A 56845-nucleotide genomic window follows, 5' to 3' on the forward strand; every position below is an offset into this window, starting at 1 on the left:
CATCTGCTCCTGTCGGTGAGCGACACCGGGAGCGGGATGTCGAAAACACTCAAAGAGCAAGTCTTCGACAGCGAGCGCCAAGTCACGGGCTCGGGCCATCAGACTACAGCGGAGGATGACGCCGGCTTTGGGCTAGGGCTCTGTACGGTGAAGCAGCTGGCGGAATCCTATGGCGGAGAAGTATCCGTGGTGAGCTATGAAGGGGTCGGCAGCGAATTTATGTTCAGTCTGCCGCTCTATCGTCAGACGTCGGATAGCCAGGATCCGGATCGCCAGGAGATGCGACCCGCGCAGACAGCTTTCCCGATGGCAGGGGTGAAGGAAAGTGCCCTTCAGATCTTAATTGTGTCATCAGAGCCTGAGATTGTTGCCTGTTTAACAGCGTTGTTGGAGGCTTATCATTGCCTGGTGGCCCATGATGGTTATGAAGCGCTGATTCTGGCGAAGGACCACCATCCTCAACTGGTGATTTGCGATCAGGATCTGCCAGGATTATACGGCAGCGTTGTCTGGCATCGATTGTCACAGGAAATACCTGAGCTTGACTCTCAGTTTATGTTGCTGGTGGATCGGGCTGAACTGTCGTCATATGAGTATTTAACCCATCAACGTCCAGCGAATTCCCGTTATTGTGAAGTGGAAAAGCCCTTGGATCCCGTCGCGATTCTGCGAAAGGTTGAGCAATTACTGCCCTCTGAACTGCTTTATTAACAACGCGCGACCTTTGCGGTCGTCAGTTCATTTTCTTCTTTATGATTCCTCCCGATGCGTGACGTGCCTGCTTGATCGCGGGCTAGCTTGGTTTGTCTAATGGCCTATAAAAAAAGTGGTTATCGAGGGTGCCTTGATGATTTCTTGACATAAAACAAAGCTCAAAGTGTTTCAGGCTGTAAAATCGCAACCAGTAATGAAAACAATTATCAATAAGGTGTGGCGTAAAGATGAAACTGTCAGAGTTGTCATGCGGGACAAGCGGAAAAGTGACGGGCATGTCTGCCTTACCGGCGGCAACCCGAAAGAAATTGATGGTGATGGGGATGCTGCCGGAGACGCCGGTGACAGTGGTACGTTTAGCGCCGTTGGGCGATCCACTTCAGGTTAGGGTGCGCGGGGTGGATATGGCCTTGCGTAAGCAGGTCGCCGCAGCGATTGAAGTGGAGGTACAGTCATGACTTACCACATCTTGACGGTGGGGAATCCCAATAGCGGCAAAACCACGTTATTTAATGGCCTGACCGGCGCGAAACAGCAAGTCGGCAACTGGGCCGGCGTGACGGTCGAGAAAAAAAACGGCACTTATACGTATGAGGATCAGCATTATACGCTGACTGATATGCCGGGAATTTATAACCTCGATAGCGGGAATGATGCCAACAGCCCGGACGAAGTGATTGCGTGTCAGGCGCTGATGCAGCTCCCGGCCGATTTGATTCTCAATGTTGTGGATGCCACTTGCCTGGAACGCAGCCTTTATGCCACCTTGCAATTGCGAGAACTCGGTCGGCCGATGGTGGTGGTGCTGAACAAAATGGATGCGCTGGCACGCCAACGTCAGTGTCTTGATCTGAAAGTGCTGGAAAAGGCACTGGGCTGCCCGGTGCTTGCCATTTCGGCCAATAACCAGGCACAGGTGAAATCCCTGAAAGCCGAGCTGCATCAGCAGCTTACACAAGGTCTTTCACTACAAGCCCTGACCTTGCACTATGGCGATGCGATGGAGCAGGCGGTGGGTCAGCTCACGCCGCTGTTCACTGAAGGGGTTGTCAATACCCGTGCGCAGGCCATTCGCCTGCTTGAGCAGGACGTTTTAGTGCTCAACAGTTTGCCATCGAGCGTTCGGGAGCAGGCCTGCAATGTTCGTCATTCGCTGCTGGCGGATATGGATATTGATGTCCAGATGGCGGATGTCCGATATAGCTTTTTACATCAGTTGTGTCAGCGCGTGCGTCGTCAGGAAGGCAAGATCAGTCGCCATTTAAGTGATCGGATTGATCAGGTTTTACTGCATCGCGCATTCGGGTTGCCGTTCTTTTTCATCGTGATGTACCTGATGTTCATGTTCTCGATTAATATCGGCAGCGCCTTTATTGATTTCTTTGATATCAGCGTCGGGGCGTTACTGGTCGATGGCGGCCATTACCTGCTGGACGGACACCTGCCGGTCTGGCTGGTCACGATTATAGCTGACGGCATTGGTGGCGGGATCCAGACGGTTGCGACTTTTATTCCGGTGATTGCCTGCTTGTACCTGTTTATGGCGCTGCTGGAAAGCTCCGGTTACATGGCGCGGGCGGCGTTTGTGCTGGATAAGGTCATGCAGCAGGTGGGTCTGCCGGGCAAGGCATTTGTGCCTTTGGTGCTTGGCTTCGGTTGTAATGTGCCGGCGATCATGGCAACCCGGACCTTAGAGCAAGAGCGCGAGCGTAAACTGGCTGCGGCGATGACCCCCTTTATGTCCTGCGGTGCTCGCCTGCCGGTTTATGCCTTGTTTGCAGCCGCCTTCTTCCCGGAAAACGGCCAGAATGTGGTGTTTGGCCTGTACCTGCTGGGAATTGCGGCGGCTGTCCTGACCGGTTTGCTGTTGCGCTATACGTTGTATCCGGGCACCAGTAGCAGTTTCATTATGGAAATGCCGGACTACGAATTACCGACATTGCGAAATGTCGGGATCAAAACCTGGCAAAAGCTCAAGCGTTTTGTGCTGGGGGCGGGGAAAACCATCGTTGTGGTTGTTGCTTGTCTGAGTTTCTTTAACTCGCTCGGCGTGGATGGCACGTTCGGTAACGAGGATAGCGAAAACTCCGTATTGTCACGGGCGGCCCAGGTGGTGACCCCGGTGTTGGCACCGATCGGAATTCAGGAAGACAACTGGCCGGCGACCGTCGGGATCATCACGGGTATTTTTGCCAAAGAAGCCGTCGTGGGTACTCTGAACAGCCTGTACGCGCCTTCCGCCGCGGAAGATGAGGCTGAATACGATTTGTTGGGCAGCTTGCAAGAAGCGGTGGCTTCTATTCCGGCAAACCTGGCCGATCTCAGCTACAGCGACCCACTGGGGATTGAAGTGGGTGAGCTGACGGATCTGGATGTGGTTGCAGAGGCGCAGGAAGTCGATGCATCGGTGTTTGGTAACATCCAGGCACAATTTGTTAGTGGCTCTGCGGCCATGGCCTACCTGGTCTTCATTCTGCTTTACACGCCCTGTGTGGCCGCAATGGGGGCTTACGTGCGAGAGTTTGGTCAGAAGTTCTCGATCTTGATTGCCAGCTGGACCATGCTGTTGGCTTATACCTGTGCAACGCTCCTGTACCAGGTCGCCCACTTTACGGCGCATCCGGTGAGTAGTTTGCTGTGGATCGGCTTGTTTGCCGCAATCAATGCCGGGTTAGCCATTGCCTTTAAGCTTCAGGGACGGAAACAGCCACGGGAGATTGCCGTCGTATGATTTTGCAACAGTTTAGGCAATACCTTGAAGCCCGTGGAAAAACGAGCCGGGCAGCGCTGGCGCAGCACTTCGGGATCAGTGAAGATGGCGTCGATGCGATGCTAGAGATCTGGGTGCAAAAAGGAAAACTCAGTAAGGAGCTGGCCGGCTGTGACGGTCAGCCCTGTTGCCGGGAAGCTTCTGAGGTCTGGTATCGCTGGTTGTCGCCCCACGAGCTGGCAATCACTGTGGTTCACTAGCCGTCAGTGATGGCCTCTCAGATCCAGTGCAACAAGCAGCCAGCTCAGGCTGCTTGTTGTGTTTTAAACAACGTGGAATGTAATCAGACGGTAGGGGAAAACCCGGGAATATGGCTTAGCTCGTCACGCAGCTCTTCGGCCAGCGCTGCCTGAACGTCCTCACTGCGTTGGGTACCATCGGTGTTACCCCAAACCGGGCCGGGCCAGGCGACATCGTGCTCAAACCGGGCGATGTGGTGTACATGAAGTTGGGGCACCAGGTTCCCCAGTGCGCCGACGTTTATCTTATCAGCCTGATAATCGTGTTCTAATAGGGCGGCGACTGCGCTGGATTCACGCATCAACTGGATTTGATCGGCTTCGGATAGGTGGTGAATCTCCTTCAGCGCTTCACGGCGCGGGACTAGGATTAGCCAGGGCCCCAGGGCTTCTTTTGACAGTAACACCTGGCACAGCGGCAGATTACCCAACAGGGTGGTGTCTGCGGCCAGTCTCGGATGAAGTGCAAACTGCATCATCTTATTCCTTAATTGTATTGTGTTGCTCACATGCTGACACTTTGCTCATCGTGATCAGCAGGGGCTGCGTTATGCTGTGACACGACTATAGGGGAAACTGTTCGAACAAGCCAGAAAGACGCCAGATGCATCGTTCAGGTTTCTGAAATATCTGTAAATACAGTGTTGTGAGCGGGGGAAGAGATGACAGCTGAATATCAGGAAGTGCTGGACTTTTGGTTTGGTGAGCTGGATGAAGAAGTCACGGTGAACAATCAGAATTCACTCTGGTTTCAGGGCGGAGAAGAAACCGATCGCCTGATTTCGGAGAAGTTTCAACCGTTAGTGAGCCAGGCTGGCCTGGGTCAGCTCAGCCACTGGGCCGCAGAGCCGAGAGGTGCACTGGCATTGATCATTCTGCTCGATCAATTTACGCGCAATATCTACCGCGGCCTGAGCGCGGCATTTCGTTATGATTCGCTGGCCCTGGCCATTTGCAAACGGGGGTTGGCCAATAATCAGGATGAAGATCTACGACCGATTGAGCGGGTGTTTTTCTACTTGCCTCTGGAACATTCAGAAGCGGTTGAAGATCAGGAAGAAGCGGTCTTCCGTTTTGATCGCCTGCGCCAGTCGGTCTCTCCTGCGCATGCCGTGATCTTTGATGGTTTTTATCAATATGCCGTCAGTCATCATGAGATTGTGAAGCGCTTTGGTCGGTTTCCCCATCGCAACGCGGTCCACGGCCGTTTATCGACCCAGGATGAACTGGAGTGGCTGCAAAAAAGTGGCCAGCGTTTCGGGCAATAGTTGGGGGGCTGGGCCGCAACGGCGATAGTGTGTAGCCATCGCCCGCGGCTAGCCCTGTGAAACAGGGCGAGTATTTGAAGAAGTTGGGCTGAAGAAGCAGGACTGAAGAAGCAAGGTCAGTTCAGAGGCAGAACCCGGTTTCTGCCCAGTTGTTTGGCTTTATTCAGGAAGCTATCGGCTCGCTCGACCACCGCCAGGTAGGGCTCGTTCGCAGCCCGGGTTGCCAGGCCGAATGAAGCCGTCACCGATTTGATCCGCTGGTTGGTTTTCTTGTCCAGCACGGAAATGATCTCAATCATCCTGCGCAAGGTCTCTGCTAGCTGGCGTCCCTCGTCATGGTCAGCATTCGGGTAGATTATCGCAAATTCTTCACCGCCGAAGCGGTAGCACTGGGCGTGCCCTTCACAGCGCTCCCGGAGGCGGTGGGCAACCAACTTCAGTACCTGATCACCCAGCAAGTGGCCGTAGGCGTCATTGAAATCTTTGAACTTATCAATATCGAGCAGGATCAGGCTGTATTGCTGTTTGGCCTGGGTGTAGCTCAACAGATCGCGCTCGAAAGCACGGCGGTTAAACAGCCCGGTCAGCGCATCTTCATTGGCTTCTTTCTGACTTTTGGCCAGGGCTTGGCGCAGGGTTGAGATTTCTTCCTGGGCCTGGTTGAGTTGGCCCTGAAACGAGCCGGTAGAGGCCTGGATCTGGCGTGACTCTTCCAGCAGGTTGCGCACCAGTTTCATCGTATCTTCCAGAGACAAGCCGTCTTGCTCGGCGCGCTCGAGCTGATTGAAGGTGTTATCCAACACGCCCTGAAACGATTCTGTGGCCGAGAAGGTATCTGACATGGTATGAGACAGCTCCTGCATCATCGCCGCCAGGCTTTGCTTCAGTTGCACCATATCCCGATCGGTTTTACTGGCCAAATGCTCCTGGTACAGGCTGTCGCACAGGCTCGGCGGACAGTGGCCGAAGGCCTCAATCCCTAAATCAAGGGCCAGGTTAAGCTGGGGGTGCTGCTGTGTAGTATAGGTATACCACAGGGCGTAGTTGGTTGGGGTTGTCGGGACTTTGTGTTTGATCATCAGTGGAACAGTTTTTTTTAAGATTTCCGTTGATTCCACAAAGCTGTCTTTGCTCATACCTTGAATTCCGTTTGTCGCAATGCGTCGGCTTATGAAGACGATCAGCCGGGTGCCTTCTGGCTGCTGACCGTACACATGATGATCAGAAATCGGACTGGACCTGATCATCAATGAAATAGACATCGGCAGGTGCGCTGAGCGCTGGGGCGGTCGGATGTGCACTTGCTGGAATATTTGTTGCTATCATTTTGATAAGGATATAAAAAAGCCTTCTAAGGATACCTTAGAAGGCTTCGAATGATTAGAAAAAATTATGACTTTCTTGAACGAACGTAGCAGATTTACATGCGCTCGAGGGTTTCGATCCCCAGCAGGTCCAGACCTTGCTTGATGGTATTGGCTGTTAGCATCGCCAGCTTCAGGCGGCTTTGCTTCACGGTTTCTTCGGCATTGAGGATTGGGCATGCCTCGTAGAAGCTGGAGAACAGGCCAGCCAGCTCAAACAGGTAAGCACACATCACATGTGGGTGGCCTTCGCGGGCGACGGTTTGCACCGCTTCTTCGAATTGCAGCAGCTTCGACAGCAGCGTCTGCTCTTTCTCTTCGTTGATTGCAATCGGGTGGGTCAGATCTGCCAGCGCGATATCGGCACGCTTGAAGATGGATGCTACACGGGTGTAGGCATACTGCATGTACGGTGCCGTGTTGCCTTCAAAGGCCAGCATGTTGTCCCAGTCGAAAATGTAGTCTGTGGTACGGTGCTTCGACAGATCGGAATATTTCACCGCGGCCATTGCGACGGTTTGCGCGATCTTGGCTTTCTCGTCGGCATCCAGATCCGGGTTTTTCTCTTCGATTAGCTTGGTGGCGCGCTCTTGGGCTTCGTCCAGCAGATCGGCCAGACGAACGGTGCCGCCGGCACGGGTTTTGAACGGACGGCCATCTTTGCCCAGCATCATCCCGAATGCGTGGTGTTCCAGGCTCACGTTTTCCGGCACGTAGCCAGCTTTGCGGACAATCGTCCAGGCTTGCATCAGGTGTTGGTGCTGGCGTGAGTCAATGAAGTACAGGACACGGTCCGCACCCAGTTGCTCGTAGCGGTATTTGGCACAGGCAATGTCGGTGGTGGTGTACAGGAAGCCGCCGTCACGCTTTTGGATGATCACACCCATCGGCTCGCCGTCTTTGTTCTTGTACTCGTCCAGGAAGACGACCTGTGCGCCGTCATCTTCAACCGCCAGGCCTTTGTCTTTCAGATCCGCAACGATCCCCGGCAGCATGTCGTTGTACATCGACTCACCCATCACGTCATCACGGGTCAGGGAGACGTTCAGGCGGTCGTAGTTACGCTGGTTCTGGATCATGGTGATATCGACCAGCTTTTTCCACATGTCAGCGCAGTAGGCGTCACCGCTCTGTAGTTTCACCACGTAGTTCCGCGCACGTTCTGCAAACTCGGGATCTTCATCGTACAGTTTCTTTGAGTCACGGTAGAAGGCTTCCAGATCGGCCAGCTCCATGGAGATTTCGCCGGACTCGGCCTGCACACGCTCGAGGTTGGCAATCAGCATCCCGAACTGGGTCCCCCAGTCACCGATGTGGTTGGCGCGGATCACCTTGTGGCCCAGGTGCTCCAGGGTACGCACCACAGCATCCCCGATAATGGTGGAGCGCAGGTGGCCGACGTGCATTTCTTTGGCGACGTTTGGCGCGGAGTAGTCAACGACAATGGTTTTTTGCGCTTCTTTGGCTACACCCAGGCGCTCATCGACGAGGGCTTTTTCACCCTGCTCGGCCAGCCAGGCTTTGCTGAGGAAAATATTGATGAAACCCGGACCGGCGATTTCGACTTTGTCGGCAATGCCGTCCAGATCCAGCACATCGATCACTTTCTGTGCGAACTCGCGTGGGTTGGTGCCAAGTTTCTTGGCCACACCCATCACCCCGTTGGCCTGGTAATCCCCAAACTGGGCTTTGGCTGACTGACGAACGGCGGCCGGACTACCAGCAGGTGCACCGGCGGCTTCGAGTGCCTGAGAAACTTTATCGTTGATGAGAGCTTGAATGTTCACACGCCTATCCTTTAAATCATTGAGTACGCTAATGGTACGGGCTTATTAGCGAGGCAAAAACGTGACGGTATCCAATAGGGACTGCAGGCAAAAAAACCGTCAAAAATAGTCACGCAAGCTCGCGAGATGCCGGAAGGCAATTAGCGTACTGGCTGGAGTCACGTGAGTATTGTTGACGGGATAGCCCTCCGGAAGCAGAGGTAGTCTCTTGAATACGTCAGTTGCAATGCCTTAATAATACCCACAAACTTAGCCCTTTTGGCAACCCGAAAAAGGCATTGGTAGCGATTTTTTTTTCGTTTCGGGGACGCTGGAAAAATTATGCGCAAATCTAGCCGCGACAAGGCCTGTCGTCATCTTGGTTTAGGTTTCTAACCCCGGAAAATTGTGGATAATTATGCGTTTGTTATCTGATGCTGTCATTACTGGAGAAAAATCATGCAGAAGTTACGCGAGGCTGGTCTTCACCCTGAGCAAATGCTGGCCCAGTTGCCCGCCTTTGTGGCCCGCATTGAAGCGTTGGCCCGGGAGATGGATCTGTCTCTGACGGCCTATCAGGCCGACCATCTTGCGCTGCGGGTTAATGACCGGGAGATAGCTGAGGCACTACACCAGGCCTGGCTGGCCTACGGTGAGGAATGGTCCAGGACGATGATCAATGGCCGCCCGATCGTGGTGATTGGGTTTGATCAGCCCCTCCAGGTCGGCCCGTGGCAGATTGAAGCGCTGGAGCTGCCGTATCCGGGCGAGAAGCAATATCCGCAACAGGGATGGGAGCATATTGAATTTGTGATCCCGTCTGAGGCCGGTACCACGGATGCACTGAAGGCGGCGCTGGATGAGACTTTCCCGACATTGCCGTGGGATGAACTGGCAGCGAAAGGGATCAAGGTGAAAGCCAGCTCGCCGGCGGGCGAGCATGAGCGGCTGCCAAACCCGACGTATGCGTTCAAAAAAGAAGGCGTGTGCATCAAGCTCCACCCATGCTCGCTCAAAGCGGTGATTGAGAGTGAGGCGGGCGACTCGTAACCGGAGGTTGATTCAGGCCAGGCCGGCGCTGTGTTTGATGCGGCGGCCTGGTTTGAGTTTTTGTGGGGAGTGGATTACAGGATCACGGTGCGGTTGCCGTGCACAAAGACTTTATCATCAAGCACCAGGCCCAGTGCTTTACTCAGCACGGATTTTTCCACATCCCGACCGGAGCGGGCCATATCTTCGGCACTGAAGTTGTGATCGACCGGGATCACGTTTTGGGTGATGATCGGCCCTTCGTCGAGATCGTTGGTGACAAAGTGGGCGGTGGCTCCGATGATTTTCACCCCGCGTTCAAAGGCCTGTTGATACGGCTTGGCACCGATAAAGGCCGGTAAGAAGCTATGATGGATGTTGATGATCTTATTCGGGAAGCTGGCGACAAAATTCGACGTCAGGATCCGCATGTATTTTGCCAGCACCACGTAATCGGGCTGGTATTGCTGCACCGCCGCCAAGAGTTTTTCTTCATGTTCTTCCCGGGACAGCCCTTGGTGGCAGACATGGTGGAACGGGATATCAAATTTTTCTACCAGCGGTGCCAGGGTGTCGTAGTTGCCGACCACGGCAGCGATCTCGACATCCAGTGAGCCGTCAAAGGCTTTGACCAGAATATCCCCCAGACAGTGGGCTTCCTTGGTGACCATGATGACAATTTTTTTGCGTGCCGAGCTGACCAGGCGACGGTGGCTGCCCGTTGGCAGGGCGCGATCGAGATCGAACAGGAAGGTTTCGTCATTGAAGATCCCCTCCAGTTCGGTACGCATGAAGAACTGGCGATTGGAGTGATCGACGAACTCGTTGTTGTGAATAATATTAAGCTGATGCTTGTAGCAAATGTTGGTGATTTTTGAGATCAGGCCCATCGCATCAGGACAATCCGTCAGCAGTGTTTTCTTTTCCATGGTCTTCCTTGAGCTAAAATGTAGAACGAGATCAATTGGCCTTTCGGTGTGCGATCAGCATGAACAGCTGGCACATTGAACGGTTACTTGTCGATTGATTATCACTGATATTTACCTTGGATTGTTTTTGGGGTCAAAAGATAAATGTTGAGCAAAGGGATTTGAATCGCTGTCGTCTGTCTGATTTGCGAGGATGAGCTATGTCTGTTCAACGAAAATGTTCCCTGAAATGTCTGTGTTTTCTGAGTCTGATGGTGCTGGCCGTAACGGCCGTAGCGGAGGAAGGCAAAGATAAAAGCCTGTATGACCGGCTGGGTGGCTTGGCTGCCATTGCCGTGGTGGTCGATGACTTTATTGATGTTCTGGTGGTGGATGAGACCCTCAACGCCAATCCGGCAGTCGATGCGGCCCGTAAAGTCGTGCCGGCGCCGTATCTGAAATATCATGTCACCGCGATGGTTTGCCAGGCCACGGACGGCCCGTGTACCTATACCGGCCGCACGATGGAAAAGGCCCATCACCATCTCAATATTACCCTCGAAGAGTGGCAGCGGATGGTTCAGTTGCTGCGGGGGACCTTGAACAAGTTTGAAGTACCGGCGGCCGAGCAGGAAGCGCTGCTGGAAATTGTCTATTCGACCAAAGCGGATATCGTGCAGTCAGGCAATGGAGAGCAGTCGGGCAGCGCAGCGGCTGAATGATCCCGCCGGGAATTTAATGATGGTCGCCTGAGGGGAAAGTTGGCATAATGGGCGGTTCGATGACTGTATAAATAACCAATAGTCTCATAGCCCAGATTCTAATTGATATGATTGCCAAGTTTTTTGCCGACGGCGGCGCTTTGGATAAAGCGATTCCGGGTTTCCAAGCGCGCCAGCCTCAAATCGAGATGGCTGAAGCCGTGGCGGATGCCATCGAAACACAAGCCCAGCTGGTGGTTGAAGCCGGAACCGGGACCGGTAAGACGTTCGCGTATCTGGTCCCGGCCCTGGTCAGCGGTAAGAAAACGATCATCTCAACAGGATCGAAAAACCTCCAGGAACAGTTGTTTCACCGTGACTTACCTCTGATGGCCGGTGCGCTGGGCTTTACCGGTCGGGTTGCGTTGCTTAAAGGGCGGGCCAACTATTTGTGCCTGGATCGGCTCAGCCGACAAATCACTGAAAGTCATGGCACCCATGTCGATCCGACGCTACTGACGCAACTAGTAAAAGTGCGGACCTGGTCCTCAGCGACCCATACTGGGGATTTGGGCGAGTGCGATACGGTGGCAGAAGACAGTCCGGTGCTGCCGATGATCACCTCGACCAACGACAACTGCCTGGGGCGGGAATGCCCATCCTACGATGAGTGTTTTGTGGTCAAGGCCCGGCGCCGGGCAATGGAAGCCGATGTCGTGGTGGTCAATCATCACCTGTTTCTGGCTGACTTGGCGATTAAGGAGAGTGGCTTTGGCGAGCTGATCCCCGAAGCGGAAGTGTTCATTTTTGATGAAGCCCACCAGATCCCGGATATTGCCAGCCAGTACTTCGGCCAGAGCCTGACCAGCCGTCAGCTGCAGGAGCTGGCCAAGGATGTCGAGATTGGCTATCGAACTGAAGCCAAAGATATGCGCCAGCTGCAAAAAACCGCCGATCGCTTGTCGCAAGCTGCCTCGGAGATGCGACTGGTGCTGGGCGAGCCCGGCTTTCGCGGGAACTGGCGTGAAGCTGCCACCAGTCCGGCGATCCAGCGCGAGCTGACCCGGCTCAATGATGCACTGGATCTGACCCATGAAGTGCTGAAACTGGCCCTGGGGCGCAGCCAGCTGCTGGATGCGGCGTTCGAGCGCGCCACCTTACTCAAGGCCAAGCTGGCCCGTCTGAGTGACACCACGATCACCGGTTACTCCTACTGGTATGAATGCACTCCGCGCCACTTCAGCCTCAATATCACCCCATTATCTGTTGCCGAGAAGTTTCACGAACAGATTGAACTGCACCCCGGTGCCTGGATTTTCACCTCGGCAACCCTGGCGGTGGATGATGATTTTAGCCATTTCAGCCACCGCCTGGGCCTGACGCCCAAACGCCAGTTTGCTCTGGAAAGTCCGTTCGACTATACCCGGCAGGCGCTGTTATGCGTGCCGCGGTTTTTACCCGAGCCCAACAGTTTCGGGATTGCCGATCGCTTAGTCGCCATGCTGGCACCGGTGATCGAAAACAACCAGGGCCGGTGCTTCTTCCTCTGCACCTCGCACCAGATGGTGCGGGAGCTGGCGGAAGGATTTCGCACGGCGCTCGATTTACCGGTACTGGTACAGGGGGAAACCACCAAGTCGAAGCTGCTGGCCGAGTACCTTGAGCTGGGGAATGCGCTGCTCATTGCCACCGGGGCTTTTTGGGAAGGGGTGGATGTTAGAGGCCAGGCCCTGAGCTGTGTTATTATCGATAAATTGCCTTTTACGGCGCCGGACGACCCGTTACTCAAAGCGCGGATTGAAGATTGTCGCCTGCGCGGCGGTGATCCGTTTGCGCAGGTTCAGGTTCCCGATGCTGTGATCACCCTGAAACAGGGGGTAGGGCGTCTGATCCGCGATCAGCAGGACAAAGGCGTGCTGGTGATTTGCGATAACCGTTTAGTGACGCGCCCTTACGGCGCGGTCTTTTTAAGAAGTCTACCACCGATCCCGAGAACCCGGGATGTTGCGGGGGTTGGACAGTTTTTGTCTGTGGTGAATGGCCATGAGCAGGCCGTTCACTGTGATGACCAGCATTCAGAGGCTTGAATGAGCACCAAAATCCTTGCAGTCGATACTGCAACTGAAAATTGTTCCGTTGCCTTAATGGTAGGTAACGCCGTTATTTCACGCTGTGAGTATGCCCCGCGTGAGCACACCACCAAAATTCTGCCGATGGTCGATGCCGTATTGGCCGAAGGGGGCGTCAAACTGAACCAGCTCGACGCGCTGGCGTTTGGCCGTGGGCCGGGCAGCTTTACCGGGGTCCGGATTGGGATTGGCATTGCGCAGGGGCTGGCTTTTGGCGCCGACTTACCGATGCTGGGGATCTCAACCCTGGCTGCGATGGCGCAGGGAACGTATCGTATCCACCAATCTGAGCAGGTGCTGGCTGCGATCGATGCCCGGATGGGCGAGGTTTACTGGGGCCAGTACCAACGTCATGCTGATGGCGACTGGCAGGTGCTGGGCCGTGAGCGGGTGATCCAGCCGGCCAGTCTGAGCGAGCAACTGACTGAGACCCAGGGTCTTTGGCTGACCGCTGGGACCGGGTGGGAAGCGTACGTGGAGCAACTGGCGGCACTGCCGTTGGAACGACAATCCGGCGAGGTGTTGTACCCGGATGCACAGGATATGGTCCATCTGGCACCATTTGCCCTGGCCCGCGGTGAAGCTGTAGCTGCCGAGCATGCCAGCCCGGTCTACCTGCGCGATACGGTGACCTGGAAGAAACTGCCGGGCCGAGAATAAGGCCCCGACTCGCCGGGCGAGGCGTTACCGGCAAAATGTGACGTGGCAGTTGCACAATGCGCTGCCACGGCGCACAATCATCATCAAGGATTGAATTTTTGTTTTCCTGACAGGGACAGCTTATGGTGTCTATTCAGCGTTTACCGACCGCCATTCCGGCAACAAAAAAACCGGTCAACCAACCGGAGCGCACCGCTGCCGCCGTGCAACCGGCTGAGCCGACTGTGGTGGCCAAGGCGGTTGCGAAAACGGTCGCCGATCCCGCCCTGTTGCAGCAAGCCCACGCCAATATTCAATATGATCAACCGGAAGGTAAACACCGCGAGGCACTTGACTCTTATCTGGGCGTGATGCACCAGAGCCGCAGAGACGCACTGTCCGATTTGGTTGGCGTAGACGTGTACGTCTGAAGACGGTTGACCGACCTGGCTGAATCATAAGCAATTATCCACGCACTTTACCCCATAAATTACGAATTATTGGGCCATATCCTTGCTGATGTGGTAGTCTTCGCGTCAGTCACACCGCATTCTGAGTAATTTCCAACACACATGTTTGAGACCAACTTCCAGCTGGCTGAGCTTTCGCTGGCGGGGCTGAGTTCATTTGCTCACTCCGGCGACGTGGTGCATCCGGCGTCCCCGGTCGTGTTGCCCGATGATGGCCGGCCTTTGCTGCTGTTCCTACATGGCTGGCAGGATAACGCGGCCAGTTTTGATGCGCTGTTTCCTCAACTATCGCCGGCCTGCCACTGGATTGCGGTTGATTGGCCGGGCCACGGTTGGTCACCGTCCCGCAGTGCGGATAATTACTATCACTTCTTTGACTATCTCGATGATCTCAACCAGCTGCTGGCGCTATTGCCGGAACGTAACACCGTTCTGGTGGGCCATTCTCTGGGCGCGCTGGTCAGTGGCTGCTATGCGGCTGCGTATCCGGAGCGGGTGACCGGGCTGGTCTTGATTGAAGGCTTGGCCCCCTTGTCTGAAGCGCCGGATCAGGCCGTTGAGCGCCTGCGCCAGGGGCTGAAAGGGCGCGAGCGTTACCGGGAGTTTGCCCAGCGTTTTGCCGAGCGGCGGATGGGATCGTTTGAAGAGGCGCTGGCATTGCGCTGCGCCGTCAATCAGCTGACCTCCTCCCAGCTGACGCCGCTGGTTACGCGTGCTATCTGCCAGGATGAGCACGGCTGGTACTGGCGTCATGATAACCGCCTTCGTTGTGACTCCCTCTACCGGATGAGTGAAGCGCACGCCAAAACCCTGATGCAGGCAGTGCCATGCCCGGTTTTATCGATTATCGGCTCAAGCGGTTTTACTCGTCTCAAGCAACCCGAAGGCGGGTTTGACTGGCTGCGGCAGGCCGAGCAGGTTGAAGTGGCCGGTGGCCACCATTGTCATCTCGAAAGTCCGCAAGCGGTCTGTGATCAAATCATAAAGTTTCTATCCCAGTTCAAATAACTGGTCTAATCAGTTGTTACTTGTTTGTTAATTGTGCTGTAATGGTTCGGTAAACAGTTGTTTAAATTATTCCATGCAGCAATAGCTGGCGTTCGCGCCCCGTCATAAAAGGAGAGTGCAAAGTGGATAAGGTTTGGCTTAACCGCTATCCGGAAGATGTACCGGCAGAAATCAACCCGGACTGCTATCCGTCCCTGGTTGAAATGTTTGAGCAGTCTGTACAGAAATACGCGGATCAGACGGCATTCATTAATATGGGTCAGGTGATGACCTTCCGTAAACTGGAAGAGCGAAGCCGCGCTTTTGCGGCCTATCTGCAAAATGAGTTGAAATTGCGGAAAGGGGACCGGGTCGCGGTCATGATGCCAAACCTGCTGCAATACCCGATTGCCTTATTCGGGATCCTCCGTGCTGGCTGTGTGGTGGTGAACGTCAATCCGCTGTATACACCACGAGAGCTGGAGCACCAGCTCAACGACTCCGGCGCCAAAGCAATTGTGATCGTCTCCAACTTTGCCCATACCCTGGAAGCGGTGGTGAAGAACACCGGCGTTGAACATGTGGTGCTGACCAGCCTGGGCGACTTGCTGTCACGCCCGAAAGGGACTCTGGTCAACTTCGTGGTCAAATACATTAAGAAGATGGTGCCGAAGTATCATTTGCCACACGCTACCTCCATGCGAATGGCGCTGCGCAAAGGCCGCCGGATGCAGTATGTGAAGCCGTTCATGTCCGGCGAAGATACTGCCTTTTTGCAATATACCGGCGGTACAACCGGGGTGGCCAAAGGGGCGGTCCTGACGCACCGTAACATGCTGGCCAATGTCATGCAGGCCAAAGGGGCTTACGGGCCGGTGCTGACCGAAGGCCGCGAGCTGATTGTCACTGCGCTGCCGCTGTATCACGTGTTTGCCCTGACGGTGAACTGCCTGCTGTTTATTGAAATGGGCGGCCGTAACCTGCTGATCACCAACCCGCGTGATATTCCGACCTTCGTCAAGGAGCTGCAACGCTATCCGTTTACAGCGATCACCGGTGTCAACACCTTGTTTAACGCGCTGGTGAACAATGAAGATTTCCATGAGCTGGACTTCAGCAACCTGCGTCTGTCGGTTGGTGGCGGGATGGCCGTACAACGCGCTGTGGCGGAGAAGTGGAAGCAGATCACCGGAAATTATCTGCTTGAAGGGTATGGCCTGACCGAGTGTTCACCGCTGGTGGCGGCGTACCCTTACGATCTGGTGGACTATAATGGCTCAATAGGTCTGCCGGTACCGTCAACGGAAGTGCGCATCGTCGATGAAGAAGGGCAGGTGTTGGCCAATGATCAGGTCGGTGAACTGCAAGTCCGTGGTCCGCAGGTGATGCAGGGCTACTGGCAGCGTCCGGAAGCAAGCAAAGACGTGTTGACCGATGACGGCTGGCTTTCGACCGGTGATATCGTTAAGTTTGATGATGAAGGCTTTCTGCATATCGTTGATCGTAAGAAAGATATGATTCTGGTTTCAGGCTTTAACGTTTATCCGAACGAAATTGAAGACGTGGTCGCGCTGAACAGCAAAGTGCTGGAAGTTGCCGCCATCGGACAGCCAAACGATGTGTCTGGCGAAGTGGTGAAAGTCTGTGTGGTGAAGCGCGATCCGAGCCTGACCCGCGATGAGCTGCTGATGCACTGTCGGGAACACCTGACCGGTTATAAAGTGCCGAAAGTGGTTGAATTCCGCGATGAACTGCCAAAGACCAATGTGGGTAAAATCTTGCGTCGTGCGCTGCGGGAAGATGCAGAGAAGCAGGTGCAGGAAGCATAAGTGTCGATTTCAGGGTACAATGACTAAGCTGTTGAGTGCCGGCATGATGCCGGCACTTTCTTTTGGTTCGCAACGTAAAGGTTTGCTGTGAATTTTGAAATTGTAAATACAACAGAGCGGTTGCAGGCAGTGTGTGAGCAGGCCCGTAACCAGTCTGCTGTGATGCTTGATACCGAGTTTGTCCGCACTCGTACCCTTTACCCGAAACTGGGGCTGATCCAGCTGTATGACGGTCACTGCCTGGCGCTGATCGATCCGTTGGTGATTGAGGATTTATCGGCGTTGTGGGCACTGCTGCGGGATCCGGCGGTGATCAAAGTCCTGCATGCCTGTGGCGAAGATCTGGAAGTATTCCAGCACTATGCCGGGTGTTTACCGGAGCCGATGGTCGACACCCAGGTGATGGCTGCCTTTCTTGGTTACGGGATCTCTACCGGATTTGGCACCCTGGTCAATGACTTCCTGGGGATCGAGTTGGACAAAGGGGAAGCAAGAACCAACTGGCTGGCACGACCGTTGACACCAAAGCAGCTTGATTATGCTGCCGCCGATGTGTTCTATTTGTTACCACTGTATGAGAAGCTCCGGACACAGGTAGAAGCCAAGGGGTGGCAGGACGCTTTGGTTCAGGAATGTCAGACCCTGATGGCCAAGCGTGTGAAGTCGGTCGATCCGGATAAAGCCTACCTGGATATTAAGAATGCCTGGCAGCTGGAGCCCAAGCAACTGGCTGTCTTGCAACAACTGGCCAAGTGGCGGGTGCTGGAAGCGCGCAAGCGGGATCTGGCACTGAATTTCATTGTCAAAGAGCTGCACCTGTGGAAGATGGCGCGGTTTAATATTCAGTCCAAGGCGGTGATGGCGAAAGAAGGGTTTGACCCGATGGAGATCCAGCGCCATGGCAACCGTTTGGTGAGGATGGTGCAGGAAGTCGACTGTGTGTCGCCGCAAGATTACCCGGAGCGGATTGTGCGCTTGGTGGATCTGCCTGGCTATAAGCAGCTGGTGAAACTGATCAAGGACGAAGTCAACCAGGTGGAAGCAAGCACCGGGTTAGCGCCGGAGTTTCTGGCGTCCAAGAAGCAGGTCAACCAACTGATCACTTGGGCCTGGAAGCAGGAAAGGCCGCAGGATGCCTTGCCGGAAATGCTGACGACCTGGCGCAAGCCTTTGTTTGAAGAGAAAGTGCTGCCGTTGCTCGATCGCTAGGTTGGCAGGGGCCGGGTCGATAACGAACAAACGCTAAAAAGCGCCCGCTCATCAGCGGGTATAAAAATGCCCCGGTTACTGCCGGGGCATTTTGTTTATTTATCTTCGTCGGGCAACGTGACGTTGAGTTCCAGCACTGAGAGATCTTCTTCGCGCTGATCCAGGTTGACTGTGACCTGGTCCGGCGAAATCTCAACGTACTTCCGGATCACTTCCAGGATGTCCTGCTTTAGCTGCGGCAAGTAGCTAGGTGTCCCCTGAGCGGATGTCCGTCGCTCTGCAACGATAATTTGCAGCCTCTCTTTCGCCACAGTTGCGGTGGTTGGTTTTTTGGGGCGGAAGAATTCAAGCAAAGCCATACTGATTTAGCCTCCAAATAAGCGTTTAAGGAAGCCTTTTTTCTCTTCCTCCAAGAAACGGAACGGGCGGTCTTCACCCAGCAAGCGGCCAACGGTATCTTCATAAGCAATGCCCGCATCAGACTCTTTGTCAAAAATGACCGGCTCGCCTTTGTTTGAGGCATTCAGCACCGCCTGGCTTTCCGGGATCACCCCCAGCAGCGGAATATGCAGGATCTCTTCGACATCGGTCACGCTGAGCATCTCGCCGAGTGTCACCCGAGACGGGTTATAACGTGTCAGCAGTAAGTGGGTTTTCACCGACTCCAGCCCTTGCTCGGCCCGGCGGGATTTTGAATCCAGGATCCCCAGGATGCGGTCGGAATCGCGCACCGAAGAGACTTCCGGGTTGGTGGTGACAATGGCTTCATCGGCAAAGTACAGCGCCATCAGGGCGCCGCTTTCGATTCCGGCCGGAGAATCACAAATAATAAACTCAAAGCCCATCGCATCGAGGTCGCTCAGAACGCGTTCTACGCCTTCCTGGCTCAGGGCGTCTTTGTCTCGGGTTTGGGAAGCCGGCAGTACAAACAGGTTTTCAACCCGCTTGTCTTTGATCAGAGCCTGGTTCAGGTTGGCTTCGCCATTGATTACGTTGACGAAATCATAAACAACCCGTCGCTCGCAGCCCATAATGAGGTCCAGGTTACGTAAGCCGATATCAAAATCGATTACTGCGGTCTTTTTTCCGCTGAGTGCAAGACCGGATGCGATAGCTGCACTGGAGGTTGTTTTACCAACGCCGCCTTTTCCGGAGGTAACAACGATAATACGTGCCATCTATTAATTCCTTATTAAACCTTATAAAGCCAGGTGCTCAATGTTCAAATTATTTTCAGCAAGTGAGATAACGACACCTTTACCCCAGAACTCAGGATTGATTTTATCACTGAGCCAGTAGTTTCCTGCAATGGAAATCAGCTCGGCTTGTAAATTATGACTAAAAATGTGCGCTTGCCGTTGTCCACTGGCGCCGGCAATAGCACGGCCACGGAGTGTCCCGAACACATGGATGCTGCCATCTGCAATGATCTCTGCCCCGGCACTGACATGGTTCATGATGATGAGATCACTATTTTTGGCGTAGATCTGCTGCCCGGAACGAACCGGGGTACGGATGATTTTCGTCGGGGTCATTTCCGGCTCGGCTGCTTTGGCCTGGCGGGCTGCATTCATCACGGCAAACCCGGCCTGTTTTGCCTGGGCCTGAAGGTGTGCGCTCTTGCAACCGCTGATCCCGACCGGGATCATCCCGGCGTCCTTCACGCCTGACTGTAGGGCGACGAAGTCGATGGTGTCGCCAGCCTGGCTGATATCAATCACAACCGGGGCCGCGGCGAAAAAATTAGGCGCCTGCTCGACCTTCTCTTTGAGAAAGTCCGTTGCCTGCTGTATGTTCCCATCCACCAGGTGTAGGGCAGAGAGTGTAAAGGAACTCCCTTTAAGTTCTGCTGATTTTGTCATACTTGTTCAATGACTGTTACGAAAATAGCCGTGCCGCGCGTTATCACATAGATACTTGCATGTTATATTCCCCGGGGTGTATCAGCAAGCTATCCTTGCTCTAGCGTTGGAATTTCAGACAAGGCTCTCACCAGCACAGACAAAGCGCGGCAATTGAAGGGAATGATCTCGTCAAACTGCGGTCTCAGTGAGGTGAAGCCGTAAACAAACAGGCGACTTTTGATGTTGTGTGCAATTTATAAAAGCCCGAAAAAAGAAAATACCTATCTTTATATCAAGACGAAAGATGATTTTAGTGATGTACCGGACAGCCTGATGGCTACATTTGGCACGCCACAGTTTGTGATGGTACTGAAGTTGGATAACGGACGTAAATTGGCGCTGGCTGATGTTGAGAAAGTGAAAGCATCCCTCTCAACACCGGGGTATTATCTGCAAGTACCGCCACCGGTGCCTAACTTACTGGAACAGTATAAAGCGGATAAAGCTGCGAAACATACCTGAAGGTGATTATGTATAAGCGATTGGTTTCGGCCCTGGTGGCCTTGGGATTGGGTCTGTCGACGTCCGTGTGGGCAGCCGATGTTGGATTTGATGAATATGTCGATGGATTGAAAGTCGAAGCCCGGGAAAAAGGAATTTCAGAGTCGATAATCAACTCTGCTTTTGCGGGAATTCGCTTTATTGAGCGGGCGGTCGTGGCGGATAAAAACCAGCCGGAGCGTAAACTCACGCTCGATCAATATCTCCCCCGCGCGGTGCCGGAATGGAAAGTGGCTCAGGCGAATGAACTCTATCGAAAACATCGTTCGGCCTTGGAACGTGTTGGGCAGCAGTTAGGTGTTCAGCCGCGCTTTATTGTCGCCCTTTGGGGGGTAGAAAGTAATTTTGGCCGGTTGATGGGGAATTATAATGTGGTTGAGGCATTATCGACCCTGGCTTATGAAGGCCGTCGCGAAGCGTTTTTCCGTAATCAAGTGATGGCGGCTTTAGAAATTCTCGACGCCGGGCATATTACGCCGGAAAAAATGAAAGGTTCATGGGCCGGGGCCATGGGGCAACCACAGTTTATGCCGACTTCCTTTTTGTCATTTGCCGTGGATGGAAATAATGATGGTAAAATTGATATCTGGGAAAGCGAAGCGGATGTCTTTGCCTCTGCGGCGAACTACCTGCATCAGTCCGGGTGGGATGACAAATATACTTGGGGACGACAAGTACAACTACCAGACGGGATTGATTCCTCTTTGATGGGCGTGGAGAAATCGAAAGGCCGCTCGCTGGCCGAATGGCAACGCTTGGGCGTGCGTCGTTTGAATGGGCAGACCTTGCCTCAGGTGGATATTCAGGCATGGCTTATTCAACCCGATGATAATAAGGGGAGGGCATATTTGGTGTATAACAATTACCAGACTTTGCTGAAGTGGAATCGCTCACATTATTTTGCCTTGGCCGTAAGCCATCTGGCGGATCGGATCCGCTGAAGTGAATAAATAAAAGCTGTCATTGTTGTCTGGCTATTATTACAACTGAGGGTGAAGAATACACAGACACCGTGTTGGGTTATTCATCTCAGGTTGCCGTGAGGCAGCCGCAATGTGCAGCACTGTCTTTTGCTGTCTGCAAAGCAAAAAAAAGCCTGGTTTCAACCAGGCTTTTTCGAATCGGTTCCGAAAATTAAATTTCGAAATCTTCCAGAGACTTACCTTCTTCCAGTGCTTTCTTCAGCGCGGATGGGGTACGGCCTTGGCCAGTCCATGTTTTCTCTTCACCGTTCTCATCGATAAACTTATATTTTGCCGGACGCGCAGCGCGTTTTGCTTTTGGCGCTTTGCCCAGAGTTGCCAAAAGTTCTTCCGGGTCGATACCATCAGCCAGCAGCATTTCACGATACTGGTTCAGTTTTTCCTGACGCTCTTTTTCTTTTGCAAGCTCTTCAGCTTCAGCTTCTTCACGTTCAGTCACGACTGTTTGTAGTTTTTCCAGTGCTTCCTGAAGCTGTTCCAGAGTATATTCACGGGAAAGTGCACGCAGGCTGCGAAGGTTAAATAGGGCTTTCATTGCATCAGACATTTTAATTTTCCTGTTGGCATCAGCTATCTTAAATAATAATAGCAGTCACAAATCTATAATTGCAATAATAATACTTTTACTTACCTGATGACAAACAAAATATTTAAACTTGAATTCAATTTCCTTAATTGAGTTCTGATATCCTCATTTTTAATAAAGCCAATGGAAGATCTTCGTCCCGTTTTTCTAAATATTCAGCTCTCAATCAGGTTATTTTATTGCGCCGTGTTTCATATTGTGGGTTATGCGCATTGCTGTTTTTGATTAATTATTGCACTCTAAGGCAATATTATTCACTATTGTTGGTAATTTTTTCATCTTAACTTGTTGCAAAAGCATTCTGAGTACGTAGAATTGACCATTCCTTGACTAAGGGTAGAGGCGCATTGTCTAAAAGTAGCTGATTTGAGGGTGATACCGGTGATGATCAGTGAAAGGAGCCAATGCCGAAGTAAGTGAGGCTTATCACACCTGCTTGCTGGGGTTGTCACCGAATAGGGGCAACACTGCCATAGTATATAATTACATTAACTATGGAGCGCTACTGTGGGGTCCGGAATAAGGCTCGTCCTTTTCTTATGCTCTTCTCTCACGGTGAGATACCGTGTTCAGCAGTAGATCTCCAACCAGGATCGGTTGTCGTAGAGATCATGAATATTATCGATTTTTCCCACTCTTCTATTTCATTGTTGCCGCCATTGGTTGCGTTGGGTCTGGCGATTCTGACACGGCGTGTCTTACTTTCATTAGGTTTTGGGGTTCTGTTGGGGGCTTTGCTGCTGGCGGACTTTTCCGTGACGGCTGCTGCTGGTTATATCGGCACCACGGCGAAAGGCCTGTTCGTCGAAGATGGTGCCATTAACAGCTGGAACATGAGCATTGTCGCGTTCCTGGTGTTGCTCGGGATGATGACGGCGTTGCTGACCTTGTCCGGCGGGACACGCGCGTTTGCCGAGTGGGCACAAACTAAAATTAAGAGTAAGCGGGGCGCAAAACTATTAGCTGCTTTTCTGGGCGTTTTTATCTTTGTCGATGACTATTTTAACAGTCTGGCGGTTGGCTCCATTTCCCGTCCGGTGACGGACCGCTTTTATGTTTCCCGTGCCAAGCTGGCTTACATCCTCGATTCAACCGCCGCCCCGATGTGTGTGCTGATGCCAGCATCGAGCTGGGGTGCCTATATTATTACCCTGATTGGCGGCATTCTGGTCACCCATGGGGTGACTGAATACTCTCCGTTGAGTGCGTTCGTGCAGTTGGCGCCGATGAACTTTTATGCTGTCTTCGCACTATTGTTGGTCTTCGTGGTGGCCTGGTTCCAATTGGATATTGGGGCAATGAAGAAGCATGAGCTTGAAGCTTGCCGCGGTCATGGCTTTGATGAAGGCGATGACGACAGCATGGCCAAAGATTTGAATGATGAGCTGGAGATTGAAGAAAGCGAGCATGGCCGCGTCGGTGATTTGGTGATGCCGATTGTGATGCTGATCCTGGCGACCTTCTTCTTTATGATCTTTACCGGATACCAGGCTCTGGCGGCAGATGGCCAGGCATTCAATCTGCTGGGGGCATTTGAAAATACGGATGTGGGAACGTCGCTGGTGTATGGTGGTCTTGTCGGCCTGATGGCCTCGCTGGTCCCGATTTTCCGTCAGCGTTTGCCGATGGGGGACGTTGCCCGCACCTTGTGGCTGGGTGCCAAGTCGATGTTTGGTGCGATCCTGATCCTGCTGTTTGCCTGGAGTATCGGCAGTGTGATCAGCGACATGGCAACCGGTAAGTATCTGTCGACCCTGGTTCAGGGCAACCTGAATCCAATGTTGCTCCCGGCGATTTTGTTCCTGCTGGCTGGCCTGATGGCGTTTTCGACCGGGACTTCCTGGGGTACCTTCGGCATCATGCTGCCGATCGCCGGTGATCTGGCAGCAGCGGCCGACATTACCCTGATGTTACCGATGCTGGGCGCGGTGCTGGCTGGTTCGGTGTTTGGCGATCACTGCTCGCCAATTTCCGATACCACGATTCTGTCCTCGACCGGCGCACGTTGTCACCATATCGACCACGTTGCGACCCAGCTGCCGTATGCTCTGTCCGTGGCAGTTGTTTCGACCATTGGTTTCCTGGTACTGGGGATGACCAGCTCGGTTGCAGTTGCCTTCATGGCCGCGTTGATCAGCTTTATCCTGGTTTGCCTGGGGCTGTTGTGGCTGGCCCGCCGTCCGGGGACCGTCGCCGCGAAGCTGAAAAGCTAACACCACCGACCCAGTTCAATGAAGAGAAAAGCCCGCACTCATTGCGGGCTTTGTTGTACTTGGGGGAAGGCACTTTTAATTCGGGGCGGTTTTCTGTAGGATTCTGCCAGTTTTTTGCCTGAGACGGGGAGCCGAATGGCCCAGATGTATTTTTATTACTCTGCAATGAATGCGGGTAAATCGACGACTTTACTTCAGTCATCCTTTAACTACCGGGAGCGCGGGATGATCCCGGTGATTTTTACCGCCGCCATTGATGACCGCTTCGGCAAAGGCAAAGTCAGCTCCCGGATTGGGTTAGAAGAAGAAGCTGAGCTGTACAACGATACCGATGATTTGTATGCCCGGTTGCAGGGTATGAACGCCACGCAAAAGATTGACTGTGTCTTGATTGACGAGTGCCAGTTCCTGACCAAAAAGCAGGTCTATCAGCTGACCGAAGTGGTGGATAAGCTGGATATTCCGGTCCTGTGTTATGGTCTGCGCAGTGATTTTCGCGGAGAGCTGTTTGAAGGCAGCCAATATTTACTGGCCTGGGCCGACAAGTTGGTCGAGTTGAAAACGATTTGCCACTGTGGTCGTAAAGCCAATATGGTGATCCGGATGGATGAACACGGCAGGGCGATTGCCGATGGCGATCAGGTGGTGATTGGCGGCAATGACAGATATGTCTCGGTTTGCCGGACCCACTATAAAGAAGCGTTGGAGCGCTAAACAGCTTCAACCAAGATAAAAAGCCTGAGTCGAACTCAGGCTTTTTTAATCCGGACGATACTTGTTGTTTACTTGTGGCGCTCCTGAAGCTTGGCCGTAATATCGGACAATGACAGCCCCTGATCCTGAAGCAGGACAATCAGGTGGTACAAGAGATCGGCAGATTCACACACTAGCTCCGCCTTATCGCCCGACGTCGCCGCAAGTGCGACTTCAACCCCTTCTTCGCCCACTTTCTGCGAAATACGCTTGGTGCCACGGGCATAGAGGCTGGCCGTATAGGAAGAATCAGGATCGGCATCTTTGCGCTCAGCCAGGACCTGTTCCAGTTGGTGAAGAAACACCAGTGCCGGCTGTGTTCCGTTACCGACCAGCGGGGCATTGCTGTCAAAACAGGTTGGGGTTCCCAGGTGGCAGGTTGGGCCGACCGGTGTGGCGGTAACCAATAGGGTATCCTCATCGCAATCAACCCGGATGCTGTCGAGTTCCAGCACATTGCCCGAACTTTCTCCTTTGGTCCAGAGCCGGTTTTTCGAACGTGACCAGAAGGTGACCTGCCCGGTTTCGAGGGTTTTATTCAGCGCTTCATCATTCATATAGCCCAGCATCAGGACCTGACCGCTGGTGGCATCCTGAACCACGGCCGGGACCAGTCCGCCGACTTTATCCCAGTTTATGTTTGTCGTCTGACTCATAGCCGGATCTCCACACCTTGTTGTTTCAAATATGTTTTGAGCTCACCGATATTGATGATTTGTTTGTGGAACACGGACGCTGCCAGCGCGCCGTCCACATTGGCCCGGTGAAACGCATCGGTAAAATGGACCATTTCGCCTGCGCCGCCGGAGGCGATGAGCGGCACATGACACACCTCGCGCACGAGGTTGAGCTGGTCGAGATCATAGCCGTTGCGCACCCCGTCCTGATTCATCATATTCAGCACGATTTCACCGGCACCGCGGCGCTGCACTTCTTGCACCCAGTCTTTGGTTTCCCAGCGGGTGGCCTGGGTTCGTTTTTCATCGCCGGTGAACTGGTAGACCTGGTACTTGCCGCTTTCGGCATCGAAGTAGGAATCGATGCCGACCACAATACACTGCACCCCGAACTTGTCCGCCAGCTCTGTGATCAGGTTTGGATCGGCCAGGGCCGGGGAGTTGATGGAAACCTTGTCGGCACCGAATTGTAAGATGCGGCTGGCATCGTCCGCGGATTTGATCCCGCCGGCGACACAGAAAGGAATATCAATCACCTCGGCAACCCGGGCGACCCAGCTTTTATCGACCACCCGGCCGTCGCTGGAGGCAGTGATATCATAGAAGACCAGCTCATCGGCGCCTTCTTCGGCATAGCGCTTGGCCAGCGGGACGATATCGCCGATGATTTCGTGGTTGCGAAATTGCACCCCTTTCACGACCTGACCGTCCCGGACATCCAGGCAAGGAATAATACGTTTGGCTAACATGTGATTTCTCCCCGTTGGTTAGCTGTTCCAGCACTGGAATGCCTGCTCGGCACTGAATTTACCGTCCAGCAAGGCCCGGCCGACAATGACTCCGGCAACGCCGCTGCCTTTGAGGGCGGCGATGTCGTCCAGGCTGCCGATACCGCCGGAAGACTGAAAGTCGATTTGCGGGTAACGGGTACACAGGTCGACATAGAGATCGACATTGGAACCGGCCAGGGTGCCGTCACGTGAAATATCAGTGCATAGCACGTGTTTCAGGCCGACGGTGAGAAAGTCATCGAGCAGTGCTTCAATGGTAACGCCGGAGTCTTCCTGCCAGCCGGAGACAGCAACGTTGCGGTTGCCGTCGGCATCAATATTGACGTCCAGTGCCAGCACGATGTGCAGCGGGCCGTATTTTTCCATCCAGCCTTTGACCAGCTCAGGCTGCTTGACCGCGGTGGAGCCAATCACCACGCGCTGGGCACCTGCCGCCAGCAGATCGGCCACGTCCTGCTCGGTGCGGACACCGCCGCCGATCTGGATCTTGGCCGGGGTGCTTTGCAGCAAGCTTTGGATCAGAGCCAGCTGGCGGGCCGAAGTGTCCTTGGCCCCGGTCAGATCCACCAGGTGCAGCCAGTCGGCCCCGGCCTGGTGGTAGCACCGAAACTGCTCGGCGGGGTCGACTTTATACTCTGTGACCTGGCCGTAGTCGCCCTGGAACAAGCGAACGACCTGGCCATCAATTAAATCGAGTGCGGGAATAATCATCTTCAATCCTTGTGATCTTGCGCTGCGTTATTCAGTCACATCGTTAAAAAGTTTTTGATCAGCTGGGCACCGGCCTTGCTGGAGCGTTCCGGGTGGAACTGGACGCCGTAATAGTTTCCGCGCTGTACGGCAGCACTGAATGGCTGACCGTATTCACAGCGGGCGATGGTATACCCGGCCGGGGCATCGGCCTCAGAGACCGGCATCGCATAGCTGTGGACAAAATAGAAATAGCTGCCCGCCGGAATACCTTGAAACAGCGGATGATCGGCAACGGGAGTGACCGTATTCCAGCCCATGTGCGGCAGCGGCAGCGCGCCGGTCTGCATCTTTTTCACCGGTCCGTCACACAAGCCCAGGCAGGGTACCAGCTCGGTGCCGCTCTGGCCCTGCTCTTCCGAGATCGTTCCCAGCAGCTGCATCCCAAGGCAGATCCCGAGCATCGGCTGCTCGACTTGTTTGATCAGTTCGATCAGGTTGCGATCGCGCAGGTTCTGCATTGCTTCACTGGCGGTACCGACGCCGGGCAGAAACAGTTTATCTGCCGCGAGCACCACGGCCGGATCCTTGCTCACGGTGACCTGATAGCCCAGCCGTTCAATGGCGAAACGGACCGAGGAGACATTGGCACAGCCGGTATCGATAATGACAATACGCTGAGAGTTGGTGTCCATTACAGTACTCCTTTACTGCTCGGCAGTTCGTTGCCTTCGACCCGGATTGCCTGGCGCAGGGTGCGGCCAAAGGCTTTGAACAGGCTCTCAACAATGTGGTGATCATTGTCACCGGCTGACGAGAGGTGCAGGGTACAGGCCAGGGTATCGGTCAGGGAGCGGAAAAAGTGCGACACCATCTCGGTGGAGAGATCGCCAACCTGCTCGCGGCCGAACTTGGCCTCGAACTTCAGGTACGGGCGGCCGGACAGATCCAGCGCGCATTGCGCCAGACATTCATCCATCGGCAGGCTGAAGCCGAAGCGGCCGATGCCGCGCTTGTCGCCCAGCGCTTGTTTCAGCGCCTGGCCCAGAGCCAGTGCGGTATCTTCAACACTGTGGTGATCATCAATGTGGAGATCGCCATCGACACTCAGTTCCAGGCGGAAGCCGCCGTGGGTGGCGATTTGATCCAGCATGTGATCAAAGAAGCCCAGCCCGGTCTGGATTTGGTTGCCGCCGGTTTCATCCAGGTTCACCTTCACCCGGATGTCCGTCTCTTTGGTGGTACGCACCACTTCGGCGATCCTTGGGTTGGTGGTGAGATCTTTGACGATCTGTAGCCAGCCCATGGTGTGCGGGTTGTATTGGATCCCGCGAATCGCCATGTTTTCCGCCAGTTGCAGATCGGTTTGCCGATCGCCAATCACCGCTGAGTGGGCAAAGTCGACCCGGCCTTGTTGGAGGTAGTCTTTGACCATGCCCAGCTTGGGCTTACGGCAGCTGCAGTTATCTTCCTCAAAGTGCGGGCAGATCAGCACATCTTCGAATTTGATCCCCTGCGAGGCGAAGATGTCCATCATCATCTGGTGCGGGGCATCGAAATCGGGTTGCGGGTAGCTGTCGGTGCCCAGGCCGTCCTGGTTGGTGACCATCACCAGGGTATAGCCAGCGTCCTGCAACTGGAGCAGCGCCGGGATCACAAAGGGCTCCAACTGAAGTTTATCCAGCCGATCAACCTGAAAGTCTTCCGGTGGCTCGACAATCAGGGTGCCGTCACGGTCGATAAATAGTATTTTTTCCTTGCTCACAATTTCTTCCTTTGATGTTTATCCGGCTTAGCGCTGGCTTAGTTGCTTGCGAATAAAGGCCAGGGTTTTTTCACATTCGTCACGGTTACCGACACTGATGCGGATACAGTTTTCAACCGGGGAGCGGCGCAGAATAATGCCTTGATCCCACAAGGCGCTGAACAGGCTCTCGGCATCGGGGAACTGCACCAGCAGATAGTTGCCGTAGCCTTCATATACGGTGACACCTTCGAGCATGCTCAGGCCAGCCTGGAGATAGGCGCGGTTGGCATTGAGATCCAGCACCTGGAATTTGGTTTTGGCCAGTCCGGCCGGGGAGAGTGCCTGGACTGCAATGTCACTGACCGGGACGGGCACCGGGTACGGGGCGATGATCTTCAGCATCAGCGCGATAATGTCCGGATTGGCCAACGTGAAACCACAACGCAGGCCGGCCAGAGCGAAGGCCTTGGACAGGGTGCGCAGGATCACCAGGTTGGGATAGCGCTCCAGCAGATCGACAGTCGAGGCTTCCGGGCAGAAGTCGATATAGGCTTCATCCATCACCACAATCGCCTGATCGGCGGTCATATCGAGCAGGGCTTCAATATCGCGGCGGTTGATCAGGTTGCCGGTCGGGTTGTTGGGACTACAGACGAAGATCAGTTTGACGCTGTCCAGGTTGTCGCGGATAGCCGGCAAATCAAGCTGCCATTCCTCGGTGAGGGGAACCTTCTTGGCGGTGACATCGAATGTCTCGGCGCTGATGGCGTACATGCCGTATGTTGGCGGACAGTACAAAATACTGTCGGTATTGGGCTCGCAGAAAGTGCGGATCAGCAGCTCGATGCCTTCGTCGGCACCGCGGGAAGTCAGCACTTGTTCGACCGGTACTTTGGCATAGTCGGCATAGGCCTGGAGCAGCTCTTGTGGCTGGCAGGCGCTATAGCGGTTGAGCCGATCACATTGCAGCTTATATTCATTGGCAAACGGTGACTCATTGGCATTGAGCCAGATGTCCCCGCTGCCGCCGAGGCGGCGGGCAGATTGATACGGGGTCAGGTCGCGGACCGTTTTTCGGGCCAGTTTGGTTATTGTCATGGTTAGGCTTCCTTGGCCGGCGACAAGTCATCCGGCTGCGCTTGTTGTAGTTTTTCAATCCGGATCGTCACGGCGCGTTTGTGCGCATCCAGGCCTTCGGCTTCTGCCATGGTGACGACAGTGGGCGCCAGTTGTTGCAGGCCGCTGGCTGATAATTCCTGGACGGTCATCCGTTTCGAGAAATCTGCCAGCCCGAGGCTGGAGTAAGTGCGGGTATAACCATAGGTCGGTAGCACGTGGTTGGTGCCGGAAGCATAATCGCCGACCGACTCCGGTGACCAACTACCGAGGAAAATCGACCCGGCGTTGTCAAGTTGAGAGACCAGCTCACGTGGGTTCCGGGTCTGGACAATCAGGTGCTCCGGCCCGTAGTGGTTGGAGATCGACACGCACTGGGGCAGGGTATCGGCAATGATCAGCAGGCTGGAGCCCAGCGCCTCGCGGGCAATCTCTGCGCGCGGCAGCAGTGCCAGTTGTTGCTGGATCGCATCGGCGACGCGATCGGCCAGGCTCGGCTCAGGCGTGACCAGCACGACCTGGGAGTCCGGGCCGTGCTCGGCCTGGCTCAGCAAATCGGCGGCGATGAACTCCGGATCGGCGGTCGCATCGGCGATCACTAGCACCTCTGACGGGCCGGCCGGCATATCAATTGCCGCGCCGCGAAAGTCATTGCTGACCTGGCGCTTGGCTTCGGTGACATATGCGTTGCCCGGGCCAAAAATTTTATCGACCTTGGTCACGCTCTCAGTCCCGTAAGCCATCGCTGCCACCGCCTGGGCGCCGCCGACATTATAGACTTCATCAATCCCGCACAGCTTGGCGACATAGAGGATTTCGTCGGCAATCGGCGGCGGTGAGCACAGCACCACTTTGCGACAGCCGGCAATTTGAGCTGGTACGCCGAGCATCAGCACGGTTGACGGTAGCGGTGCGCTACCGCCCGGAATGTAAAGGCCAACCGAGTTGATGGCGCGCGTCACTTGCTCGCAGACGACACCAGGCTGGGTTTCCACCTGAATCGGCGCTTGTTTCTGCGCTTTGTGGAAGGTCTTGATGTTACTGTATGCCTGCTGCAGTGCCTGTTTCATCTCTTCACTGAGGTGCTCGGCTGCCGCTTCGATCTCATCCCGGCTGACGGGAATTTGCGCCGGGCGAACCCGGTCGAATTTTTCGGTCAGGGCGAGTAGTGCCTCATCGCCACGCTGGCGCACATCCTCGATCACCCCGGCAACGGTGGCAGTGATATTGGCCCCTTCTGCGATGGCCGGACGTTGTAGGAGTGACTCGCGCTGCGCATCGCTTAATGACTGCCAGACGACTGTTTTCATGATATCACTCCATCATCTTTTCAATTGGCAACACCAGGATTGAGCTGGCCCCGAGTTCTTTGAGCTGCTCCATAGTTTCCCAGAACAGGTTTTCGGCACTGACCAGATGGACAGCAACCCGTTGCTTGTCGGCAGCCAGCGGCAGCACTGTTGGATCTTCTGCGCCCGGCAGCAGGGCGATCACTTGCTCGAGGCAATCGGTCGGCGCGTGCAGCATGATGTATTTCGACTCTTTGGCTTGCAGAACACCCTGCATCCGGGTCAGCAGGCGTTCAATCAGGGCTTGCTTATCGATACTGAATTCGCCGGTGCGCTGGATCAGCACTGCTTTGGAGCGCAGGATCACTTCTACTTCCTTCAGGCCGTTGGCTTCTAACGTGGCGCCGGTGGAGACCAGATCACAGATGGCGTCGGCAAGGCCGGCACGCGGGGCAACTTCGACGGAGCCGTTGAGCAGACAGTGGCTGAATTTCACGCCTTGCTCATCCATGTATCGCTTGACCAGCTGCGGGTAGGTGGTGGCAATGCGTTTGCCTTGCAGATCCTGTGGCCCGTTGTACTTGGCATCCTTGTCGATCGCGATCGATAGCCGGCAGCCACCGAAATCCAGGCGGCGCAGGAGTTCATAGTTGCATGGCTCATTTAAGGCGGCACGCTCCAGGCCGACTTCTTCAAGTTCGTTTTCGCCGATGACGCCTAAATCGACCACGCCATCCATGATCAGGCCTGGAATGTCATCATCGCGAACCAGCAGCAGGTCAATCGGCATGTTTTCAGAGTGGACCACCAGGCGTTCACCAACCAGATTAAACTTCACACCACAGCGGCGCAGTAGGTCCTGGCATTCTTTGCTCAAGCGTCCTTTCTTTTGAATTGCAATTCGTAGTCGTTGTGTCTGCATTGGTATTTCCCTGTATTCAATTTTTTTGGTCCGAAAATGAAAAAGCCCTCGGAAGTAAGTTCTTCCAAGGGCCCTGAATTTGGTGGCTTCGATTGAGCGCTGGAAGAGTCGATTTTCGTCTTCCAGAGTGAGGCGTATCCTCCCGAAAGACTAGTCAGGATGATGATGGTGATGCAGGCTTACCATATTGATACGCATAATTATTTACTCTGTTTAAATCGTTATTTGCTCGTTGCTTGTACTTCACACTAACCAAGCTGATTTTATTTTGCAACAGGATTTTTACTGAAAGATTAAAATAAGTGAAAACCCTGTTGGATGACGTGGCTCAACTGTCGCCGCTCCGCTAGACGTAGATATCCAGCAATCCTCTACGGCGGCGTTTTTTTGGTTGCTCCTCCGGGCTGCCTTGAGCGTCCTTCTCCGGCTCTGTTACTTTTTGCTTGCGCTCATCAATCAGGGAGGCTTGAGTGACTTTTTTCAGCTGCTTCTGCGCGGTCAGGGGCAGTCGTTGATTAGGATGAATCATCTCACGGTCTCTTTCGTTGTGGGCTTGTTTGTTTTATCGACAACGATTGATACGGATTGAACAAAAAACGCTCAGCCTGTTTGAGTTTGTGGGCGAAATATGAGGTGGTCCGGAAAACGCAATGAAATTGGATGCAAAGACACTTGGCGCAGGCGCTTTCGGTTTCCATGGACTACAGGCAGTTAGACGGCCTGCCGTGATCCCACGACAGGCGAACTTTCACAGCGGAAGCCGGGTTATCCGCAGCACTTTTTGAATTTTTTGCCGCTGCCGCAAGGGCAGGGGTCGTTACGCCCGACTTTATGGCTCACGGCTGGCGCAGCGGGGGCGGTGTCCGCTGATGACAGCGTTTCATCGGTATGTGGGTATTCGCCGTCAATGTAATACCATTGCTGGTGCTCACCGACGGGTTCACGGACAAAACGTGATTTTTCGTGAAGACAGAAGGTCTCATCACCGTCACGGTAAGTGGCCTTGAACTCAACAAAGCCCTCGCTATTATCTGCTATTTCGCTGCTGATCACCGCCAGTTCAAGCCACTGGCTATGGACGGACTCGGCAATAGCGTCACGGTGCTGCTCGGCCTCGCAGCTCGGATGGTAGGTGGCGACAACAAAATCAACCAGCCCCAGCACATGGGCGCTGTATCGGGCGCGCATTAGCTGTTCCGGATGCTGGGCGCGACACGGGTCACGGTGGATTGGTTGGCAGCAGGCAGACAAAAGCTGCTTGCTGCCACAGGGACAAAGTTGGGTTGTGGTGGTCATGAATTAGTCGGCTGATGATTTCTCAATAAAGGAACTCCATTGTAAAGATTCCAGATAGAGTTCTGCAACGACTGATTCAGGGACGGCCAAGGTTCGACAAAGCTGGGCGACCTCGGCCCAGTTGGCCTGATCATAGGCCTGGCTGAGTCTGAGGATCATCCCCAACGGGCCTTGCTGGTGGATCACTGCGGCTTTGACTTCATCACTGAGCGGCAGCTGGGTAATGAGATCTTCAATGGGGTGATCGAGCAGGGAATCCAGCAGCGAGAACAGGCCGGCCAGGAAGGCCTGGCTGCCGGAGATCGTCTGGGAAATTTGCTTGCTCAGCCGCTCAGAAAATTGTGCCCGCTGCACCGAGAGACCGTAAAGTGAGCGGGGTTTCCTTTCTGCGGCATGTGCGGTAGCGACGAAGCTGATAAACCGGCGCAGCCGCTCTTCGCCAAGGTAAACCAGCGCCTGGCGGAAAGAGGTCACAGGCTTGGCCTGGGCGGAGGTCATGCCGTTGACATGGCGCAGCAGTTTATACGAGAGCGACACATCGTTGGCGATGATGGCTTCGACCGTATCGAAGTCCACGATGTCCTGACTGATCTCCTGGAACAGCCGCATGGTGGTCAGCGCACAGGGGGTTAAGGTTTTGCGCTGGATCATTTCCGGCCGGCTGAAGAAGTACCCCTGAAACAGGTCAAAGCCAGCTTCATGTGCTGCCTCAAATTCTTCGTGGGTTTCCACTTTCTCAGCGAGAAACTTCAGGTGCTCGACCCGATCACGCTGGCGGCGAATAAAAAAGCCGGCTTTGGCGATAGGAGTGATTTGGATGTCAAATTTGACGAAGTGGACATAAGGCAGGAAACGGTTCCACGCTTCACTTGGCACAAAGTCATCCAATGCCAGCAGGTAGCCCTGCTGATGGAGTTCTATGACCGCTTCAAGTAGTTCATCGGTGGGCTCACAGGTCTCCAGAATTTCAATGATGAAACTCTTTTTGGCAAACATCAGTGGCACACGCTGGATCAGGCTGCAATAAGGGAAATTAATGAAGGCAAGTTTTCCCCCGGTGGCTTTTTTGGCGCTATGGGTAAAGAAATTATCGGCTAATAGCCGGTTGGTTGCCTGTTCATCCCCAACATCAGGAAAACAGTTGTTGGGTCCATCGCGAAACAGCAATTCGTAACCAACAGTTTCTTTGTTTCTGTTCAGAACAGGTTGTCGGGCGAGGTATGAATGCATTTATTTTTTATATGGTTATACCGTTTATTGCGGCGATTTTTAGGATCATGGCGGTTGTATTGAGCATACTACAAAAGTTTTTGTCGCCACTTCGTGATATTTCTAGCAAATTGATTCAACAGGCTAACGCGATTTTTAGCCTATTTCCGCATAAATTATCCCTGATGGACTCAGTTGTGACAAGGTTTGTGATGTCAACCCGGATCACACTGTTAATGGTGAGTGTGGATTTATCGTGCCACAGGAGTTTTACGTGTCAATGATGCGCTGAGATGGATACGCTGAAAAGTTCTGGCAAAGCACAAAGGTACGTATTGGGTACCTTTGTGACAGTTGCGTCCCGGGGTGTTTAGTCAGCCGGGTGGGAAGTGTCGGCAAATGCCCGGGTTTGCAACTCACATCCTTGCGGCGTGCAGACCAGAACCGAACCGTGATCATACCAATCACCCAGGACGATTCGTCGGGCGGGTTGACCCTCGACCATGAGCTGGTGGATCGCGGGACGATGGGTGTGGCCGTGGATCATAGTGTGGACCTGATGTTCAGCCATGACCTTGACGACTTCTTCCGGCGTCACATCCATAATGGTTTGCTGTTTCTCCTGGTTCGCCTTGCTGCTGCCCTGACGTAGCTGATTGCCGATACGGCGGCGCAGTGCCAGCGGTAGGCGAAGGAAGAGCCATTGAATCAACGGATTATGGACTTTTTTACGATAAGCCTGATATTTTTCATCCAGGGTACACAAGGTGTCGCCATGCAGGATCAGGGTCGGCTGACCGTATAAGTCAATCACCGCATGTTCCGGCAGCAGCGTCACTCCGGTCTCGCGGCTGAACCGTTTGCCGATCAGAAAATCGCGGTTGCCATGGATGAAGTAGCAAGGGGTCCCGGTATTGGTCAGCTGCTTGAAAGCGGTTTTGATTTGTTGATGAAACGGCGAATGATCATCGTCACCCACCCACATCTCGAAAAAATCACCCAGTACATACAACGCATCGATGCCCTGAGCTTCCTCTCGCATAAATGTCAGGAAACAGTCGGTCATATCGGTACGCTCTGCGCTGAGGTGCAGATCGGAAATAAATAATGTCGTCATAAGAAAAGAAGGGCGACCGGAAGGCCGCCCCTGAGAGTATGATTTACTCTTCGATGGTTACGCTGTTGATCACGACTTCTTCAACCGGAACATCCTGGTGAACGTAGCCCCAGTTACCGGTGGCAACAGCTTTGATTTTGTTGACAACGTCCATGCCTTCAACGACTTCGGCAAATACACAGTAACCCCAGCCATCAGGTGTCTCTGATTTGAAGTCGAGGAATTTGTTGTCGTTGACGTTGATGAAGAACTGAGAGCTGGCTGAATGCGGCTCCATGGTGCGCGCCATCGCCAGCGTACCGACTTTGTTGCTCAGGCCATTGTTTGCTTCGTTTTTGATTGGCGCACGTGTTTCTTTCTCGACCATGCCAGAGGCCATGCCGCCGCCCTGGATCATGAAACCGTCGATCACGCGGTGGAACAGGGTGCCGTCATAAAAACCGTCACGGCAGTACTGGAGGAAGTTTGCACATGTTTCAGGCGCTTTTTCTGCATTAAGTTGGATTTTGATATCACCAAAAGTGGTATGAAGCGTTACCATGAGCTTGTCCTTTAATGGATGTCTACTGTTTTAAACATTGAATTCTAACTGACTAAGGCAAAGCGTCAATATGATCCGGGATCAATCACTTATTGCTGAGAGCCGGGGCGGATATTTTCTCATCAGCTGCCGGATGTCATGAGCCATTGTGGTTGAATATCAACCGGATTAGGTCTCATCTGGTATAACTATAGGTGAACCATCCATGAAACGGTAAATTCCGCGAGCGTGGGATGGCTTGTAACGTCCGGAACGATGAGATCGGCTGCTCAATCGCCCTGGTGTCCGCTCCTGTGGATTGTCATGGGCGATGAACGCAGGTTTGCCGCATTTTTCCTTGCCTTAACCGGTTATACAAGGTGTAATTACCTGTCTGAATGTAACCCCATAAAATGAGTAATTACGAGACATGTTAAAGATCTATAACTCGCTCACAAGACAGAAAGAGGAATTTCAACCCATCCAGCCTGGTAAAGTAGGCATGTACGTCTGTGGGGTTACCATTTATGATTTGTGTCACATCGGCCATGGCCGGACATTCGTGTCATTCGATGTGGTTTCACGCTACCTGCGCTATTCAGGCTACGACCTGACGTTTGTGCGTAACATCACTGATATCGACGATAAAATCATTAAACGTGCAGCGGAAAACGGCGAAAGCTGTGATTCACTGACCGAGCGCCTGATCGGCGAAATGTACGCCGACTTTGATGCCCTGGGCATGAAGCGCCCGGATATCGAGCCGCGTGCCACCGACTACATCGCAGAAATTATCGCGATGTGTGAACGCCTGATCGAACGCGGTTTTGCCTACGTGGCCGATAACGGCGATGTGATGTTTGAAGTCAGTAAATATGACGAGTACGGCAAGCTGTCGAAGCAGGATCTGGAGCAGCTGCAAGCCGGTGCCCGGGTCGATATTGACACCGCCAAGCGCAGCCCGCTGGATTTCGTGTTGTGGAAAATGTCCAAGCCGGGTGAGCCGACCTGGGAGTCGCCTTGGGGCCCTGGCCGTCCGGGCTGGCACATTGAGTGTTCAGCCATGAACTCGGCTATCCTGGGTGATCACTTTGATATTCACGGTGGTGGCTCGGATTTGCAGTTCCCGCACCATGAAAATGAAATTGCCCAGTCTTGCTGCGCCAGCGGTGCCCAGTATGTGAATACCTGGATGCACAGCGGCATGGTGATGGTGGATCGCGAGAAAATGTCCAAATCGCTGGGGAACTTCTTTACGATTCGCGATGTACTGGCGCACTACGATGCCGAAACCGTACGCTACTTCTTGATGTCCGGTCATTACCGTAGCCAGCTGAACTACAGCGAAGAGAACCTCAAGCAGGCGCGTGCTTCTTTGGAGCGCCTGTACACAGCACTGCGTGGTCTCGACAGCACGGTTGCGGCGCAGGGCGGTGAAGCATTTGTTGCGCGCTTTAAAGACGCAATGGACGATGATTTCAACACGCCGGAAGCTTACTCGGTGTTGTTCGACATGGCTCGTGAGATTAACCGCCTGAAAGCGGAAGATCTGGCAGCGGCTTCAGCACTGGGCGCTGAGATGCGCGAGCTGGCGGATATCCTGGGCCTGCTGAGCCAGGATCCGGAAGCCTTCCTGCAAGGCGGTGCCGGTGAAGAAGACGATGTGGCAGAAATTGAAGCGCTGATCCAACAACGTCTGGATGCCCGTGCGGCAAAAGATTGGGCGGCTGCCGATGAAGCGCGTGACAAACTTACTGCAATGGGCATCATCCTCGAAGATGGCCCGCAGGGGACGACCTGGCGTCGCAAGTAAGTTCGCGATTGCTGTTTATATATATCTTTTTGAAAACCGGAGCTATTGCTTCGGTTTTTTTATGCTGTTCAGATGTGCCTGGTATAAAAATGTGAGTTTGATCGCCTTTCGCGGCGATCATCGACATCGATGTACAGAAAAGATCACATTTATGCCATGTTTCTGTCATGATTTTTTCGCAAATCATTATTATGTTGAGCGTTTATGAGTGTTTGTTTCGCATTCACTCAAATTTAATTGCTCTGATAGTTGGTGATAATAATGAAAAAGCACTCTCTTGCTGCGCTGATCGGTGCGAGCCTGTTGGCCATCCCTGTACTGGCTCAAGCCCAGTCGTCTGTTGATACATCTGCAAATGAGAAAATTGTGGTTGCTCACCGCGGTGCATCCGGCTACCTGCCGGAGCATACCCTGCCGGCCAAAGCCATGGCGTATGCGATGAAACCTGACTATATCGAGCAGGATGTAGTGATGACCAAGGACGATAAGCTGGTGGTGCTCCATGACCATTACCTGGACCGAGTGACGAATGTCGCCGAGGTGTTCCCGGAACGTGCCCGAAAAGACGGTCGTTATTACGCCATTGATTTCACGCTGGCGGAAATCAAACAGCTGAGTGTGACCGAAGGCTTTAATCTTAAAGACGGCAAGCAGGTTCAGGGGTTCCCTGAGCGCTATCCGATGTGGCAGTCTGATTTCAAAGTCCCGACGTTGGAAGAAGAAATCGAAATGATCCAGGGCCTGAACAAGACACTGGGCTATGACATTGGTATCTATCCTGAAATTAAGGCGCCTTGGTTCCACCGTCATGAAGGTAAAGATATCAGTCAAGCCGTGCTGAAGGTCCTGAAGCAGTACGGATACACCAGCAAAGCGAGCAAGGTCTACCTGCAAACGTTCGACTTCAATGAGTTGAAGCGGATCCACGATGAACTGATGCCGGCGATGGGCATGGATGTGAAACTGGTTCAGCTGATGGCTTACACCGACTGGAATGAGACCATGATCTACAACGATCAGGGTCAGGCCCAGCCGTATAACTACGATTGGATGTTTGCCAACGGTGGGATGGAAGTGATTGCCAAATACGCCGATGGTATTGGTCCTTGGAAACCCATGGTCGTTTCCGATAAATCAACCAAGGGGAATATCAAACTGACCGGATTGGTGAAAGCGGCGCATGCACAAGGGATGCAGGTTCACCCGTACACTTTCCGCAGCGATACTGGTCGTATTCCGGCTTACGCGAATGATTTCAGCGACATGCTGGATATCTTCTACAATACTGCCAACGTTGACGGTGTGTTTACCGACTTCCCGGATAAAGCCGTGAACTTCCTGGATGCCAAGTAAGCGAAGCATCGCTGAGTGGCACAACAAAGCCAGTCGTTCTCGACTGGCTTTTTGCTTCAGGCTAGGGCCATCTTACTTGGTCAGCCGAATATCAACGCGGTTCCACTCATTGAGGCGTGACGGTGATTCCTGGCCATCTTCCGGGCATCCCTCGTAGTTACCGTCAGCGGTTGTACCTTGGTAACAGCCGCCGAGCGCGGTCGGTTTGAAGGCTCGCTCTGACTGGCGGTATACCACGAAGGGCACGACCGCCTGCCAGTTCCCCGGGGTCAGATAGGTGTCATCCAGCACGATAAAGCTTAAAAAGCGGTTGGTTTGCTCGCCGGCGCAACTGATGTATTCATCCAGTGCAATCGGGGCAGCGGAACCATTGGCTACGGCGTCGCGGTGGTATTGATCCGGACAGCCATCAAAGCGTTGAACATATATCAGAAGCGGTTTTCGGTTACTGAGGTTATCTTCCTCGCCTTCTGGGATCATATCGACCATCAATACCTGGCCTATACCATGTTGAGTGATTAGTTTTTCGTTGGCAGGTGCGTTGCGCACCCCGGCAAAACCGATTCTGGTATTTTTCAAATGGCGGAAGGCATCGCTGTCGTGGGTGCGGTTTAAACGACTTTCGAAAATCGTCCCCGTGCCGGTCAGCGTGATGTCTCGATGTGACTCGTTTTCATTCGGCGGCAAAACCGTCATTTGTTGCAATGCCGGCTCGACCAGCGGGTAGTGATTTTTATCTCCGTCATTTTCACTGATCTTGACTGTCGCTGCTGAGCTTGCTCCTTGATAGTCGAGCAGCGAAACGACACCGCTATTGTGGTCGACATCAATCAGGTTGCTATCGCCGACCTCGGCATAGATTCGTTTGCCAATGGCGGGCTCACTAATCTCAATCGGGATCGTTTTCAGCGGCGCATAATTGACAGTGATTGGGGTGGTGCGGATCCCCGGGTGTGCCGCTTTTTCGATGAGTCCCTGTACACTTCGGGTGAGCGGGGCAAAGTTGCGAGAGGTTGTGCTCACCAGAACTTCGAACGAACCGGCGCCAAGGACTTCCAGTTCACCGGTGCTCGTGTTGAGCAGGTTGACCGGGGCATCCCCCTGAGACTGCAGACTGAACGTGAGTGTCATGTCCGGGGCAACGTTTTCCAGTTGCGGTAATAGTCGGGTGCCGGGCTGATATTGGGTTGGTGCGTAGCTGGCAGCCAGTGAATTAACAGCCGGCTTTACGGTGACGTTAAAATAGGTTTCAGCAGCAAGATAGCGATCATCACCGCTGTCGCTGACTTTGACCCGAGTCGTGCCGGCATTGCGTATCGTCATCTGGCCGCTTTGCGGGTCGATGCTGACGACATCCTGGGCCGCTCCGGCATCAATACTGTAGCTGAGTATGCCGTGGCTACCGTCGACTCTCGGTGGTGCCAGCTTGCTGCTGCCGTAGATACCGGACACATCGCCCGAGACACTCAGCGCGGCATCCGCCGGGGCAATGATCACCGAGAGTGTTTTGGGTGCGGACGCCAGGTAGTTTTGACTTTCCTCACTGTAGAGGCTGAAGTCTGTCGAGCCGGGCTTGAGGATCTGAATACAGCGTTGTTGTGGATCGAAACGGGCAACGTCAGGTTGGCTGTTCCCTGCAATATTGAGCACGCCCTGCTCTCCGCTGACCAGCGAACTCAGCGCAACACAGCTTGGTTGATAGTCCATGGTCAGGTGATCAACCGACCATGGCGGGTGCGGCGCTTTGCCTATATCCAGCGTGAGCGATGCCGGGGCTGACTGCTGGAACAGTTGCCCGCCGGAGTCGGTAACGGTTAAGGTTGTTTTTCCCGCTTTCAGAACTTGAATCGTTTCACCATTGATCGCGACAGATGCAGGATCACCCGTCAAACTCAGTTGGCCGTATTGCCCTTTGAGTTCAGGCAGTAGGGTTAAGCCGTCTTCGTAGGTTTGCCTGATGATTGTTTCGGCCGGAAGCCCGGGATGGACGCCTTTGTTCACGGTATAGATGAAGTTGTATTCCGATGCCGGATAATTGCTGTTGGCATGATCAACCGCGCGCAGTTGCGCCATCCCGGTACCGACCATTTGCGGAAGCCCGGAGACAGGATCGATTTTCATCACGCCATCACCGCTTTCGACGGAGTAAGTCGGTTGGCTGATTGCGTGGCGGACATTTGGCGTGATGATTTTATCGGGGACAAAGCTGAACGTTTGGCTTTCGATTTCCAGGGCTAACCGCTCGCCTTCGGTGATGGTGACGGTAAAGCTGGCCGATCGGGACGCCGGTCGGTAGCCTGAGCTGTAGGTTGCCGTCATATCCACGCTTGCCTCACCGACACCGAGTACTTCAATCAGGCCGGTTTGCTGATCCACCCGGATCACGTCGGGAGCCGACTGGGCATTGAGTTGATAACGATAGGTGGCAAAATCATCGCCGTTCACCCGCCAGGGCGTGATAAAACGATTGGGTGAATAAGGAACGTTAAGCGGCGCAAAGCTCAGGGAGCCCGGCGCTGAAGGTGTGATGGTCACGGTTGACGTGGTTGTGGCTGGCGCATATAGGTCATTGCCGGTATCTGAAATGATAACTGTGGCAACACCCACACCCAGTGGCGTTATTTCGCCGGTTTGCGCATCAATAGCCAGCAGATGCTGACTCTCATCGGCAACCTGGTAGCTGACCGTACCTTTATAATTCATGGCCTGAAGCGTCGGCGCACTTCGGTTAGCAAAGCTGATTGATAAATCCTGAGCCTGTAACAGGTGGTTGATGCCCTTGTCGACATCGATAGAAAAGGTGACCTCAGAATTTTCGAATACGGTGCTGGTATCGGTGGCCCGAATGGTTATGTTACCCGGCGCGAATACCTGGATACCATCGCCGGTGCGGGTGACTTGCGCAATATCCTCGGGTTGGCTGTCGACCAGTGCGAGCTGGAGCTCGCCCTGTAAATAGCTCACTTCCGGATGAATGATTAGATCCTCGGAAAAGGCAGCCCGGATATCAGCAGCTTCCAGAATATGGCGAGGTTGTTTGCTGGGTTTGGTCGGCGCAACGGGCGCTGGGTCAGAGCTGCTGCTACCACCCCCACCGCAGCCGGCTAAAATCAGGCAGCAGACGGCGAGTACTTTGAAGAATGGATGATTAGTTTTCATTGCTCAGGTTCTCATGGATTAGCAAAAGCGAGTTCATTCCCTGAACTTTTGAACAGTGTATTTTTAGCTGCGGGATTTTATAGAAGAGGGCATAGCAAATGCAACGGCTATCTTTTAAAAAGATAACAATATGGAGTCACATCTGAATTGTATGTTTCTTGTGCCAGGTGGTGGGGAAAGCGCAAGCTACCGTCATTACTGGTGCTCAGGGGAGCATCGGATCGAACGTAATAGATCAATGCAGAATTATGCAATCATAGTTTCCATATTTGTAGTACAAAAGTTAATATGTTGCCAGCAACATATCCCCGAGCCATTTTTACTAAAAGGTGTATTGTGAGGCTTTTCTTTTGGGGCAAGGGCGGGTAATACGGATTACAGCTGCTCCGGTAATTGGGTGCTTGCTTTATGGCGATAGCACATAAGGGAGTGCGTTCAGAAACAATGGGTTGGATATGTAGGGCGGGCAGAGGCGCCCGCCAAGTCTGAGCTAAGCGGCTAATCCGGGGAACAGGGCACGCAGGCCGTTGGCAATGAACTCAATGCCGAGCGCGGCCAGGATCAGGCCCATGATCCGGGTGATGACGTTAATTCCGGTTTGACCCAGGAAGCGGACAATGATCGGCGCTGCCCGAAACAGCAGCCAGCAGCCCAGGGCAAACAGGCCGATGGTAGCAATGATCCCCAGCGTGCTGCTCACGTCCGGGTAGCGCGAGCCATACACAATGGTGGAGCTGATCGCCCCCGGGCCTGCCATCAGCGGCATGGCGAGTGGGACGACGCCAACTTGCTCTCGGCTGATCGACTCTGATTTTTCCTGCTTGTTTTGTTTATCTTCCCCCAGTTTCCCACTCATCATGGAAAAGGCGATGCTAAGCAGCAGCAGACCGCCGGCGACCCGGAACGAATCGAGGGAAATACTGAACATATCCAGCAGAAACTGGCCGGCCAGCAGTGAGACCGTCAGGATCACGGCCACGGCCAGATTGGCGGTAATGGCGGTTTTGCTGCGCTCCTCGACACCCATATGACCGGTGAGAGAGACGAAAACCGGCATGATTCCGATCGGGTTGACGGCGGCGATCAGGCCGACAAAGAACTGTAGAAATATCGCAACATCGAAGGTCTGCATGGGGGCTCATATACCAGAAAAAGAAAGGCACTGCCTGAAAATCGGCGCTACTTTAAGCCAAACTTCTAACCAGCTCCAATAAAAAAAAATTATTCCTCTCCTTAGGAATAATTATCAGTGAAGATTGTGTTACCCGGCTGTAAAGCGGTTGCAGGATGAATTACGCTAAATGGGTAGATGATGTGTGAGTAAGGCTGATTTTGTTGAGAAGTTGATACGGCAATCGTTGTCTCGGTTGCACGAGCAGATGCGTAATAATGTAGATTTATTACGAAATATTATTCAACATTTGCTGGCTGGGGTGATCGGGAAACTCACGTGCTCCAATGCGGACCATATGAAACTAACCTTTATTGCATATAAGTTATTGTTTTTATTATGTTCCATGTGGCACGTGTTTTTTGTCCTCTCCTTTAGAGGGACAACTGATCTAAATCAATTTTTTTCACGCCGTGAAACAATATAATCAGTTTTGAAAGCAATTTACTAAGTGTGTGTGTTATCGGGTTGTAGAAAAAGCGTGTTATCTGAACCCGGTAGCCTGAAGGAATGAAGACGTATCCTTATTAAAAAGTTTTCAATATTAAGTTAGGAGTTAACTATGCCTGTTACAAACTTGGCTGAATTAGATGCAATGGTTGCACGTGTCAAAGCTGCTCAGAAAGAGTTTGCCACTTACTCTCAGGAGCAAGTCGACAAAATCTTTCGTGCCGCTTCACTGGCTGCGAACAATGCACGCATTCCTCTGGCCCAGCAGGCTGTTGCTGAATCCGGCATGGGTATTGTTGAAGATAAAGTGATTAAAAACCACTTCGCGTCTGAATTTATCTACAACAAATACAAAGATGAGCAGACCTGCGGGATCCTGGACGAAGACGATAACCTGGGAACAATGACCATCGCAGAGCCTGTCGGCATTATTTGCGGTATCGTTCCGACCACCAACCCGACATCAACTGCAATCTTCAAATCTCTGATCTCCCTGAAGACCCGTAACGCGATTATTTTCTCACCGCACCCACGCGCTAAAGAGTCGACCAATGCTGCGGCGAAGCTGGTGCTGGATGCTGCTGTTGCTGCGGGCGCACCGAAAGACATCATCGGCTGGATTGATCAGCCTTCTGTTGAGCTGTCGAACGCGTTGATGAAGCACGAGGACATCAACCTGATTCTGGCCACCGGCGGCCCGGGCATGGTGAAAGCGGCATACTCTTCCGGTAAACCAGCGATTGGTGTCGGTGCGGGTAACGTGCCGGTTGTGATTGACGAAACTGCCGATATCAAGCGTGCCGTGGCATCTATCCTGATGTCCAAGACATTTGATAACGGCGTGGTCTGTGCCTCTGAGCAGGCGGCAATCGTGGTTGATTCTGTATATGACGAAGTGAAAGAGCGTTTTGCGTCACACAAAGGTTATGTGCTGAACAAAGCAGAAGCTGAAAAAGTTCGCCAGGTGCTGCTGATTGAAGGCAACCTCAATGCCAAGATTGTCGGCCAGCCAGCGACCAAGATCGCAGAGATGGCCGGGGTGAAAGTACCGGCAGATACCAAAGTACTGATCGGTGAAGGTCTGGATAAAGTTTCTTATGATGATGCCTTTGCGCACGAGAAGCTGTCGCCGACCCTGGGTCTGTTCCGTGCCACTGACTTTGAAGATGCCGTAGCACAGGCCGTGACGATGGTTGAAATCGGCGGTATCGGTCATACCTCTGGTCTGTACACCAACCAGGACGTGAACCAGGATCGTATCCGTTACTTCGGTGACAAGCTGAAAACAGCACGGATTCTGGTGAACATCCCGACCACCCATGGTGGTATCGGCGACCTGTACAACTTCAACGTTGCTCCGTCTCTGACGCTGGGCTGTGGCTCTTGGGGCGGTAACTCAATTTCTGAGAACGTGGGTCCGAAGCACCTGATCAACAAGAAGACAGTAGCGAAGCGAGCTGAGAATATGCTGTGGCACAAACTTCCGAAATCGATTTACTTCCGTCGCGGCAGTCTGCCGATTGCCCTGGGCGACCTGGAAGGTAAGAAACGTGCATTCCTGGTGACAGACCGCTTCCTGTTCAACAACGGTTATGCCGACGACGTCGTCAGCCTGCTGAAAGCACAAGGCATGGAAGTTCAGACCTTCTTTGATGTTGAAGCTGACCCGACCCTGTCTGTGGTGGAGAAGGGTGCCGAAGCAATGAAGAGCTTCCAGCCTGACGTGATTCTGGCCCTGGGGGGTGGTTCTCCGATGGATGCCGCGAAGATCATGTGGGTGATGTACGAGCATCCGGAAACACACTTCGAAGAGCTGGCGATGCGCTTTATGGATATCCGTAAACGTATCTACAAGTTCCCGAAAATGGGTGAGAAGGCGGAGCTGGTTTGTATCACCACCACTTCAGGGACGGGTTCTGAAGTGACGCCATTTGCGGTTGTGACAGACGACAAGACCGGTGCGAAATACCCACTGGCGGACTATGAGTTGACACCACAAATGGCGATTGTTGATGCCAACCTGGTGATGAACATGCCGAAATCTCTGACTGCCTTTGGTGGTTACGATGCGGTGACGCATGCCCTGGAAGCTTACGTTTCTGTGCTGGCGAACGAGTACTCTGACGGCCAGGCGCTACAAGCCCTGAAGATGCTGAAAGAGTACCTGCCTTCAAGCTATGCCAACGGCGCGAACGACCCGATTGCCCGTGAGAAAGTGCACAATGCGGCGACCATTGCCGGTATCGCATTTGCTAACGCCTTCCTGGGTGTATGTCACTCCATGGCGCACAAAATCGGTGCTGAGTTCCACCTGCCGCACGGCCTGGCAAATGCCCTGCTGATTTCAAATGTGGTTCGTTATAATGCCAATGACAACCCAACCAAGCAGACTGCGTTTTCTCAGTACGACCGTCCGCAGGCACGTCGTCGCTATGCTGAAGTGGCTGACCATCTGGGCCTGTCTTTGCCGGGTGACCGTACAGCACAGAAAATCGAGCGCCTGCTGGGCTGGCTGGACGAGCTGAAGACCAACCTGGAAATTCCGAAGTCCATTCAGGCCGCTGGTGTGCCGGAGTCTGACTTCCTGGCGAAACTGGATGAGTTGTCTGTGGAAGCATTCGATGATCAGTGTACCGGTGCGAACCCGCGCTACCCGCTGATCAGCGAACTGAAAGATGTCCTGGTTGCCTCATACTACGGTAAGGCTTACGTGGAAGGTGAAACCTTCGAAGGCACAACAGTGATCAAGAAGAAAGCCGATCAGAAGCCAGCTGAAGCACCAAAAGCGAAAAAAGCAGCTGCAACTGCTTAAGGTACAAAATCAGTTGTTATAGCTAGCGCACTTGCTTTACAACGCACCACGAGCCCGCCTTTCTGGCGGGCTTTTTTTCATCGGGTGATGACGCTTTCGTTGAGAGGGCGTTGCGAGGACTGTCTTTGCTCGATGGCTCGGGGTGTACGACTTAACCGGCTTCTGCCTCAATCATCCGGCCGTTAAAGTAGTCGTTGGCCACAATATACTCGGCGCAGCGGACGATCTCATATTGCATCGGCATGCTGAGCTGGCAGTCGCTTTGGCAGGATTGGCCTTCCAGACACAGTGGGACGACGCCACCCACCCGGATATTAAACTCGGCCAGCTCTTTGGCCCAGCTTTGCGTCAGTCCCGAAATCATGGCTTTTGAGCTGCTGTTGGCAGGCTGGCTGGCATTGAAATAGCTGGCGGCCAGGTTGATGATCACCCCTTCACTGTGGTGCTCACGCATGTAGCTGGCGGCATGCTTGCCGAAGATGAAAAAAGGGGTTGCGCCTTCAATCATTGAGCGGCAGAAGCGATCGACGGAGGTCGGTTCGAGCAGGGAAGGCAATTCGGCGTTCTGCCAGTAGTTGATCAGGACATCAATGGCGCCAAACCGGCGGTCAATGTCGCGGATCAGCTGCGCAATTGAGGTTTCGTCCTGGGTGGTGAGCAAAAACGTGTCTGAATCACCACCGGCACACAGGCAGGCCTGTTGCACCTGTGCCAGGCGATCGGGCTGGATATCGACCAATGCCAGTTTGGCACCCAGAGAAGCGAAATGAAGTGAAATCGCTTTGCCCACCGGGCAGCCAGCAGCTGTAACGACAAAAACGGATTGTGCGATATTCATAACCTGTGTTCCCCTCGTCGGTTTGGACCATGTCTGACCATGCTCACGGATATGGTTACCGATTGGTGGTGCTTTTTATTATTTTCTGACCTGTTTGCCGTGGCTGACGCGCACGAGGGCAGTTATCAACTTACGCTCGGTGTTAGTGGGTCGATCATTCTCGACTCACTTTTCGGCATCGTGACACTGACGATGGCCGTGAACAGTGAACAAGTGCCCAATTCCTTCAAACTCCGTATTTATGTTAGTGAACTGTGAGCAGGGTGCGGTTTGGGTATCGTAAAGCTATGACGCTTATCACGAAATAAAAGCGTCTCAGGCGGGTTCACAGTTGGTGGTTTGTCAGGTGATACGCTGCATTTCGGCGTAGCGTTTCGCCTGGATCAGCGACAGGTACAGATCCTGCGGCGAAGCCTGAATACTGGCCTCTTCCTTGGGGGGAAGCATGCGGCGTTCATGGCCGGACAGGTTGTGGTATACCTCCTCGGGCATTCCCTTGGTGCCCTGGGGCGGGAAGTCGAGCGCGGTGGGTTGCAGGCCCTGGAGCAGGCGAACATCGCCCAGATCGCCGCTTTGGTGGAAAGCGGCCGCCTGGATGGCGCTGTGAGTATAACAGTGCTCTGTGGTCGTCAGTGGCTGCGGAGGCTGGAGCTCAAAGTATGTCCGCAGCTCTGCTTCTGTTTTGCCGGGGGCTGGCGGCGCATCGACCGGAACGGTTTCCAGCTGATCCGGCGACAGCATAGCCAGCATCAACGCAAAGTCAGCCCGACGCCCGCCTTCAACCGCATGGTTGAGGTGGTCGCCCAGCTGTACTTCGTGAATGAGCTGTGCTTTATCGAGAGTGTGGACCTGCATGGACGACACTGTGCGCTCCGATCAATCTGAGAAAATAACAAAGAATGCTTACTTGATTTATCGGAGTGAGGCGTCAGAACTTTAAGATTTTTTCAATGTCACTGGTTAATCGTGTTTAGCTCAGCGCTTCAATGGCCTGCTGCATTCGGTCGAGTGCCTGATTCAGGGTCTGGCTGGTGCAGGCGAAATTGAGCCGGACAAAGCCGGGATCGCCAAAATCAGCCCCCGGTGACAGGCCGACCCCGGCTTGTTCGAAAAATTTAAACGGGCTGGGGACCGGCAGGGCCGAAGCGTCAATCCAGGCCAGGTAAGTGGCCTCAATCGGGTGAAGTTTGAGGTAAGGCATGGCGTTAATGCGTGTGGTCAGTCGGTCGCGGTGCTGGCGCAAAAAGGCCAGTTGCTGCTCGAGCCAGGGCTGGCAGCTTTCATAAGCCGCCTGGGCTGCGGTGTAGGCCAGCACATTGACTTCTGGCACGATGCCTGCCTTGGTCTTGAGAAAGCGTCGGCGTAGCGCCGGATCCGGTATGATTGCCATCGAAGCGCCCAAGCCGGCAATATTGAAGGTTTTGCTTGGAGCGATGAGGGTAACCGAGCGTTGTGCGGCACTGTCGCTGAGGCTGGCAAACGGGATATGCCGGGCGTTGGGGTCGAGAAGCAAGTCGCTGTGAATTTCATCGGAGCAGACATAGAGATCGTGCTGCTCGGCAAAGGCCAGGATGTCCTGGAGCTCCTCACGGTGGAACACGGTTCCACCCGGGTTGAGCGGGTTACACAGCAACATGAGTTTTGATGCCGGCGTTACCTCTGTCTGGCTCAGGTCAAGCAGCCAGCGCTGGTCCTGCAAGGTGATCGGGGCGATACTGAGCGGGCGCTGGGCGAGTTTAGCCGCCGAGGTAAAGGGCGGATAAATCGGCTTGGGGCTGATCACCCCTTGTTCCGGTGCCGTTAGCGCCCGGACAGTCAGGTTGATGCCGCACACAAGGCCCGGTAGATATACAATCCAGTCCGGCTCAATGTGCCACTGGTAGCGCTGCCACATCCGCTTGACCAGCAACTCGGTCAGTCGCTCCGGGGCCCGGCCATAGCCAAAAACACCATGGTCGACATGGCGGTGCAGGGCGTCGGTAATGGCCTGCGGGACTCTGAAGTCGCTGTCGGCAACCCACATTGGCAGCACATCCTGATCTTTGTATTTGTGCCATTTCACACTGTTGCTGTTGCGGCGATCAACCGGCTGATCAAAAAGCGATTGCGGCGTCTGGGTCATGCTGTCATTCCGTTGATAGATTGGTTGTCGTTCATCATGTTAGCGGAAATTGCGGATGAAAAAAGCCCCGGATGAACCGGGGCAGAGATGGATAGCATCTTCCTTGGCTAAAACTTCGGCCGGACACCGAATTGTTCGGCGGCATAGTCGACCCGCTCCTCCGGGGTCGGCGGCGTATTCGGCGTACCGAGGTTTTCGATATGGTGCAGGCGGGGCAGCAGGCCGCAGCCGTTGGCCGTTTGAATGGCCAGCCCCGGGCGGGCGTTGAGCTCAAGCACCATCGGCCCCTTGACTTTATCCAGCACCATATCGGTGCCCATATAGCCCAGTCCTGCCATTTCCCAGGCACTGGCGGCCAGTGTCAGCAGCCGGTGCCAGTTCGGGACCACCAGCTCGCTCAGCAGCCGGCCGGTGTCCGGATGCCGCTCGACCGGGTGGTCAAACTGAACCGCTCGAACAGCCTTGCCGGTGGCAATATCGAGTCCGACCCCGACTGCTCCCTGGTGAAGGTTGGCTTTGCCGTCCGACGCCGCGGTGGAGCAGCGCATCATCGCCATTACCGGGTAGCCCTTAAACACGATGACCCGGATATCCGGCACGCCTTCAAAGCTGAAGCCGTCAAATACATTATCGAACTGGATCAGATTTTCGACCATGGCGACGTCGTTCTTCCCGCCGAGGGAAAACAGGCCTGCCAGGGTGTTGGTGATGTGGCGCTCCACATCCTGCTTGTTTATTTCGGCGCCGGACGGTTTCACATAGACCCCGTCTTTGTGCCTCACGACCACCAGGATCCCTTTGCCGCCGGAACCCTGAGCCGGTTTGATGACAAAGCCGGGCCAGTCTTTGACCATGTCATGGATCCGTTTGACATAGACCTGGCTGTTAATCACCCCGATCAGCTCCGGTACCGTGGCCCCGGCACGCTGGGCTATCCGCTTTGTTTTGAGCTTGTCATCGACCAGCGGATACAGGCTGCGGTCATTGTAGCGGCCAATGTAGCTGTGATTGCGCTGGTTCATGCCCATGATGCCGCGCTGGCGCAGTTTGAACGGTGAGGTAAACTGGGATAATAGCGACATCATCATTTAACTCTCCGCCAGCGGTTTGAAGCGACGCAATTCGCTCAGACGGTAGCCAGTATAGTTCCCCAACATCAGGATCAACGCCAGCACGATCAGCTGAATGCCGATAAAGTTGAATGTCAGGTGACGTACCAGGCCATTGGTCATTGCCAGGTAGACCAGGATTGCCGTTAGCAGCGAGCCGCCGCCCTGGATCAGCACTTCCTTGGCCCCTTCTTCTTCCCACAGGATCGACATCCGCTCTATGGTCCAGGACAGGATGATCATCGGGAAGAAGGTGATCGACAGGCCTTCCACCAGGCCGATCTTAAAGGCAACGACGGCAAAGACGGAGATGATCAGGATCACCGTGATGATCACCGCTGAGATTCGGGCCACCAGCAACAAGTTCAACCGGGAGAGATAGCTGCGGATAATAAGGCCGGTTCCGACAATCAGCAGGAAGCCGATGATGCCGGGGAGCAGTTGGGTCTGGACGAACGCTACCGCGATGAGCACCGGCATAAAGGTCCCGGAGGTCTTCAAGCCGACAATAATGCGTAAAAAGACCACCACCAAGGCGCCGATTGGCACGAGCATGATGGTCTTAAACATTGCCTGCTCTTCAATGGGCAGGCTGTGGATTGAGAAGTTCAGCAGATCTTCGGCCTGGACTTTATCCCGGGTTGCCTGCTGCGGGGTGATGTCCTGGGCGATGATCGAAAAACTGATGTTGGAGTTGCGCCCACCGATCACATCGAGCAGCGAGTGACCGTGCTGGTTCCAGACCAGAATATTATCCGGCTTGCCTTCACGCCCGCTTTGCGGATCGAACAGGTGCCAGGTCTCGCCGTCCCACACTTCCAGCATCGGGTTGATGCTTTGCCGGCGACGGCCATCTTCCAGCTGCAGGCCGCCGACCATCCGGGCATTGATCCCTTCCAGTGACAGCAGGTTGATAATGGCCTGCTCGCGGCTCATGCTGTCGAGCAGCAACGAGGCATTCTGATTGGATTTGTCGTTGAGGGCCTTGATCAGCTCCCGGGTCAGGGTCGCATTGTCAGCAGACAGGCTGCGGGCCCGGCTCAGCAGGGCTTCGGCAGCGGTTTGCTGTGGGTTATCCAAACTGACGGATAAAGGGACATCACTCGGTGGTTCAATGCTGTAGCTGGCCTGGCGATCAACCAGCATCTGGGTTTTGTAATACAGGATCTGCTTGCCGGAGGCTTCACGAATGGACCATTCAGCCCGGCGGCCCATATCGGTGTCGATCAGCGCAACCCCGTACCCCGGGGAAGAAGTGCTTTCATCGATCAGGGTAAAGCCCTGCTGGGTTTCCGGGGCCGCCATTGAGACTTTGACCGGATCACCAGTGGCATCAAACTCGATTCGGGCTTCCAGCTCCCACAGCGCACGTTGTTCGCCCGGCGTCCAGGGAACGCCGTACACGTCATGACGGTACAGGCTCAGCGCCGCTCCGGCGATAACGAGTAACGTGATCAAGAAATAAAACGGGATTCTAGATGTCATGACAGCCTCTTATTTTGTTGTTGGTCTTCTCTGTTCATTCATTCCCTGGACGAATTTTTTACCGACATCTACCAAAGCGATATCTTTAAAGAATTCGCGGCCGAGCAGGACCGGATAGGTCATTTGGCTGCGATCAGCAAGCGTAAACTGTGTTTTCTCATGAAGTTGCCCTAGTTTCAACCAGGCTTCAATTACCGGGCGTCGCTCCGGCTCATCGGAAGTCGACTGGCGAATCTTCACCCAGCGAACGATTGGCGCTTCGATGATCTCCGGCTCGATGTCAGAGTTATCCGCGTCATGGCTTAAATTAAAGCGAACCCACTCTTTTCCGTCACGTTCAAACACCTGGAGATCGACGGCGTTGAGTGATGATGTGGTGGCACCGGTATCGACTCTGGCTTTAAAGAATGACTGTATTGAGTCTAGCCAAACCCATTCCTCTTCGCCCAAAATCACTTTACCGTGAGCCACTTTTGCCTCTTTGGCCGGATCGGTCAGTTTGACTGAATCCTGCTTCTTACCTGTATTGGCCGGTGGAGGTACGGGCACCGGACGAGGTTGATGGGACAATCCTTCAGAGAGCGTAGAAAGCTCTTTTTCCAGGTTGGCAATATATTCTTTTTGCTCGTCAATTTGCTGGATCATGGTGGCAAGCTGGAAGTTCACCCGGTTTTCCATCGTATTGATGGCCTGCATGGTTTTTTCGTGGCTATTGTCGGTTTGGGTCAGGGTACAACCGGAAAGCAGGGCAACAGTGAACAAGGGCACATAGCGGCGCAGCATGATAACTCCTGGGCGTTTTGTTATAAATATTCGTGATAGTCGAGCGTGTTGTGGTTGATTAACCGGCATCGGCAAGGACCAACAGGGTCGCAAAGCAGGCAAATTGTTACAGCGCGCGTTGCGGACGTCGTCGGGTGCGGCGGCTTCAATTTGCTTTCGAGCGTGCCTGATATTTTATATTTCAACTACATGGCAGGTTATTGTAGCTTACAAAAAGGGATGCGAATAGCACCCCTTGTCAATCCTCAGTCAGGATTTGTGGCAATCAGGATGGCCCGTTTGGGGGCCGGGTAGCCTTCGATGGTTTTGGTCGGATCCTGCGGGTCGAGATATTCAGGCAGTGAATTGTTGGTCATCCAGCCAGTTGAGCGCTGCTCGTCGGTGGTGGTGATGCATTCATCGACAATTTTCACATCGACAAAACCGCACTTTTCCATCCACACCTTCAGGGCTTTGGCGGACGGGAAGAAGTAGACGTTGTGCATCTGGGCATAGCGGCCGGTCGGCACCAGCACGGCATTTTCATCACCGTCGATCACCAGGGTTTCGAGGATCACTTCGCCACCTTTGCGCAGCTGGTTTTTCAGCTGCAGGATATGATCCAGTGGCGAGCGGCGGTGATACAGCACGCCCATGCTGAACACGGTATCAAAGGCTTTCAGCTCCGGCAGTTGCTCGATGCCGAGCGGCAGCAGGTAGGCCGGGTGTTGCCGGCCCATCAGACGCTTGATGGCTTCAAACTGGATCAGGAACAGGTTCGACGGATCAATGCCGACGGTCAGCTTGGCGCCTTCACCCAGCATCCGCCACATGTGGTAGCCGTTGCCGCAGCCGACATCCAGCACAGAGCGGCCGTGCAGCGGACTGATATGCGGCAGCAGGCGATCCCATTTCCAGTCCGAGCGCCATTCGGTGTCGATATGGATACCGTGGACATGATACGGGCCTTTACGCCACGGGTGCAGCAGGCGCAGCAGGCTTTCCAGGCGTTTTTGCTCACCGTCGGCGACGCCTTCTTCGTAGCTGACGCTGACCTGGGTTTTCAGATCAATGATGTCCGGCTTATCGGTTGGGAACTTTTTCAGGGCCCGCAGCCAACGGCCCATATCGCCGTGCTCGGCGGATTCCCAGTCACTGAGTTGTTTCGGCAGGGTGTTGAGCCACGGGCGCAGCGTCTCATGTTGCGCAAGGAGTTGGTAAAACTCGGAAAAACTGAACATAGTGAAGCAAAACCTTATTTGATAGCGAACATGGAACCGAAGTTGAAGCACTGGAACCAGACTTCCGTGCTGCTGAAGCCGATCTCCCCCAGACGGTGTTTATGGGTATCGATACTGTCCGGGCGCATCACGTTTTCGATCGCACTGCGCTTCTGGCTGATTTCCAGTTCGCTGTAGCCGTTGGCGCGCTTGAAGTCGTGGTGCAAATCGATCAGCAGCTCGTGGGCCGGCTCGTTCTCGAAAATATATTTCTCCGACAGGATCAGGATTCCGCCCGGACGTAGCCCGGCGTAGATTTTTTCCAGCAGGGTACGGCGATCTTCCGGCGCCAGGAATTGCAGGGTGAAGTTCAGCACTACCACCGAGGCATCGCTGATCTCGATCTCGCGAATATCGGCTTCAATCACCCGGACCGGAGTATCGGAGCGGTAGGCTTCGAGATGCAGGCGGCAGCGCTCGACCATGGCGGCGGAGTTGTCGACGGCAACGATCTCGCAGCCTTCCTGTTGAATGTGACGGCGCATCGACAGGGTGGCCGCGCCCAGGGAGCAGCCCAGATCGTAGATGTTGGTGTGTGGCTTGGCAAAGCGCTCGGCCAGCATGCCGATCGCTGAAATGATATTGCTATAGCCCGGCACCGATCGCTGGATCATATCTGGAAAAACCTCGGCCACCCGCTCGTCGAAGGTAAAATCGCCGAGTTTGTCGATGGGCGCGGCAAAAATATTATCGTGGCCTGCCATTATCACGAACCTCTTAGCTAGATACGGGGATCCCTGAAGTCACGCCGTGTGCTCCGTCACTGGCGGAAAGGCCGCGTATTGTAGAGAAATTGCGGCCATTTGTCTTTAGCCAATTGCGTCGGCCATGCCGTCTGCTCAGAGTAACTGAAATTGCGTGCTGTCGGCGGATGGCGGCAGCCCGATTTCGGGCAGTGTGACCTGCTGTGCCGCCTGTTGACGTAGTTGGTCATATAGTCGGATTGCCAGTTCCGGTGCCTGGTTGTTGTCCGGGGTATGGATGAACAAATAAGGCTGTTTGCCCTCGCTCAGCCACAGCGGCAGCCGGGCCAGCCAGTTGGCAAAAAACGGATCGTTGCTCAGCTCGTCGGGGTGGCCGATAAAACGGATCACCGGATAGCTGGCGGTAGCAATGGCGTGTACCGGTACCTGCGGTTTTTTCTGGTGGGCATCGATCACCGCCTCGGAGGTCGGCGGGGCGGCAAACACCGGGCGGCTGTCCATAATGATCCGGTTGGCCTTATGCGCAATCAGCAGGCGGTTGAGCGCTTTTTCTTCTTCTCCTTTGGCGAAAAATGCCGGATGACGCACTTCGACCCCGCAGGTCAGCCGGGCCGGTAGGCGGCGGAGGAATTTCTCCAGTGCTGGCAGGGCGGTGGGGCCGAAACTGGCCGGAAGCTGAATTTTCCAGATCCCGACTTTGTGTGCCACCGGCTCCATGACTGAGAAGAAATCGGCCAGCAACTGATCACAGTGGCTCAGCTGGTGCTGGTGGGTGATGGCTGAAGGCAGCTTGAAGGTAAAGCGGAAATCATCTGGCGTGGCCGCATCCCACTTACGTACTGTGGTCATTGCCGGGGTGGCGTAAAAGGTGGTGTTGCCTTCGACGGTATCAAATACCTCGGCATAGCGGGCCAGGCGTTCGCCTGTTTTGCAGCCCGAACCGTACAGGCTTTGTTGCCAGTGGTTATGTGACCACATAGCCAGACCGAGGCGCAGGGGACGAACGGGTGCTGCGGGCATGATGGTGATTCCTGTTTGAGGTCAAAGGTTCCGGCGTCATGGGGCGGTTTGAGACTCCGGTAAACCTTGGTTTGCGGAGATGGTGCCCCGGCTTTGATTGACCTATTGTGAAGCGTCCGGCCGGAGCTGGTCAAATTTCCGTGTGTATCCGCAAGCGTGTGGTGCATTTTTGCTTGATTTCCGCTCGCGGTTTTTCCTACATTGACGTTTTTGCTTTATAATACCTCGTTATTTTCGCCTCCCGGCGGCCAGAAGGCTTTATTTCGAGTAAAGATTAACCAGAGCGGCCGGGGATTGAACCAGCCTGTGCCAACGATGTGATTCGCTGAGCGAATCTGCGCACAGGAGAGTTAAGTAAACAGATCGGGAAATTCATATGCGCACCCAATATTGTGGTCACCTGAACAAGTCCCTAGCAGGACAAACAGTAG

The 56845-nt window shown here is 54.0% G+C and carries 53 protein-coding genes, 1 riboswitch and 1 other annotated feature (2 of these 55 cut by a window edge); of the genes, 21 read left to right on the forward strand and 32 right to left on the reverse strand.

Annotated elements, in window-relative coordinates; translation table 11 throughout:
* The 4 genes from NNL38_RS04535 to NNL38_RS04550 all read left to right on the forward strand — a co-directional run.
* Positions 1 to 711: the 3' end of an ATP-binding protein gene (locus NNL38_RS04535; protein ID WP_255389837.1), read on the forward strand. It extends 2805 nt beyond the left edge of the window; 711 of the gene's 3516 nt are visible here — the last part of the coding sequence; the start codon falls outside the window, past its left edge; it ends in the stop codon at positions 709 to 711.
* 230 nt (positions 712 to 941) lie between these two features.
* Positions 942 to 1172: a FeoA family protein gene (locus NNL38_RS04540; protein WP_255389838.1), complete on the forward strand. Its 231-nt coding sequence runs from the start codon at positions 942 to 944 to the stop codon at positions 1170 to 1172.
* On the forward strand, positions 1169 to 3445 hold the full coding sequence (gene feoB, locus NNL38_RS04545; RefSeq protein WP_255389839.1) for a Fe(2+) transporter permease subunit FeoB: 2277 nt from the start codon (positions 1169 to 1171) through the stop codon (positions 3443 to 3445). Before NNL38_RS04540 ends, feoB begins: the two co-directional genes overlap by 4 nt.
* A complete protein-coding gene (locus NNL38_RS04550; protein ID WP_255389840.1) occupies positions 3442 to 3684 on the forward strand; it encodes a FeoC-like transcriptional regulator in 243 nt (80 codons plus the stop codon). Before feoB ends, NNL38_RS04550 begins: the two co-directional genes overlap by 4 nt.
* Positions 3685 to 3767: 83 nt before the next feature.
* On the opposite strand, the gene NNL38_RS04555 is transcribed toward NNL38_RS04550, so the two are convergent.
* Entirely contained in the window at positions 3768 to 4199 is a 432-nt protein-coding gene (locus tag NNL38_RS04555) for an HIT domain-containing protein (RefSeq protein ID WP_255390559.1), read from the reverse strand.
* 186 nt (positions 4200 to 4385) lie between these two features.
* Between NNL38_RS04555 and NNL38_RS04560 the strand changes: the two genes are divergently transcribed.
* The gene (locus NNL38_RS04560; RefSeq protein WP_255389841.1) at positions 4386 to 4991 is read left to right on the forward strand and encodes a DUF924 family protein; all 606 of its coding nucleotides are present in this window, start codon (positions 4386 to 4388) and stop codon (positions 4989 to 4991) included.
* Positions 4992 to 5107: 116 nt separating this feature from the next.
* On the opposite strand, the gene NNL38_RS04565 is transcribed toward NNL38_RS04560, so the two are convergent.
* Both NNL38_RS04565 and argS read right to left on the reverse strand, forming a co-directional pair.
* A complete protein-coding gene (locus tag NNL38_RS04565) occupies positions 5108 to 6127 on the reverse strand; it encodes a GGDEF domain-containing protein (RefSeq protein ID WP_255389843.1) in 1020 nt (339 codons plus the stop codon).
* A 284-nt stretch (positions 6128 to 6411) separates the two neighbouring features.
* A complete protein-coding gene (gene argS, locus NNL38_RS04570; protein ID WP_255389844.1) occupies positions 6412 to 8142 on the reverse strand; it encodes an arginine--tRNA ligase in 1731 nt (576 codons plus the stop codon).
* Between the two features lie 438 nt (positions 8143 to 8580).
* Between argS and NNL38_RS04575 the strand changes: the two genes are divergently transcribed.
* Positions 8581 to 9171, forward strand: coding sequence for a VOC family protein (locus NNL38_RS04575; protein WP_255389845.1), 591 nt, complete (start codon positions 8581 to 8583; stop codon positions 9169 to 9171).
* Between the two features lie 74 nt (positions 9172 to 9245).
* Here NNL38_RS04575 and purU read toward each other — a convergent pair whose 3' ends face one another.
* Complete coding sequence (gene purU / locus NNL38_RS04580) at positions 9246 to 10079, reverse strand: formyltetrahydrofolate deformylase (protein WP_255389846.1); 834 nt, start codon at positions 10077 to 10079, stop codon at positions 9246 to 9248.
* Positions 10080 to 10279: 200 nt separating this feature from the next.
* Here purU and NNL38_RS04585 point away from each other — a divergent pair, with 200 nt between their 5' ends.
* The 7 genes from NNL38_RS04585 (at position 10280) to rnd (ending at position 18022) form a co-directional block, all read left to right on the forward strand.
* A complete protein-coding gene (locus NNL38_RS04585; RefSeq protein WP_255389847.1) occupies positions 10280 to 10780 on the forward strand; it encodes a group I truncated hemoglobin in 501 nt (166 codons plus the stop codon).
* Between the two features lie 107 nt (positions 10781 to 10887).
* Positions 10888 to 12846 (forward strand): DNA repair helicase YoaA, encoded by a 1959-nt coding sequence (gene yoaA / locus NNL38_RS04590; RefSeq protein WP_255389848.1) that lies wholly within the window; start codon positions 10888 to 10890, stop codon positions 12844 to 12846.
* Entirely contained in the window at positions 12847 to 13548 is a 702-nt protein-coding gene (gene tsaB, locus NNL38_RS04595) for a tRNA (adenosine(37)-N6)-threonylcarbamoyltransferase complex dimerization subunit type 1 TsaB (RefSeq protein ID WP_255389849.1), read from the forward strand.
* A 122-nt stretch (positions 13549 to 13670) separates the two neighbouring features.
* Positions 13671 to 13958 (forward strand): hypothetical protein, encoded by a 288-nt coding sequence (locus tag NNL38_RS04600; protein ID WP_255389850.1) that lies wholly within the window; start codon positions 13671 to 13673, stop codon positions 13956 to 13958.
* A 141-nt stretch (positions 13959 to 14099) separates the two neighbouring features.
* A complete protein-coding gene (locus NNL38_RS04605) occupies positions 14100 to 15005 on the forward strand; it encodes an alpha/beta fold hydrolase (RefSeq protein ID WP_255389851.1) in 906 nt (301 codons plus the stop codon).
* Positions 15006 to 15127: 122 nt separating this feature from the next.
* Complete coding sequence (fadD, locus tag NNL38_RS04610; RefSeq protein WP_255389852.1) at positions 15128 to 16813, forward strand: long-chain-fatty-acid--CoA ligase FadD; 1686 nt, start codon at positions 15128 to 15130, stop codon at positions 16811 to 16813.
* A gap of 87 nt (positions 16814 to 16900) precedes the next feature.
* Positions 16901 to 18022: a ribonuclease D gene (gene rnd, locus NNL38_RS04615; RefSeq protein ID WP_255389853.1), complete on the forward strand. Its 1122-nt coding sequence runs from the start codon at positions 16901 to 16903 to the stop codon at positions 18020 to 18022.
* A 95-nt stretch (positions 18023 to 18117) separates the two neighbouring features.
* Here the strand turns inward: rnd and minE are convergent, their stop codons facing one another.
* The 3 genes from minE to minC are packed head-to-tail and all read right to left on the reverse strand — an operon-like array spanning position 18118 to position 19884.
* The gene (gene minE / locus NNL38_RS04620; protein WP_255389854.1) at positions 18118 to 18381 is read right to left on the reverse strand and encodes a cell division topological specificity factor MinE; all 264 of its coding nucleotides are present in this window, start codon (positions 18379 to 18381) and stop codon (positions 18118 to 18120) included.
* Positions 18382 to 18387: 6 nt separating this feature from the next.
* Positions 18388 to 19200, reverse strand: coding sequence for a septum site-determining protein MinD (minD, locus tag NNL38_RS04625; protein WP_255389855.1), 813 nt, complete (start codon positions 19198 to 19200; stop codon positions 18388 to 18390).
* Positions 19201 to 19221: 21 nt separating this feature from the next.
* Positions 19222 to 19884, reverse strand: a complete 663-nt coding sequence (gene minC, locus NNL38_RS04630) for a septum site-determining protein MinC (RefSeq protein WP_255389856.1) — start codon at positions 19882 to 19884, stop codon at positions 19222 to 19224.
* A gap of 222 nt (positions 19885 to 20106) precedes the next feature.
* Between minC and NNL38_RS04635 the strand changes: the two genes are divergently transcribed.
* Both NNL38_RS04635 and NNL38_RS04640 read left to right on the forward strand, forming a co-directional pair.
* Complete coding sequence (locus NNL38_RS04635; protein ID WP_255389857.1) at positions 20107 to 20388, forward strand: YcgL domain-containing protein; 282 nt, start codon at positions 20107 to 20109, stop codon at positions 20386 to 20388.
* 8 nt (positions 20389 to 20396) lie between these two features.
* Positions 20397 to 21368, forward strand: a complete 972-nt coding sequence (locus NNL38_RS04640) for a lytic murein transglycosylase (RefSeq protein ID WP_255389858.1) — start codon at positions 20397 to 20399, stop codon at positions 21366 to 21368.
* A 193-nt stretch (positions 21369 to 21561) separates the two neighbouring features.
* On the opposite strand, the gene NNL38_RS04645 is transcribed toward NNL38_RS04640, so the two are convergent.
* Positions 21562 to 21957 carry an H-NS family histone-like protein gene (locus NNL38_RS04645; RefSeq protein WP_255389859.1) on the reverse strand — a complete coding sequence of 132 codons (396 nt, stop codon included), beginning with the start codon at positions 21955 to 21957 and terminating at the stop codon, positions 21562 to 21564.
* A gap of 368 nt (positions 21958 to 22325) precedes the next feature.
* Positions 22326 to 22509: riboswitch (Lysine riboswitch) on the forward strand.
* A gap of 98 nt (positions 22510 to 22607) precedes the next feature.
* Here NNL38_RS04645 and NNL38_RS04650 point away from each other — a divergent pair.
* The gene (locus tag NNL38_RS04650) at positions 22608 to 24209 is read left to right on the forward strand and encodes a Na+/H+ antiporter NhaC family protein (RefSeq protein WP_255389860.1); all 1602 of its coding nucleotides are present in this window, start codon (positions 22608 to 22610) and stop codon (positions 24207 to 24209) included.
* Between the two features lie 135 nt (positions 24210 to 24344).
* The gene (locus NNL38_RS04655; RefSeq protein ID WP_255389861.1) at positions 24345 to 24923 is read left to right on the forward strand and encodes a thymidine kinase; all 579 of its coding nucleotides are present in this window, start codon (positions 24345 to 24347) and stop codon (positions 24921 to 24923) included.
* Positions 24924 to 24991: 68 nt separating this feature from the next.
* Here the strand turns inward: NNL38_RS04655 and hisIE are convergent, their stop codons facing one another.
* The 13 genes from hisIE to NNL38_RS04720 all read right to left on the reverse strand — a co-directional run bounded on the left by hisIE (position 24992) and on the right by NNL38_RS04720 (position 36357).
* Positions 24992 to 25618: a bifunctional phosphoribosyl-AMP cyclohydrolase/phosphoribosyl-ATP diphosphatase HisIE gene (gene hisIE, locus NNL38_RS04660; protein WP_255389862.1), complete on the reverse strand. Its 627-nt coding sequence runs from the start codon at positions 25616 to 25618 to the stop codon at positions 24992 to 24994.
* Positions 25615 to 26388, reverse strand: a complete 774-nt coding sequence (gene hisF, locus NNL38_RS04665) for an imidazole glycerol phosphate synthase subunit HisF (RefSeq protein ID WP_255389863.1) — start codon at positions 26386 to 26388, stop codon at positions 25615 to 25617. The genes hisIE and hisF overlap by 4 nt, the downstream gene beginning before the upstream one ends.
* 18 nt (positions 26389 to 26406) lie before the next feature.
* Positions 26407 to 27141, reverse strand: coding sequence for a 1-(5-phosphoribosyl)-5-[(5-phosphoribosylamino)methylideneamino]imidazole-4-carboxamide isomerase (gene hisA, locus NNL38_RS04670; protein WP_255389864.1), 735 nt, complete (start codon positions 27139 to 27141; stop codon positions 26407 to 26409).
* 35 nt (positions 27142 to 27176) lie between these two features.
* Positions 27177 to 27815: an imidazole glycerol phosphate synthase subunit HisH gene (gene hisH / locus NNL38_RS04675; protein ID WP_255389865.1), complete on the reverse strand. Its 639-nt coding sequence runs from the start codon at positions 27813 to 27815 to the stop codon at positions 27177 to 27179.
* Positions 27815 to 28885, reverse strand: a complete 1071-nt coding sequence (gene hisB / locus NNL38_RS04680; protein ID WP_439651375.1) for a bifunctional histidinol-phosphatase/imidazoleglycerol-phosphate dehydratase HisB — start codon at positions 28883 to 28885, stop codon at positions 27815 to 27817. Before hisB ends, hisH begins: the two co-directional genes overlap by 1 nt.
* A 27-nt stretch (positions 28886 to 28912) precedes the next feature.
* Positions 28913 to 29959 carry a histidinol-phosphate transaminase gene (gene hisC, locus NNL38_RS04685; protein ID WP_255390561.1) on the reverse strand — a complete coding sequence of 349 codons (1047 nt, stop codon included), beginning with the start codon at positions 29957 to 29959 and terminating at the stop codon, positions 28913 to 28915.
* An 8-nt stretch (positions 29960 to 29967) separates the two neighbouring features.
* On the reverse strand, positions 29968 to 31293 hold the full coding sequence (gene hisD, locus NNL38_RS04690; protein ID WP_255389866.1) for a histidinol dehydrogenase: 1326 nt from the start codon (positions 31291 to 31293) through the stop codon (positions 29968 to 29970).
* Positions 31294 to 31297: 4 nt separating this feature from the next.
* Entirely contained in the window at positions 31298 to 32194 is an 897-nt protein-coding gene (hisG, locus tag NNL38_RS04695) for an ATP phosphoribosyltransferase (RefSeq protein ID WP_255389867.1), read from the reverse strand.
* Positions 32195 to 32230: 36 nt separating this feature from the next.
* Positions 32231 to 32369: a sequence feature (His leader region), on the reverse strand.
* A gap of 171 nt (positions 32370 to 32540) precedes the next feature.
* On the reverse strand, positions 32541 to 32723 hold the full coding sequence (locus tag NNL38_RS04700) for a hypothetical protein (RefSeq protein ID WP_255389868.1): 183 nt from the start codon (positions 32721 to 32723) through the stop codon (positions 32541 to 32543).
* Between the two features lie 236 nt (positions 32724 to 32959).
* Positions 32960 to 33490 carry a YchJ family metal-binding protein gene (locus tag NNL38_RS04705; RefSeq protein WP_255389869.1) on the reverse strand — a complete coding sequence of 177 codons (531 nt, stop codon included), beginning with the start codon at positions 33488 to 33490 and terminating at the stop codon, positions 32960 to 32962.
* Between the two features lie 3 nt (positions 33491 to 33493).
* A complete protein-coding gene (locus NNL38_RS04710; protein WP_255389870.1) occupies positions 33494 to 34720 on the reverse strand; it encodes an EAL and HDOD domain-containing protein in 1227 nt (408 codons plus the stop codon).
* 349 nt (positions 34721 to 35069) lie between these two features.
* Complete coding sequence (lpxH, locus tag NNL38_RS04715; RefSeq protein ID WP_255389871.1) at positions 35070 to 35816, reverse strand: UDP-2,3-diacylglucosamine diphosphatase; 747 nt, start codon at positions 35814 to 35816, stop codon at positions 35070 to 35072.
* 43 nt (positions 35817 to 35859) lie between these two features.
* Positions 35860 to 36357 carry a peptidylprolyl isomerase gene (locus NNL38_RS04720; protein WP_255389872.1) on the reverse strand — a complete coding sequence of 166 codons (498 nt, stop codon included), beginning with the start codon at positions 36355 to 36357 and terminating at the stop codon, positions 35860 to 35862.
* A gap of 409 nt (positions 36358 to 36766) precedes the next feature.
* Between NNL38_RS04720 and cysS the strand changes: the two genes are divergently transcribed.
* Complete coding sequence (cysS, locus tag NNL38_RS04725) at positions 36767 to 38149, forward strand: cysteine--tRNA ligase (protein ID WP_255389873.1); 1383 nt, start codon at positions 36767 to 36769, stop codon at positions 38147 to 38149.
* 261 nt (positions 38150 to 38410) lie between these two features.
* Entirely contained in the window at positions 38411 to 39502 is a 1092-nt protein-coding gene (glpQ, locus tag NNL38_RS04730) for a glycerophosphodiester phosphodiesterase (RefSeq protein ID WP_255389874.1), read from the forward strand.
* 72 nt (positions 39503 to 39574) lie between these two features.
* On the opposite strand, the gene NNL38_RS04735 is transcribed toward glpQ, so the two are convergent.
* Both NNL38_RS04735 and NNL38_RS04740 read right to left on the reverse strand, forming a co-directional pair.
* Positions 39575 to 42661 (reverse strand): hypothetical protein, encoded by a 3087-nt coding sequence (locus NNL38_RS04735; RefSeq protein WP_255389875.1) that lies wholly within the window; start codon positions 42659 to 42661, stop codon positions 39575 to 39577.
* Between the two features lie 490 nt (positions 42662 to 43151).
* Positions 43152 to 43793 (reverse strand): YchE family NAAT transporter, encoded by a 642-nt coding sequence (locus NNL38_RS04740; RefSeq protein ID WP_255389876.1) that lies wholly within the window; start codon positions 43791 to 43793, stop codon positions 43152 to 43154.
* Positions 43794 to 44394: 601 nt separating this feature from the next.
* Between NNL38_RS04740 and adhE the strand changes: the two genes are divergently transcribed.
* Positions 44395 to 47094, forward strand: a complete 2700-nt coding sequence (gene adhE, locus NNL38_RS04745) for a bifunctional acetaldehyde-CoA/alcohol dehydrogenase (protein WP_255389877.1) — start codon at positions 44395 to 44397, stop codon at positions 47092 to 47094.
* A gap of 151 nt (positions 47095 to 47245) precedes the next feature.
* On the opposite strand, the gene NNL38_RS04750 is transcribed toward adhE, so the two are convergent.
* The 9 genes from NNL38_RS04750 to NNL38_RS04790 all read right to left on the reverse strand — a co-directional run bounded on the left by NNL38_RS04750 (position 47246) and on the right by NNL38_RS04790 (position 56414).
* Positions 47246 to 47932: an SDR family oxidoreductase gene (locus NNL38_RS04750; RefSeq protein ID WP_255389878.1), complete on the reverse strand. Its 687-nt coding sequence runs from the start codon at positions 47930 to 47932 to the stop codon at positions 47246 to 47248.
* 342 nt (positions 47933 to 48274) lie between these two features.
* A complete protein-coding gene (locus NNL38_RS04755) occupies positions 48275 to 48787 on the reverse strand; it encodes a VC2046/SO_2500 family protein (RefSeq protein WP_255389879.1) in 513 nt (170 codons plus the stop codon).
* A gap of 115 nt (positions 48788 to 48902) precedes the next feature.
* The gene (locus NNL38_RS04760) at positions 48903 to 50054 is read right to left on the reverse strand and encodes a MalY/PatB family protein (RefSeq protein ID WP_255389880.1); all 1152 of its coding nucleotides are present in this window, start codon (positions 50052 to 50054) and stop codon (positions 48903 to 48905) included.
* 107 nt (positions 50055 to 50161) lie between these two features.
* Positions 50162 to 51136 (reverse strand): alpha-L-glutamate ligase-like protein, encoded by a 975-nt coding sequence (locus NNL38_RS04765; RefSeq protein WP_255390562.1) that lies wholly within the window; start codon positions 51134 to 51136, stop codon positions 50162 to 50164.
* Between the two features lie 6 nt (positions 51137 to 51142).
* On the reverse strand, positions 51143 to 52648 hold the full coding sequence (locus NNL38_RS04770) for an inactive transglutaminase family protein (RefSeq protein WP_255389881.1): 1506 nt from the start codon (positions 52646 to 52648) through the stop codon (positions 51143 to 51145).
* A 9-nt stretch (positions 52649 to 52657) separates the two neighbouring features.
* Complete coding sequence (locus NNL38_RS04775; protein WP_255389882.1) at positions 52658 to 53431, reverse strand: ATP-dependent zinc protease family protein; 774 nt, start codon at positions 53429 to 53431, stop codon at positions 52658 to 52660.
* Positions 53432 to 53676: 245 nt separating this feature from the next.
* Positions 53677 to 54651 carry a tRNA 5-methoxyuridine(34)/uridine 5-oxyacetic acid(34) synthase CmoB gene (gene cmoB / locus NNL38_RS04780; RefSeq protein WP_255389883.1) on the reverse strand — a complete coding sequence of 325 codons (975 nt, stop codon included), beginning with the start codon at positions 54649 to 54651 and terminating at the stop codon, positions 53677 to 53679.
* Positions 54652 to 54665: 14 nt separating this feature from the next.
* Positions 54666 to 55394, reverse strand: coding sequence for a carboxy-S-adenosyl-L-methionine synthase CmoA (gene cmoA / locus NNL38_RS04785; RefSeq protein ID WP_255389884.1), 729 nt, complete (start codon positions 55392 to 55394; stop codon positions 54666 to 54668).
* 135 nt (positions 55395 to 55529) lie between these two features.
* Positions 55530 to 56414, reverse strand: coding sequence for a DUF72 domain-containing protein (locus NNL38_RS04790; protein WP_255389885.1), 885 nt, complete (start codon positions 56412 to 56414; stop codon positions 55530 to 55532).
* Positions 56415 to 56790: 376 nt separating this feature from the next.
* Between NNL38_RS04790 and aspS the strand changes: the two genes are divergently transcribed.
* Positions 56791 to 56845: the beginning of an aspartate--tRNA ligase gene (gene aspS, locus NNL38_RS04795; RefSeq protein ID WP_255389886.1), read on the forward strand. The gene runs 1730 nt beyond the window's last position; the window shows 55 of its 1785 coding nt (coding positions 1-55); the start codon lies at positions 56791 to 56793; its stop codon lies off the right edge, out of view.

It is taken from the genome of Photobacterium atrarenae, assembly GCF_024380015.1.
GTDB classification, from domain to species: Bacteria; Pseudomonadota; Gammaproteobacteria; order Enterobacterales; family Vibrionaceae; genus Photobacterium; species Photobacterium atrarenae.

What these genes read in the sequence shown, in the direction of transcription:
- cysS (WP_255389873.1), top strand. Translation starts at nt 36,767, where the DNA reads ATGTTAAAGATCTATAACTCGCTCACAAGACAGAAAGAGGAATTTCAA.
- minD (WP_255389855.1), bottom strand. Translation starts at nt 19,200, where the DNA reads ATGGCACGTATTATCGTTGTTACCTCCGGAAAAGGCGGCGTTGGTAAA.
- NNL38_RS04755 (WP_255389879.1), bottom strand. Translation starts at nt 48,787, where the DNA reads ATGCAGGTCCACACTCTCGATAAAGCACAGCTCATTCACGAAGTACAG.
- NNL38_RS04645 (WP_255389859.1), bottom strand. Translation starts at nt 21,957, where the DNA reads ATGTCTGATGCAATGAAAGCCCTATTTAACCTTCGCAGCCTGCGTGCA.
- NNL38_RS04575 (WP_255389845.1), top strand. Translation starts at nt 8,581, where the DNA reads ATGCAGAAGTTACGCGAGGCTGGTCTTCACCCTGAGCAAATGCTGGCC.
- NNL38_RS04760 (WP_255389880.1), bottom strand. Translation starts at nt 50,054, where the DNA reads ATGACCCAGACGCCGCAATCGCTTTTTGATCAGCCGGTTGATCGCCGC.
- hisA (WP_255389864.1), bottom strand. Translation starts at nt 27,141, where the DNA reads ATGATTATTCCCGCACTCGATTTAATTGATGGCCAGGTCGTTCGCTTG.
- NNL38_RS04735 (WP_255389875.1), bottom strand. Translation starts at nt 42,661, where the DNA reads ATGAAAACTAATCATCCATTCTTCAAAGTACTCGCCGTCTGCTGCCTG.
- lpxH (WP_255389871.1), bottom strand. Translation starts at nt 35,816, where the DNA reads ATGACGACATTATTTATTTCCGATCTGCACCTCAGCGCAGAGCGTACC.
- NNL38_RS04775 (WP_255389882.1), bottom strand. Translation starts at nt 53,431, where the DNA reads ATGCTGCGCCGCTATGTGCCCTTGTTCACTGTTGCCCTGCTTTCCGGT.
- NNL38_RS04770 (WP_255389881.1), bottom strand. Translation starts at nt 52,648, where the DNA reads ATGACATCTAGAATCCCGTTTTATTTCTTGATCACGTTACTCGTTATC.
- hisD (WP_255389866.1), bottom strand. Translation starts at nt 31,293, where the DNA reads ATGAAAACAGTCGTCTGGCAGTCATTAAGCGATGCGCAGCGCGAGTCA.
- hisF (WP_255389863.1), bottom strand. Translation starts at nt 26,388, where the DNA reads ATGTTAGCCAAACGTATTATTCCTTGCCTGGATGTCCGGGACGGTCAG.
- NNL38_RS04720 (WP_255389872.1), bottom strand. Translation starts at nt 36,357, where the DNA reads ATGGTAACGCTTCATACCACTTTTGGTGATATCAAAATCCAACTTAAT.
- NNL38_RS04550 (WP_255389840.1), top strand. Translation starts at nt 3,442, where the DNA reads ATGATTTTGCAACAGTTTAGGCAATACCTTGAAGCCCGTGGAAAAACG.
- NNL38_RS04640 (WP_255389858.1), top strand. Translation starts at nt 20,397, where the DNA reads ATGTATAAGCGATTGGTTTCGGCCCTGGTGGCCTTGGGATTGGGTCTG.
- cmoA (WP_255389884.1), bottom strand. Translation starts at nt 55,394, where the DNA reads ATGGCAGGCCACGATAATATTTTTGCCGCGCCCATCGACAAACTCGGC.
- feoB (WP_255389839.1), top strand. Translation starts at nt 1,169, where the DNA reads ATGACTTACCACATCTTGACGGTGGGGAATCCCAATAGCGGCAAAACC.
- NNL38_RS04655 (WP_255389861.1), top strand. Translation starts at nt 24,345, where the DNA reads ATGGCCCAGATGTATTTTTATTACTCTGCAATGAATGCGGGTAAATCG.
- NNL38_RS04650 (WP_255389860.1), top strand. Translation starts at nt 22,608, where the DNA reads ATGAATATTATCGATTTTTCCCACTCTTCTATTTCATTGTTGCCGCCA.
- glpQ (WP_255389874.1), top strand. Translation starts at nt 38,411, where the DNA reads ATGAAAAAGCACTCTCTTGCTGCGCTGATCGGTGCGAGCCTGTTGGCC.
- NNL38_RS04790 (WP_255389885.1), bottom strand. Translation starts at nt 56,414, where the DNA reads ATGCCCGCAGCACCCGTTCGTCCCCTGCGCCTCGGTCTGGCTATGTGG.
- tsaB (WP_255389849.1), top strand. Translation starts at nt 12,847, where the DNA reads ATGAGCACCAAAATCCTTGCAGTCGATACTGCAACTGAAAATTGTTCC.
- NNL38_RS04605 (WP_255389851.1), top strand. Translation starts at nt 14,100, where the DNA reads ATGTTTGAGACCAACTTCCAGCTGGCTGAGCTTTCGCTGGCGGGGCTG.
- NNL38_RS04740 (WP_255389876.1), bottom strand. Translation starts at nt 43,793, where the DNA reads ATGCAGACCTTCGATGTTGCGATATTTCTACAGTTCTTTGTCGGCCTG.
- NNL38_RS04710 (WP_255389870.1), bottom strand. Translation starts at nt 34,720, where the DNA reads ATGCATTCATACCTCGCCCGACAACCTGTTCTGAACAGAAACAAAGAA.
- cmoB (WP_255389883.1), bottom strand. Translation starts at nt 54,651, where the DNA reads ATGTTCAGTTTTTCCGAGTTTTACCAACTCCTTGCGCAACATGAGACG.
- minE (WP_255389854.1), bottom strand. Translation starts at nt 18,381, where the DNA reads ATGGCTTTGCTTGAATTCTTCCGCCCCAAAAAACCAACCACCGCAACT.
- yoaA (WP_255389848.1), top strand. Translation starts at nt 10,888, where the DNA reads ATGATTGCCAAGTTTTTTGCCGACGGCGGCGCTTTGGATAAAGCGATT.
- NNL38_RS04765 (WP_255390562.1), bottom strand. Translation starts at nt 51,136, where the DNA reads ATGTCGCTATTATCCCAGTTTACCTCACCGTTCAAACTGCGCCAGCGC.
- hisH (WP_255389865.1), bottom strand. Translation starts at nt 27,815, where the DNA reads ATGGACACCAACTCTCAGCGTATTGTCATTATCGATACCGGCTGTGCC.
- NNL38_RS04705 (WP_255389869.1), bottom strand. Translation starts at nt 33,490, where the DNA reads ATGACCACCACAACCCAACTTTGTCCCTGTGGCAGCAAGCAGCTTTTG.
- NNL38_RS04600 (WP_255389850.1), top strand. Translation starts at nt 13,671, where the DNA reads ATGGTGTCTATTCAGCGTTTACCGACCGCCATTCCGGCAACAAAAAAA.
- adhE (WP_255389877.1), top strand. Translation starts at nt 44,395, where the DNA reads ATGCCTGTTACAAACTTGGCTGAATTAGATGCAATGGTTGCACGTGTC.
- NNL38_RS04560 (WP_255389841.1), top strand. Translation starts at nt 4,386, where the DNA reads ATGACAGCTGAATATCAGGAAGTGCTGGACTTTTGGTTTGGTGAGCTG.
- NNL38_RS04565 (WP_255389843.1), bottom strand. Translation starts at nt 6,127, where the DNA reads ATGAGCAAAGACAGCTTTGTGGAATCAACGGAAATCTTAAAAAAAACT.
- NNL38_RS04700 (WP_255389868.1), bottom strand. Translation starts at nt 32,723, where the DNA reads ATGATTCATCCTAATCAACGACTGCCCCTGACCGCGCAGAAGCAGCTG.
- purU (WP_255389846.1), bottom strand. Translation starts at nt 10,079, where the DNA reads ATGGAAAAGAAAACACTGCTGACGGATTGTCCTGATGCGATGGGCCTG.
- NNL38_RS04635 (WP_255389857.1), top strand. Translation starts at nt 20,107, where the DNA reads ATGTTGTGTGCAATTTATAAAAGCCCGAAAAAAGAAAATACCTATCTT.
- hisG (WP_255389867.1), bottom strand. Translation starts at nt 32,194, where the DNA reads ATGCAGACACAACGACTACGAATTGCAATTCAAAAGAAAGGACGCTTG.
- minC (WP_255389856.1), bottom strand. Translation starts at nt 19,884, where the DNA reads ATGACAAAATCAGCAGAACTTAAAGGGAGTTCCTTTACACTCTCTGCC.
- NNL38_RS04585 (WP_255389847.1), top strand. Translation starts at nt 10,280, where the DNA reads ATGTCTGTTCAACGAAAATGTTCCCTGAAATGTCTGTGTTTTCTGAGT.
- hisIE (WP_255389862.1), bottom strand. Translation starts at nt 25,618, where the DNA reads ATGAGTCAGACGACAAACATAAACTGGGATAAAGTCGGCGGACTGGTC.
- NNL38_RS04540 (WP_255389838.1), top strand. Translation starts at nt 942, where the DNA reads ATGAAACTGTCAGAGTTGTCATGCGGGACAAGCGGAAAAGTGACGGGC.
- NNL38_RS04750 (WP_255389878.1), bottom strand. Translation starts at nt 47,932, where the DNA reads ATGAATATCGCACAATCCGTTTTTGTCGTTACAGCTGCTGGCTGCCCG.
- NNL38_RS04555 (WP_255390559.1), bottom strand. Translation starts at nt 4,199, where the DNA reads ATGCAGTTTGCACTTCATCCGAGACTGGCCGCAGACACCACCCTGTTG.